Origin of the sequence: Synechococcus sp. MIT S9509 (genome assembly GCF_047303035.1) — a bacterium.
Classification (GTDB): Bacteria; Cyanobacteriota; Cyanobacteriia; order PCC-6307; family Cyanobiaceae; genus Synechococcus_C.
Genome location: NZ_CP138940.1, coordinates 1,269,503 through 1,322,739, shown reverse-complemented (window position 1 = coordinate 1,322,739; position 53,237 = coordinate 1,269,503). Strand labels below are relative to the sequence as shown.

Below are 53,237 nucleotides of genomic sequence, written 5' to 3'. Positions count from 1 at the left end.
TGGCCCATCGTTAAAGTTTTGGGCAATGCAGGCTTCCATGATCACCGTTGCACTGGCCAAGGGAGCTCTGCTGAGGGAGTCCGTGGAACGGTTCAGGCTTGCAGGTCTTGATTTTTCGGCGGTGCTTGATCCCGACAACCGACAGCTGATGGTGCCCTCGGTCTGTGGTCAGGCCCGAGCTCTGCTGGTCCGGAACGGTGATGTGCCGGTCTACGTGGCTTACGGGCAGGCCCAGCTCGGGGTGGTCGGTTATGACGTGCTGCGAGAACACCAGATGCCTGTGGCTCATCTGGTGGACCTCGGTTTCGGTGGCTGTCGCATGTCTGTTGCCGTGAAGTCGAGCAGCGGATACCAGAGAGCCACCGACCTGCCCCCGCACTGCCGGGTGGCCAGCAAATTCACGCGCTGCGCCCGACAGTATTTCGATTCAATCGATCTGCCTGTCGAGCTTGTGCATCTCACTGGATCGGTGGAACTCGGTCCGATCACCGGAATCGCTGAAGGGATTGTGGATCTTGTGGCCACAGGTCGAACACTCCGGGACAACGGTCTGGTCGCCATCGAAGACCTCTTTCACACCACTGCCCGACTGGTGGGGCACCCCCTCTCGCTGCGCCTGGACCAGGGAGAGCTGCAACAGGTCATTGAGGCGATGGACGCTCCCAGTCGGGAGATGGTGAGCACGACCTGATGGCCGGTTCCGATCTTCAGCGCATCAGCCGGCTGGGGCGCTACCTGGGACGCGACCGTCGTCGTCTCCTGCTCACATTGATCCTGTTGATCCCGGTAGCGCTCGCCGGGGCGATTCAGCCACTGCTGGTTGGTCAGGCCATTTCGGTTCTGCGCACCGTGTCCGGGGCCACCAACGAGGCGGTCGCACCGATTCTTCAGCCTCTGGACAGCACTCTGGCTCTGCGACTGATCATCGCTGCTCTGTTGATTTCCGTTCTGGTGCGTCTGGCGCTGCAGGGAGTGCAGAGCTACAACATCCAGTCGGTCGGCCAGCGACTCACAGCCAGGATTCGCCGTGATCTCTTCGCCCATGCGATGGATCTTTCCCTTAGGTTCCATGACCGCATGCCTGTGGGCAAGTTGCTCACCCGACTCACCAGTGATGTCGATGCGTTGGCTGAGGTGTTCGGCAGCGGTGCTGTAGGGGTTCTGGGCGATCTGGTGACGCTCACCGTGATCGCGGTGACCATGCTGCTAATTGAGTGGAGACTTGGACTTCTGCTTCTCGTTTCCCAGGTTCCCGTGACCCTGGTCGTTCTCTGGTTGCAGGGGCGATATCGCAGAGCGAACTATCGGGTGCGTGAGGAGCTGTCACAGCTGAATGCAGATTTTCAGGAAAACCTGCAGGGTCTGGACGTCGTTCAGATGTTTCGTCGTGAGGCCTTCAATGGAGCTCGTTTTCAACGAACCGGCCTGGCTTACCGAGGAGCGGTGAATGGAACGATACTTTTTGACAGCAGCATCTCCGCATTCCTGGAGTGGGTCTCACTCGGAGCGGTGGCGGTCGTACTGGCCCTGGGGGGCTGGATGGTCACCTCCGGGGCAATGGGGCTCGGCACTCTCACGACGTTCATCCTCTATTCGCAGCGTTTGTTTGACCCACTGCGACAGATGGCCGAGCGATTCACTCAGATTCAGGGTGGTCTGACCGCTGTCGAGCGAATCGGCGAACTGCTGGAAGAACCACTCGAAATTCGCGATCACACCCTCGCGGTCCCCGCATCAGCAGCAGAGTCAACGGCTGAAAACATTCCTGCTCCGCTTCAGGTCATGCCGTCGCCTCGTGGCGAAGTGGTGTTCGAAAGGGTCCATTTCTCCTATCGACCGGATGAACCGATCCTTCAGGATCTGAGCTTCCGACTTGCTCCGGGTGAACACGTGGCGCTGGTGGGTCCCACCGGCTCGGGTAAGACCACAGTAATCCGGTTGCTGTGCAGGCTCTATGAACCTCAGCAAGGCCGCATTCTTCTTGATGGACGTGACATCCGCACTCTCTCGCTGCCTGATCTGCGCCGCCAGCTTGGAGTGGTGCTGCAGGACACGTTCCTGTTCAGTGGCAGCGTTGGCGACAACCTGCGTCTTGACCGGGACATCGATGACAACCAGCTCAAGGATGTCTGCAGGGACCTGGGCCTCAGCTCATTGCTCGGCAGACTCCCTCAGGGGCTGGACACGGAGCTGCGTGAGCGTGGTGGAAACCTCAGCTCCGGAGAGCGCCAGCTGCTCGCCGTTGCACGCGTGGCGATCCGCAATCCCAATGTGCTTGTGATGGACGAGGCGACCGCATTCATGGATCCTTCCACGGAAGCAACCCTGCAGAGGGATCTTGACCATCTGCTGGAACGTCGCACCGCCATCGTGATCGCCCATCGTCTCGCCACCGTTGAAGCCGCAGATCGGATCCTCGTTCTCCGACGTGGTCGTTTGATCGAGCAGGGAACCCATCTGCAGCTGAGGGCGCAGGGTGGTCTTTACGCCGAACTCGCCGAACTTCAGGAGCGAGGGCTGGCCAGGCTCTGATCCTGAACCCAGCCGTGAACAATGTCTCTGAGAACATCGGGCCTCTCCCGCATCGGCAGATGACCACAGCCAGCGATCTGGCGGTAGTCATGACCGGGGCTGTAGGCCGCAAGATGGCGCACATAGCCAGGTTCCATCACCTGATCGTTGTCACCGCTGATCCAGAGGCTGTCGACACCCAGATCCGAAACCAATCCAGGCAGCTCCCGAACAGCACCACGACTGGTGCTGTTCACCAGCAGTCCGCGGGCGGCCCGTCGCTCTGCCTTGAACGGGCCCAGCGTTCCTATGGGAGCTGGCAGCTGACCGAGAGCATCTGGACGCAGCTCCAGAATCAGGCGTCCGAAGCTGCGCAGTCGGCGAAAGGGCCGCGGCTGATAGATCCCTCCTCCCGCCGCCAGCAGAACGACGCCCGTCAGCCCAGGTTGTTTCCGCTGACGCAGATGCGCTTCGGCATGCAGCACCACGCTGCCGCCGAGGGAGTGCCCCAGCAGCATGAATGGCCGTCCCTGCGCCTGCTGAACGGCACCCTGCGCCAGCCAGCGGCCGTAAGCCGACAGGTTGGGAAGCATGCCTGAGGGGCGCTCCGCGTCACCGAAGCCAGGAAGATCAGGGCACCAGAGCTCGATATCAGGGTGGCTCTCTCTCCAGCAGGTGGCGAAAGGCGACCAGACCTGCCTGCTCAAAAGCCAGCCGTGAACAGCAATCAGCAGTTGAGTTGCAGGCATCGACGCAGAACTTGCCCACCCACCTTGCCGCTCTTCGCGCCTTCCGTGCGCCAGGATCGTGACACTGCAGCATCGTCAGTGATCGACGACCCTTCGCTTACGCCAGAGACACTGCAAGTGATGTACGGCGATCAGGCGAAGCTGTGTGCGACCCCTGCGAGCCAGCTCACGCTGGTGTTCAGCCAGCATCGCCCGTTTGATCTGGTGGAACTGGAGCAGCTGCTTGAGGCGGTGGGCTGGAGCAGGCGACCTGTACGACGGGTTCGCAAGGCTCTCGACAACAGCCTGATCAGGGTCGGTCTCTGGCGCCACGATGCCCGGATTCCCCGTCTCGTGGGCTTCGCGCGCTGCACCGGTGATGGAGTGCTCGAGGCGACCATCTGGGATGTGGCGGTTCACCCCCTCTATCAGGGTTCCGGTCTGGGCAGTCAGCTGATGGATTACATCCTCGATGCTCTGCGTGCCCTTGGCACCGAACGGGCAACCTTGTTCGCCGATCCGGGGGTTCTGCCCTTCTACAAACGTCTTGGCTGGGACCTTGAGCCCAATGGTCACCGCTGCGGTTTCTGGTACGCGAACTGAGTTCCGTAGTAATCAGCGGCGAGCCTCTCCGGGGACTCACCCTGCTTCCAGCGTCTGCGCAGCCGAGCATTGCGCCAGCTGCGACGGAGGACTCCCTCCTCCTGCCAGCGACGGCCATCGGTGGTCAGGGGCAGACCGATCCGCCTGAGATCAGCAACGCGGCCCAGGCGCTCGACCAGATCCAGATCCTCCATCAGCGGCAGCTCGGCAAAGCCGCCGCAATGCTCGTAGAGATTGCGATGCAGGAACAGTCCCTGGTCACCGTATGGGCGTTGCAACATGCGGCTGCGCAGGCCCACAACCCCTTCAAGCAGCCTCCTCGCCGGAGTGGACGGGCTGATCTGCAGATCGAAGTACCAGGCGGATCTCTCGGTCGAGGAATGCTGCAGCAGTGTGCTCAACACCCCCGACCATTGCGCTGACAACCGGCTGTCGGCATGCAGGAACAGCAGCCAGTCAGTCTGTGCCTTCGCTGCGGCGGCGCGAAGTTGACGGCCGCGGCCAGGCTCTTGAACGTTGATCAACTGAGACCCTGTCAGGTGGGCGATCCTGACCGTGGCATCACTGCTCCCTCCATCGGCAAGCAGGATCTCCAGTCGGAGCCCGCCGTGCTGCAGGTCCGCCAGCAGCAGCGGCAGCCGAGTTGCCTCATTCAGGCAAGGAATCACCACGCTCAGCTCCGCTGGTCTGTTCATGCCAGCCATTTCTCAAGATCCTCGAGATGGTCGATGTCATTGCGCATCTCGAGCTCAGCGGGGGCCAGTCCGTGCTCGTGGGCTCTCTGGGATGTGAGGCGCAAGACCTGATCGCTTCCCCACGGGATCGAATGAAAGGGCCAGCGGGGGACTCCCGGCAGCGTTGCCGACAGGCCCAGCAGCCAGTAACCACCATCGCGTGATGGCCCGATCACCAGCGGTGAGTTGTGCAGAAACTCGACGGCTCTGATCAGGTCTCGCGGAGCCAGGTCGGGAAGATCCGTGCCGATCAGAATCACAGGAGCTCCAGGATGACTGCGACGTGCCTGAAGCACCTCCCTGCGCATCCGGTTGCCAAGGTCTCCGCGGCCCTGTGCGCTGATGCTGGCCTCGGGAACGGAGCTCAGCCAGCGGCGCCAGGCGCGCGGTCCGGCACCGCTGATGGCGACGTGAAGCTTCAGCGTTCCAGCCCTGGCGAGACCTTGAGCCACAGTCAGGGTGTGACTGATCAGTCTGGCCTGAATCGCTGCCGCGCTCGACTCACCCAGCTTGTGTGCGAGGCGACGTTTGCACCGCCCGCTGGCAGGCCAGCGGGTCATCACGATCAGGATGGGCTCGCTCATCGGATCTGCCCCGGAGGATCACTGCTGCCGCGGAAGTTCCTCGGGTTTCACCATCAGCTCGATGCTGTCGCCATCGCGTTCCACAACGATCGGCATGGCCTCGCCGACGCGGCCCCGGTCGACCGCCAGCTGCACCTGGGAAGGGTCCTGAACCTTGGTGCCGTTCACTTCACGGATCAGATCGCAGGGGCGGATTCCTCCTGAGGCGGCAGGACTGTTCTCCACCACTTCGATCACCACCACACCGTTCAATTCAGGCACCTGGCAGAGATTGCTGTTGGCTGCGGCATTGATCTCCTTGGCGAGCTGGGGCGTCAGGCTCTGGAGCCGGACCCCGATGAAGGGGTGAGACGCCTGTCCGGTGCTGATGATCTGCTGGGCGATCCGCTTGGCCAGATTGATCGGGATGGCAAAACTGAGGCCGGCTCCCGGGGCCTTCTTGATGGCGGTGTTGATGCCGATCACCTGGCCGGCTGCGTTGATCAGCGGCCCGCCGCTGTTGCCTGGATTCACGGCTGCATCAGTCTGGATGTAGGGCACTCTCTGCCCCTCTCCGATCGCATTGGTGCGATCCACGGCACTGATGATCCCCGCAGTCACCGTGTTGTTGAGGCCAAGGGGATTGCCGATCGCGATGGCCCATTCCCCTGGCTTGAGAGCATTGGAATTACCGAGGGGCGCGACCGGTAGTTTGTCGGCCACCACGCGCACCACAGCGATATCCGTGAGTGGGTCGCTCCCCAGAACGCGGCCACTGAAGCTGCGGCCGTCCGGCAGCGTCACCGAGACCTGGTCCGCACCCTCGACAACGTGTGCGTTCGTGAAGATCAGGCCATCGGAGCGGGTGATGAATCCGGATCCCTGTCCCGCCTGCTGCTGAATCGGAGCTCTGCCGCCGAACAGATTGCCCAGCGGATTGACCACACGTTTCACCGTGTCGATCCGCACCACGGAGGGCCCGACTCTGTCCACGGCCTGGACAATGATGTTTTTCCCCGGTTGAAGGGGGGCTGAGCGGGGGCCATCGCTCACTTCCGGCAGGGGGTCGCTGGCAGGTGGCTGATCCAGTCCGATGCGCTGCTTCCAGGTGGATCCGCAGCCGCTGAGGCTGGAGCCGATCAGGCCGACGCCGATGAGCGTGAGTGCTCGCTGCAGGGGACGCTGGATGGCGGAGGCCATGAAGAGGTGTGATGTCGTCAGCACCTCATTAAAGACGGACCGATCCGGCCTGGGGTGCGTAGATTCAGCCACCGTGATTCGGAGGGTGCAGTGCTGACGGGCAGTGAGCTGTGGAGCAAGGTTCAGCAGGCCCTTCAGAGCAACCTCAGCAAGCCGACTTTCGAGACCTGGATTCGCCCTGCCCAGTGCAGCGGATTCCGGGAAGGAACCCTCACATTGCTGGCTCCCAACAGTTTCGCCAGCAACTGGCTGCGCAAGAACTACGCGAGCACCATCGCGGATGTGGCGGCTGAAATCGTCGGTCAGCCTGTGTTGGTGTCTGTTCTGGCGCGTGATGGCGAAGACCCCCAGTCAGGTTCCCCAGGCGCAGGCGTCACGCCGGCAGCCACAACCGCTGCGGTGCCGGCTTCATTGGCGCCACCCACCCCAGCCACAAGGGCGCCCCGTCGTCTGCCGGGGCTGAACATGCGTTACGTGTTCAATCGCTTCGTTGTGGGGCCCAACAGCCGCATGGCCCATGCCGCTGCACTCGCTGTGGCTGAGGCCCCGGGCCGAGAATTCAATCCGCTGTTCATCTGCGGAGGGGTGGGCCTCGGCAAAACCCATCTCATGCAGGCCATCGGCCATTACCGCCTTGAGATCGATCCAGACGCCAAGGTGTTCTACGTCTCCACCGAGACCTTCACCAACGATCTGATCGGTGCCATCCGCAAGGACGGCATGCAGGCTTTCCGTGACCGCTACAGGGCCGCCGATCTCATCCTTGTGGACGACATTCAGTTCATCGAAGGTAAGGAATACACCCAGGAAGAGTTCTTCCACACCTTCAACGCGCTGCACGAGGCAGGTCGGCAGATCGTGATCGCCAGTGACAGGCCCCCCAGCCAGATTCCAAGACTGCAGGAACGCCTGATCTCGCGCTTCTCGATGGGACTGATCGCTGACATTCAGGCACCTGACCTTGAGACACGCATGGCGATTCTTCAGAAAAAGGCAGAACAGGAGCGTGTCTCCCTGCCCAGGGATCTGATCCAGTACATCTCCGGTCGTTTCACCTCCAACATCCGAGAGCTTGAGGGTGCGCTGACGAGGGCGGTCGCCTTCTCCTCGATCACCGGGATGCCGATGACCGTTGAATCGGTCGCTCCGATGCTGGATCCCAGCGGTCAGGGTGTTGAGGTCACACCTCAACAGGTGATCGAAAAGGTTTCGGAGGTCTTCGGGGTGACCGCGGATGACATGCGCAGCAGCAGCCGTCGCCGGGCGGTCAGCCAGGCCAGGCAGGTGGGGATGTTCCTGATGCGTCAGGGCACGGGGCTCAGCCTGCCGCGAATCGGTGAGACGTTCGGAGGAAAGGATCACACCACGGTGATGTATGCCATCGAGCAGGTGGAGAAGAGGCTCGGCACTGATCCACAACTGGCCAGTCAGGTGCGGAAGGTGCGTGATCTGCTGCAGATCGATTCACGCCGCAAGCGCTGAGCCTTTCCTGCTGATACGTCATGAGGATTCAGAAATTTTCGCTGAGCTTTAAGCGATCACCCGCATGAGGCCGATGCGCTCCAGCGAGCCTGCATTGCGTTCCGGAAAGGGTTGTTGCCGTGGCGTTCTGGTATTGACTGTCTGCGCAGGAGCTGGTCAACAGCCAGGTGCATGGAGCGGTGGTCGCAAACCGCTTCAACATGCACTGCCTGTCAGAGGTGGGCTTCCTCAAGATCACCCAACAGCACCGCATGTGCATCACTCATTCGGGTGAAAGATACAGGTCGAAGACAACCTGATCGGGTGATGTGGCTTCCAATCAGTTCCGCAATGGTGGATACAGGGAGGAATGACCTTTTCTATTCACATCAAACCAATGACACTCCTTTCGATAAATCAAGGCTGGCAGTCTTTTTTGAAGCGAACTGTTGCTCATTGTTGCTTTGCTGACTGTCAAGCAAGCAAACGGAAAATCAATGCTCAAAGAGCATATGAAGCTCGCGCTATGAATCGTTTGAATCAGATCCAACCTCAATATTGCACCACCAACTTGGTTGATCACTCTGCATTTACGAACTGCTTCTGATCTGATTGTCGGGAAGCCTGAAGCCATTGCGAGGTGGCTGAAAGCAATACAAAACCCTTGAAGGGAAAAGCAGGGGGCGTTGAGTGGACGCTATCGATCTCCCGACAGAACAACCATATAAACAAGATAAATCTGAATGAGTGAATCAATGTCAGGGACAACTGCAAAAGCCCATTTGCTTGAACGATTGCTCGAACCCTTGAAAGGTTGCAGCGGGCTCTACAACTACAAGCAGGACCTTATGAAAAAGATCATGGCGATGCCGGATCTGACCGTAAGGGAGCATCTCGATTATCACGAGCGCTGTAACGTTCAGAACTAATCCATAAACCCCGCCAGGTGCGGGGTATTCGTGTGATGCCGCGGTTGGATCCATTCGTTTCGGCTCAGCGATGGTGATGCATCAGAGGAACGGCCTTCGCCAAACAGATGAAGCGAATGAAACTTATAGTCTTTGCTGCTAACGCTGTTGTGATGTTGGGTGGGGAATGCTCGATTTTCAATGCAATTTATTGAATGATTTTGTCTACTAAAACATCATCAAAATAGACCCGCACCTTGTTAAACATTTTGCCGTCAAACTCCAATATCCAGGCGTATTGGTTGTTGTAAGGTTGCCCTCTCTTGGCAATAGCCTTTGAGGTCATTTCCAGCACAACGAACGAGCCATCAATGATGACATTATGTACTTTCCATTGAATGCCACCATCCAAAGAGGACTTTAGTTTTGAGATCGCTGTATCAACAAAGTGATCCCTGGATGTGTAAAGACCAGCAAGGATGCTTGATCCTGTGATTACCCATTCGACATTCTCCGCTATGAAATTGGCCAGGAATTGATCAATGGCGCCGGTCTCCAATAGATGGATGGCATTGTTAATGTAATTACGAGTGATCTGCATGGAAAGATTTCTATTGTTTAACTTGTTTTGGAATATGCCTCGTTGAAGCGATTGGGATGGATGCTGTTCGAGAGAGATTCAACAGCCATCTTGGACTGAGGCATGACCTCGGGCAATGAAAGGGCCGCATAAGAGAGAGTTCGCAGCTTGTCGTGGTGTTGCTGTGATGGCAAAAGGTTTCCAAGAAAATATTTTAGTCTGAATTTCATTCACTGGCTAGTCGCACAAAGTGCGGTGTATTTTATTGAATGATTCAAGTCGTCACCTGTTTAAAAGCAGTAATCAATTTGACTTCTGTGCATTGATCTCATGAAATTTTCCGTGTTGGATAAGTGTTGGATAAAAACGCCAAACTGGCACCATCATCCTCCAGGAAATCAGGAGTAAGTCGATCATGGTGCGGCATTCAAAGCAGTGTCAGTCGTTGTTGATGAGCTTCGCTCTGGTGGGTTTTTAATCTCCGCATTTCCGCCGTTGCGGTTGACATCAGCACAGCTGCGCTTGGTGTTGAAGTCATCAATCCATGAGCAACGCGGGGATTTCCGGATCGTCACCATTCTGAGCAGCTGCAGGGACCCGTTCTCTGATGCTTTCAGCGCCCGCCGGTCCAGCCGGCCAGATGAGCCGCAGCCTGTGACTGCGACAGTCGCCGGGATGCCGGCAGTGCAGGATCCAGCTGGGACGAACTGAACGGAGGCAGCGGGCGCGTACGCAGCCATGCTCCCCAGCGAAATTCGTGATATGGAATCAGACGCTGTGGCTTGATCAATCCCTCCTTCTTGAGTTTCCAGACGAGGCTGCGGTAGGGATCGTCTTCAAGATCAAGCAAGGACTGGGGCAGTTTGGAGGGTTCCCAGGGACCGTTACCGCGACCGTCATGAAGATAAAGCCACCCCCGTTGCTGCAGGGCCAGGAGGGCGGCATCGCGGCTTTCGCTGTCAAGCTCAGCGATGACGTAGCCGTAGGTGGTGACCTTGGGATCCATTTCCAGCAAAGCCCTCAGGCGGTGGTGTCGATCCACCATCCAGAGCCCTCCGAGGCGGTTGCGCACCATGGGAACCGGCTTGCCGCGCAGGTACTCGAGACGCTCCCTTCTGCTTTCATTGCTGAAGTCCCGCTGACGGCTCCGGACTTCAGCGAGCCCAACGCACATCTGCGTGGGCTGGAGATCACAAACCCTGACTTCGATCAGACTCTGATCATCGTCATGATCTGGAATCCGGTCATAGCGAGGCAGATGCACACCCGACTCCAGGTCTCGACGGATTCAACACTATGCGGATCTCGGTGTGTGTTTGGTTCGCTGATTGTTTGGTTCGCTGATATGGATCGCCCCTCGTGAAGAGCCTGAAACCGGACCCATCAGAATGGTGGGTAGTTGAAAAGCAGCTGCGGTGGACCAGTCGTTTGATCTTGTGGTGATCGGTGCCGGTTCCGGAGGCCTGGCGGCCGCCAAGCGGGCTGCGCGTCATGGTGCGCGCGTTGCCATCGTGGAAGGTGATCGGGTTGGAGGCACCTGCGTAATCAGAGGGTGCGTCCCCAAGAAACTGCTGGTCTACGGATCTCAGATGGCCGGGCAGATGGAGGAGGCCTCCAGTTATGGAGTCTTTCCCTCCGATGTCCGGATTGATTCAGCACAGTTGCTGAGCAACGTGCGTGCTGAGGTGGATCGCCTCAATGCCATGCACATCGAATTACTGGCGAAGGCCGGAGTGGCGTTGATCAAGGGATGGGGACGGTTCGAAGATGACCATCACATTCTTGTCTCGGCGGAACCGGGTGGTGCACCGTTGGAGCGTCTGCATGCCGAAAGAATCATGGTCGGTGTCGGCGGCCGCCCTCAGCGACCCGATATCCCGGGTGCCGAGCTCGGCTGGGTCAGCGATGACATGTTCCTGCTGGAGCGTTTTCCGGAGCGCATGGTTGTGGTGGGTGCCGGCTTCATCGCCTGCGAATTCGCAGGAATTCTCAGTGGTCTCGGTGTTGAGGTGACCCAGCTGGTGCGCCGTGATCACCTGTTGCGAGGCTTTGATGCCGAACTGGCAGGTGTCGTGCAGGAAGGTATGGCTGACAAAGGAGTGGATGTGCAGTTCTCCAACGGCCCTGAAGCCATCGAGGGAACGCCGGGTGATCTGGTTGTGCGAACCCATCGAGGGGATCGAATTGCCTGCGGCGGGGTGCTGCTGGCCACTGGACGTCGACCTTTCCTGCAGGGTCTCAACCTTGAAGCTGCCGGAGTCACTGTTCAGGGCAACCGCATTCCCGTGGATGCCGACCAATGCACCAATGTGCCTCACGTGTTTGCTGTTGGCGATGTGACCGATCGCATCTGCCTCACGCCTGTGGCCATTGACGAGGGTCGTGCTTTCGCGGACAGCGTCTATGGAGATCGTCCTCGGCAGGTCGATCATGCCCTGGTGGCCAGTGCTGTGTTCAGTCAGCCTGAGCTGGCAACGGTTGGATTGTCGGAAGAGGACGCCATCGCTCAGCACGGAGCCGATGGCGTGGTGATTCACAGAGCACGGTTCCGTTCCATGGCGCAGGCACTGCCCAAGCGCGGCACCCGCTGTCTGCTCAAGCTGGTGCTCGAGGCGGGAACCGAACGGGTGCTCGGATGCCATATGGTCGGGGAGCATGCCGCCGAGATCATTCAAATGGCTGCGATCGCTGTCGGGATGGGGGCCACCAAGGCCGATTTCGATCGCACCATGGCTCTGCACCCCACGGTGTCAGAGGAATTCGTCACGATGACCTGACAGCTGCGTCAGCGTTGTGCTCTTCCGATCAGGCCTCGAGTCTCTTGTGGAGTGTCTCCGCCATGCGCAGTGCCAGGGCGATGGTGGTCAGACCGGGTCCCACGCTCGGGCAGCTGGGGAAAACGCTGCTGTCGGCGATGTAGACGTTGTCAAGGTCATGGCACTGTCCCGTTGAATCCACCACGGATGCGGAGGGATCCTCTCCCATGCGACAGGTTCCGCAGGCAAAGCCCACCACACTCAGAGGAGCTTCGCCGCGGGGATGCACAGGCTCTGATGTCACCACCTTGATGGCGGGATCGGCCTCGACGGATTTGATGGTGTCGATCCACCTGTAAACCAGTCGGTCGTGGGCTTCACGGTTGTTGTGAAGGTAGTTGATGCGAATCTGCTCCTTGTTCAGCCACACTCTGTTGTCCTGCTCGGGAAGCACTTCTGTCATGGCCCACCAGGCCACGGTGCGGGAAGCAAGTCGCTTGATGCCGAAATTAGGGATGAGCTTGCTGACAAGGGACAGGACCGGTGGGGATTCGGCGAACAGTGCGTCCTGCAGCACTCCTCCAGCAGCCTGAATGTGACCTAAGGGAAAGGTCACGTTTTTGTCTCCCCAGTAGTAGTCGTTCACCCCATAGGAACGTGGATAGCGGCCGCTGTTGGGTGCCGCTGAACGTTGCAGGATTGAGGTGATCTGAACGTTCATCAGATTTCTGCCCACCTGGTCTGACGAGTTGCTGAGACCGCCTGGATGACGTTCATTGCCGGATCTCAGCAGAATCGCCGGAGTGTTGATCGCACCGGCTGCAAGCACAACCAGATCTGAGGAGAACAACCAGATTTCGCCTTCCACATCCGCCTCCACCCTCTTCACTTCCCGTCCGCTCGGACTGACATGCAGCCTCAGGGCTTTCGCTTTGTGGCGGATTTCCAGATTGGCGCTGTCGGCATGCGCGAGTCCGCAGAGCTCGGCATCTCCGACTGGGTCACCGTCATTGTCCGACCAGCTGAGAGGAAGGTCGTAGGGCTGACAACCGTGGCGTTCCAGTCCTTCCCGCAGTTCTTCGAGGAATGGCATCACCGCGCGGGGTGAATGGTCAAAGCCTTTGGTTCGTGAAGGCTCAGTGGGATCGACACCAGCTTTGCCATGAACTCGATACAACGTCTCAGCCTGGTCGTAGTAAGGAGCCAGATGCGTGTAATCGAATGGCCATGACGGCGACACCCCCTCCTGCAACGGCAGGTCGGTGAAATCCTTTTCGCGCATGCGCTCGAGCACCGCTCCCCAGATTTTGGTGTTTCCGCCCACGGCATAGAACGTCTGCGGTGAGAAGGGATCACCATCGGGACCGAACCACTGTTCATCCTTCACACGAGGACGGCTCTGCCAACCGGCTTCCACAGCTTCACCTCGCTCGAGCAGAAGCACACTGTGCCCCTTGCTGCTGAGGCAACCTGCCAGGGTGCCGCCTCCAGCACCACTTCCGATGATGATGATGTCGTAGTGGCGGTCGTCGATGATCATGGATGACTCATGTCGTTGAGAACTGCGTGATGCAGACGGCGATCAGCTGGTGCGCTGCCACACATAAATCAGCACGTAGAGAATGATCCAGATGACATCCACGAAGTGCCAGAACAGGCTCACGGCGGTGACACCCATCTCACCCTTGGCGTAGTTGTTCGGGCGGAACGAACGCGCCAGCATCAGTCCCATCAGCAGGATTCCCGTGATCACATGCAGGCCGTGAAAACCGGTCAGCAGATAAAACGTTCCACCGAACACTCCGCTGCTCAGGCTGAAACTCAGCTCAGACCACTCAACGTATTGTCCATACACGAAGTAGCTGCCCATGGCCATTGTGAGCAGCCACAGGCCACGGAATCCCCAGAGATTTTCTTTGTGGAGATAGAGCTCGGCGAAATAGGCGACAAAGCTTGAGCTCACCAGAATGACCGTGTTGATCAGGGGCATCCGCGTTTCCAGACCCTCGACTCCTTCAGGAAGCCATTCCGGACTGGTGATCTTCAGAAGTGCATAACCAACAAAAAATGCCAGGAAGATGATGCTTTCCGAGCAGAGGAAGATCACGAATCCGGTGAGATTGTGGCCGTCATGTTTGATATGACCGGGTTCGTGCTTCAGTTCCAGATCAACATTGGCGCTGGTCATCGTTCAGGCCTCCATGGAACGTCGGACATAGAACTCCTCGTCTTCGACAAGGGGTTTGCCCAGGCCGTAGCCATAGGGCTCACTGATCACGGTCGGTACATCATCCTCGAAGTTTTCAGCGGGAGGAGGTGAGGGAAGCAACCACTCCAGCCCGATTGCTCTCCAGGGATTGGCCGGGGCTCTGGCACCCCTCGCCCAGGAGCTGACGATGTTGAGAATGAAGGGGATCGAGGCCACTCCCAGCATGAAGGCCCCGATACTCGCGATCACATTCCAGAGCGCGAATTCAGGGTCATAGGAGGCAACCCGCCTAGGCATGCCATAAAGGCCGGCCCAGTGGAGAGGTAGCCAGTTGAGTGTGGCACCGATGAAGGTGAGAGTGAAATGAACTTTTCCCAACCCCTCGTAGTACATGCGACCGGTGAATTTCGGGAACCAGTGGTAGATGCCGGCAAAGACTCCAAGTCCGATTGTATTGAAAATGATGTAATGAAAATGAGCCACAACGAAATAAGTATTTCCCACGTGGATATCAATTGGAACTGTGCCAAGCATCACTCCTGTAATGCCTCCGAAGATGAAGTTGACCAGGCCCCCCAGCACAAACAGCATCGGAGTTGTCAGGCGTATCTTGCCTCCCCAAAGCGTCCCCAGCCAGGCAAACACTTTCACTCCCGTAGGTACCGCGATCAGCATGGTGGTGACCATGAAAAGATTGCGCATCCACTGTGGAGTTCCGGTGTAAAACATATGGTGGACCCAAACAATCAGACCGAGAAAGGTGATGATGAACGAGGCCAGCGCCACAAACTTGTAGCCGAACAGAGGTTTGCGTGAATACACCGTGATCAGTTCAGAGAAGATGCCGAACACGGGCAGCACCATCACGTACACCGCCGGGTGTGAATAGAACCAGAAGAAGTGCTGGTAAAGCACGGGATCACCTCCCCCTTCAGGCCTGAAGAAGCTGGTGCCGAAACTGAGATCAAACAGCAACATGATCGCTCCTCCGGTGAGTGCCGGAAGCCCGATCAGCTGCAGGGTCTGCGCAGCCCAAGCGGTCCAGACGAACACGGGCATCCGGAAGTAGCCCATGCCGGGAGCCCGCATGCGGATGATTGTGGTGACGAAATTGATCGCTCCCATGATCGAGGAGACCCCTGAGATCGCCACGGCGAGGATCCACAGGAATTCACCGTTGATGAAATATCCGAGTGGGTTCTGAATGCTCATCGGTGGATAGGACCACCAGCCGGATGAAGCCGGTCCGCCAGGCACGAAGAAGCTGCTCAGGAGCACGACCGCAAACACAGGGACCAGCCAGAAGGCCGCGGCATTGAGCTTGGGGAAGGCCATGTCGGGAGCCCCGATCATGGTGGGGATCAACAGGTTGTTGAAGCCATTCAGAACCGGGAAGAGGAACAGGAACAGCATCACTGTTCCGTGCATTGTGTAGAGACCGTTGTAAACGCTCGGGTCCACCAGATCCGCCGGCGGAGTGATCAATTCCCCGCGCATCACCATGGCCAGCAATCCACCCAGAAGAAGGAAGAGCAGCGAGAGACCGATGTACTGAATGCCGATCACCTTCGCATCGGTGTTGAAGCTGAAGAAGCGCTTCCAGTTGTCGGGAGCACCTGGAACGGGGTGAGGAGCCTTGAGCACCCTCGGGTCGTAATTGGTGAGCGTCATCGTTTCAGGAGTCGTGGGGCGCTTCGGGATTGCCGGGGTCGTTGACCATGGGAGGAGCAGAGGGAGCGACCGTGGCCCAGCCACGGTCACCTTCCTTGAGGCGCTTTTCGTAAAGAGGGGTGCCTGGGCTCAGTCCCTTCACCATCGGCCGCTTGGCGGTTGTTGTCAGCCATGCGTCGTAGTTCTCCTCCGACTCGACGATCACATCGGTCTGGTTCTGTGAGAAATAAGCGCCGCTGAACATGGCGTCGCGCAGCCTGAAACGACCCTCACGGGTTGGTGTGATGCTGTAGGAGATCACGCTGCCAGGAATGATGTCCTGTTTCAGGCGGAATGCCGGGATGTAGAAGCTGTGAATCACGTCCTCTGAGCTGAGCAGAAAATTGGCTCGTAAATCGATCGGGAGGTGCAGTTCAGAACTACGCACTCCATCGGGGTAGACAAACTCCCAGGACCACTGCCTGGAGATCACTTCAATGGGTCCCACCTCACGGCGGACATCCAGTGTTGCAACAGCTTCGGGGTCCTGATTGATGGCAACGTCATATTTCTGCTTTGGCCCGAGTGTGGCGAGAGTTTCATTCACATGGATTGAATAAAGAGCCAGCGCCATCACAATCAGAAAAGGAATCACCGTCCAGATGATTTCCAGCTTTGTGTTCCCCTCAATGGGGAGACCGTCGCTTTCGTCATATTTTTCGGCACGACTGAAAAGAACGGACCAGATGATGAATCCCACGCAGCCGATGAAGATGAATGCACCGATTCCGACCTCCAGGCTGAAGAGATCGTCGACATAGGGCGCTGCCGTGGAGGCCGGAACCGGCAGCCATCCGTAGGCCCACTTGGAGATCTGAAGACTTGCCAGAAGATCTATGGCAGTCGAGATCAGAACTGTCAGAAACAGCTTGAACGGGAAGCGTTTTTTCGTGGCTCCACGAGTCGATGTCATGGCAGCGACTCCTTGAGATCGGCTCCAGCAGCGAGAAGTTGATCGGCGGTGATGTGAACGCCGAATTCACTGGCAAGCCAGGCCCCAAGACTTCCGTGGACGCCCATCACCAGCAGGATCGTGGCCCCGCAGAACAGATACAGCCAGGTCACTTGTCGACCGAAGTCCTTGCGCCATACGAAGCGTTGGTATCCGCGCCAGATGGTCATCGCCACGATGATCAGCAGCAGGGCCACACCGCCGATGGCATGCCAGAGCATTGTGTTGATGGCGTTCTGCCCGATCACGGTGCGGATGTCCCCTGGAAGCGGAACGGCCAGCAGCATTTCGTAGAAGCCGGCAGCCACCGTGAAGAAGGTGATCACACTGCAGGCAAGAACGTTGTACCAGCCCACGTCATGAAAGCCCGTGCGGGTCACCGGCAGGGCCAGAAAGCGGAAAATTCGTTTTTCAAGGGGGTAGAACGCACCTGCGAAATCAAAGGCAATGCCGATTGCGAACAATCCGATCGTGAAGTGAACCAGATTCGGATGGATCGGAATCGTGTAGGGAAGATCATTCGCACCGAGCTGATCTGCAATCTCATTGATGGGAGAAGGAATCGCCATCAAGTGGAGGAATGTCTCAGGGTTCATGACACCGCTCCACTGCGGATCGCATCAACCACAGGCACTGTGTGGAGTCCGTAAATCCAAACGAGCATGTCTCCCAGATACACCTGGCAGAACACGAGCGTTGCGAGCACACCATCGAGCACAAGAAAACCAGCGGGCAGTCGGGTTGGATCCTTTTGCCTCACCACGTAGCGCCAGCCTGTGAAGAGACCAAGAACACCGGCAAGCGACCAGCCGATCGTGCTGTGGTAATTCAGGATGTCCCTTGAAGCTCCGTAGGGACTGGCCAGTCCAGCTTCAATCTGGCCGAAGATGATGGCGACGAAGATTGCAACTGTCGCCACCACCAGATTCCAAAAGCTGACTTCAAACAGATTGCGTTTGCGAGTAATGACGCCAATCAGATCAAAGACAACTGTGATCAGCGCCATCGCGATCACGAAGTGAACCACGATTGGATGAATGACATCCAGCCAGGGAAGATTTTTGTCGTTGAGAGGTGGAAGCAGCTCGAGCATCGGCAAGCCGCGCAACGCTCTCCAAGGATGGACAGCATTCAGGATGCAGTCAGCCTTTCTTTTACGAATGCTCGCGATGCTGTGACAGGACTCCTGACACGACCCGCGGCAGTCAGTTCAGGTCGTCGGCTTTTCTCAGGCGTTTGCGTTGCAGTTGTCGCCAGTAGAGCCCTGCCTGAACAACAATCACGACAATCACAGCAGGAACCACAAGGCACAGCATCACCAGACGGAATTCGTCCTGCCAGCTGGGCAGTGTGCGAGGCAGCACCTGATCCACCACATAAAAGACGTAGAGGGCCAGAAGGATTCCTCCCTCCAGGCGCGTGATCCGGCCCTTGGTCCAGAAGATCGGCATGCAGGCCAGAGCGGTCAGCAGCATCACCGGCATATCGCGCTGAATCAGCATGGGGCTCACCTGCAGCCCTCCGGTCCCCGCTGCGGCCAGTGCACTGGCCGCAAGCACGAGCAGCTGGTTGAGCAGGTTGCTGCCCACGACGTTGCCGATCGCCAGATCCGTTCGGCCCTTGATGGCGGCCACCAGCGAGGTGATCAGTTCCGGCATCGAGGTTCCTGCTGACACGATCGTGAGTCCGATCACCGCTTCACTCACCCCCAGATAAGCAGCGGCACCACTGGCACCGCTGACGAGAACCCGCGATCCAACTCCCAGAAGCAGAACGCCGAGCAGCAGTGACATCAGCGCTTTCAGCAGGCCCCGTTTGCCCTGGTCGGGATTCACATCGGGCTCGGCTTCCTCGACTCCCGCCGGTTCCTCTCTGGCTGTGCGGATCTCCCAGATCGAGTTGATCAGCAGTGCGAGCAGCAGTGCCACGCCCGACTGCCAGGTGACCCGGCCCGCCGATGCCATGCCCCACACCGCGGCGGACACAGCAATCATCACCGGCACATCCCTGCGGACGAGACGGCTTTCCACCCGCAGCGGCATCACCACCGCACTGCTGCCGAGCACCACCATCACATTGAAAATGTTGCTGCCCACGACGTTGCTCACGGCCAGGGAATCCAATCCCCGCAGCACTGAATTGACACTGACGAACAGTTCCGGGGCACTGGTTCCGAAGGACACCACGGTCAGTCCAATCACCAGTTGTGGGATTCCGAAGATCAGCGACAGCGTCACCGACCCCTGAACAAACACTTCGCCGCCCGCAAACAAAAGACCGATCCCGATGAGGACCTCCAGGGCGGATGTCAGAAAGTCGGGCATCGTGCTCATCGGCCTGATCTCATTGTGCGATGCCACCCCGTGTCCGAAGGGGAGCAAGCCTGCAGGGATTCAGTCCATTGCCCTGCTCGGGAATTAGCATTCCGCCAAATTCGAATCGGTCTGGCGTGTTTCTGAATCACATCAGCACACGCAACGTCCGCGGGGATGTTTTCGGTGGTGTGACGGCGGCGGTTGTGGCGTTGCCGATGGCTCTTGCTTTCGGGGTTGCCTCCGGTGCCGGAGCCGCTGCCGGGCTCTGGGGTGCGGTGATCATCGGCCTGGTCGCATCGCTCTTCGGTGGCACACCCACACTGATATCTGAACCGACAGGTCCAATGACGGTGGTGTTCACCGCCGTCATTCTCAGTTTCACAAGCCAGATCCCCGACAAGGGGACTGCACTGGCAATGGCTTTCACCGTGGTGGTGCTCGCCGGTGTGTTCCAGATTCTGTTCGGCTTCTTCCGTCTGGGCCGATACATCACGATGATGCCCTACACGGTGATTTCGGGCTTCATGTCCGGGATCGGTGTGATCCTGGTCATTCTGCAACTGGCGCCCTTCCTGGGACAGAGCAGTCCTCCCGGGGGTGTGATCGGAACACTGGGCGCTCTCCCCGAGCTGGCTGCCGGCGTGCAGCCTCTGGAGCTCGCACTGGCCGTGATCACCCTGCTGATCCTCTGGTTCACACCAGAGCAGCTGAAACGGTTCTGTCCTCCTCAGCTGCTGGCTCTCGTTGTGGGAACCGTGCTGTCACTCACGCTCTTCGGAGACATTGAACTGCGCAGGATTCCTGAATTCACGGCGGAATTTCCCAGTTTCAATCCTCCCACCTTCTCCGGTGAGCAGATCAGGTTGATGGTGGTGAACGGCGCTGTGCTCGGCATGCTCGGTTGCATCGACGCCCTTCTGACCTCCGTGGTGGCTGACAGCCTGACCCGCACCGAGCATGACTCCAACAAGGAACTGATCGGGCAGGGACTGGGCAATGTGATGTCAGGTCTGTTCGGGGGACTTCCGGGCGCCGGAGCCACCATGGGAACCGTGGTCAACATTCAGGCGGGTGGCCGTTCTGCCCTTTCAGGCATCGTCCGGGCCCTGATCCTGATGCTGGTGATTCTGCTGGCCGCTCCACTTGCAGCTCAGATCCCTCTGGCGGTACTGGCGGGAATCGCTCTGAAGGTGGGCTTCGACATCATTGACTGGAGTTTTCTGCAGCGTGCTCATCATCTTTCGATCAAAGCGGCCTGCATCACCTATGGCGTGATTGCACTCACCGTGCTGGTTGACCTGATCTGGGCGGTCTTCATCGGGGTGTTCGTGGCCAACGTGCTCACGATCGAACGGATGACGGCCCTGCAGGCCAGGGGTGTGAAAACCATCAGCACCACGGACGATGACGTTGAACTTCCTGAAGACCAGCAAGCACTGCTCGATCAGGCTGCGGGTCGCCTGCTGCTGTTTCAGCTCACCGGACCGATGATCTTCGGCGTGGCCAAGACCATCAGCAGGGAACACAACGCCATTGAGGATTGTGAGGCGGTTCTGTTCGATCTCACTGAGGTTTCCCATCTGGGAGTGACAGCATCACTGGCTCTCGAAAACGCCATCAAGGAAGCGGTTGAGGTAGGCCGTTCTGTCTATCTGGTCGTGATGAACGGCTCCACACGCAACCGCCTGGAGAAACTCAAGCTGCTCGAACTGTTGCCCGACAATCATGTGAGCGAAGATCGAGAGGAGATTCTCCGTCGCGCGGTTGGTGAGCTACCAGTCCTCCAGGAGGTCTGACTTGGCCGAGGCTCCAAGCTCCCTGGTGCTGCGTCGGCCGGATGACTGGCATGTGCACCTCAGGGACGGAGCCATGCTCAGGGCCGTGCTGCCGGCAACAGCGAGAACCTTTGCACGGGCCATTGTGATGCCCAACCTGCGTCCACCGGTCACATCTGTTGATGAGGCACTGGCCTATCGCAGCAGGATTCTCGAAGCACTGCCCGAAGACATCGACTTCGAGCCACTGATGACGGCCTATCTGACGGACGATCTTGATCCGGACGAGCTGGCCAGGGGCTTCGCCATGGGCGTCTTCCGTGCGGCCAAGCTCTACCCCGCCAATGCGACCACCAATTCAGCGGCAGGCGTGAGTGATCTCTCCCGGATCTCCGCTGTGCTGAGGCGGATGGAGGCCGTGGACATGCCTCTGTTGATTCACGGTGAAGTCACGGATCCGGACGTGGATGTTTTCGATCGTGAAGCCATGTTCATCGAACGGCATCTGAAGCCCCTGCGTCAGCGGCATCCACGCCTGCGCATCGTGCTGGAGCACATCACCACGGAGGAATCGGCGACTTACATCACGGAGGCTCATCTGAGCGGTGATGAACGCATTGCCGCCACAATCACCCCCCATCATCTGCATCTCAATCGCAACGCGATGTTCATCGGCGGCCTTCGCAGCGACTTCTACTGCCTCCCGGTTGTGAAGCGGGAGTGCCATCGAAGGGCCCTGGTCGCGGCCGCAACCAGTGGTCTGCCCTGCTTCTTTCTCGGCACGGATTCCGCCCCACATCCCCGTTCCGGCAAAGAGTCATCCTGCGGTTGTGCAGGTATTTTCAATGCGCTCCATGCAATGGAGAGTTATGCCGCTGTCTTTGAACAGGCGGGAGCTCTGGACCATCTCGAAGGATTTGCCAGCGAGCACGGGCCGCGCTTCTACGGCATGCCTCTCAACGCTGACACCATCACGCTGGTTCGACGGGATCAATCCGTTCCGAATCGCCTGATTCCACCTGAATCAGCCCGTGTCGGAGATGATGCCATCCCTGACAGCGAATGGCCGTTGCTGTTCCATGCCGGGGAAACCCTCTCATGGTCTGTTGAACCGACAGTTCGTTGAATGAACGCTCCTGATGGGAGCCATGGCCGGCTCATCGTGATTCCGCCTTCCGTCAGGAGCTGTTGTAAGCGCCATCAGCCCCAGCGCTGAAGTTGAGTGATCATTTTGGAGACAACAGCCGTCCAGCCTGTCTGGTGACTGGCTCCAACACCAGCCCCTGTGCACCCGTTGAAGTATTCATGGAACTGAAAGAGTTCGCTCCAGGCTGTGTCGTTCTGGAACAGCTCAATGTCTCCGTTGAAGGCTCGTCGGCCTTCCTTATTCCGCCTGAAAATCCCGACGAGTCGTTTCTCCAGTTCAAGTGAGATCTGCCATAGGTTCAGTTCACGTCCAGAACCGGTCGGAAACTCCATCCTGAATTCGTCTCCGAGGGCGTGGCCGAACTTCTGGAGGGCTTCAATCAGCAGATAGTTGATCGGAATCCACACCGGACCGCGCCAGTTGGAGTTCCCGCCGAACATGGCAACCGGACTGTCGGCGGGGCTGTAGCTGATCGTCGCGTGGTCGTCACCCTGTTGATAGGAGTAGGGGTTGTTCTGATACACCATGGAGAGGCTGCGGATGCCGTAAGGGGATAAGAACTCCTGTTCATCAAAGACCCGGGTGAGGATCCGTCGCAGTCGATCGGGAGGCACGATCGAGAACAGCACGCGATCGCGATGCCTCGAACCGAGATGACTGATCGCGTCAAACGGGGCCCCACGCTCTTCGCCCAGGTCTCTGAGATAGCTGCGAACATCCAGTGCAGGGATGGATTCGACAGTGCGTGCATCGAATGTGGCGATGGCCAGAAGCGGGATCAGTCCACTGAGAGAACGTGTCCTCAGATAGTCACTGCTTCCGTCCGGGCGTTTGAGCACATCGTAATAAAAGCCGTCCTCCTCGTCCCAGTTGACGTAGCCACGCCCGCAGGGACTGTTCAAGGCGTAGGTGAGACGACTGAAGTCAGTCACGAACCGTTCGCACAGGCTTTTGTATTCCTCTCTGTCTTCAGCGAGCAGAACGCAGGCCTCCAGCATGTTCAGGCTGAGCATGCCCATCCAGGCCGTGCCATCGGTCTGTTCAATCAGGCTTCCGTCTTTCAGGGGGTATCGCCGGTAGAAGATCGCGATGTTGTCGAGTCCGAGGAATCCACCTTCGAACAAACTGTCGCCGTTGCGGTCCGTGCGGTTGGCCCACCAGCCGTATTCCAGCAGTAGTTCCCGAAGGCTTGCACGCAGAAAGGGATAGTCCTTGCGGCCGTAGCAGCGTCCGGAGACCTGAAAAATGCGCAGCGCCGCCCAGGCCCCGATCGGTGGGTTGGCATCGGAGAGCGCCCACTCATAGGCAGGTGACTGGCCGTTGTTGGCGGTGTAGGACGCCTGGCGCAACATGCGTGACTGTCGCTTGGCCTCGCCCGGATCAAGTTCCGCGAACGCCACTGCATGGAACATCAGGTCCCACTGACAGAAATAGGGATACTCCCAGCAGTCGGGCATGGAGATGATGTTGCGGGACCGCAGGTTGCGCCAGTAGGCGTTGTCGGTGTGCCAGCGCTGCTCGGGTGGCTTGGCTGAATTGCTGTCTCCCCGCAGCCAGCGGGCCACATACCAGTTGTAGAACTTGCGGCACCAGAACAGACCAGCTGCCGCTGCAGTATGGATGGCTCTGTCCTCTTCGTTCAGGCCTGGAGCCACCCAGTGCAGATGGTCCTGCCAGTCCTGGCGGCGCTGCTCGACGAGGGCGTTGACGCTGGTCAGCTCGAGGCCAGTTGATGTCGACCTGTCGCCCATGTCGCGCCGGCACAGTCTGAGATCCACCTGCCAGATCTCTCCAGGCCTGAGCATTCGCTGCAGGTGAAGAGCTGCCTTGCTTCCGGTCTGGTCCGGATTCACCGCATCAGCCTGTTTCTCGATCAGATAACGGTGAAAGGCATCTTTCACGTAGGGCTGCTTCAGAGGCTGGTTGTAAAGCCGCTGGGTGTTGGTCTCGTTTTCGGTGAACAGCCAGGTTCCCCCTTCGCTGCAACTCAGGCCATAGGAGCCAAGACCCCCAACAGCACTGCTGACCAGCAGTCCATCCTGCAAGCAGAGCGATGGTCTGATGAAGTCATGTTCGCTGTTTTGGCCCCATCCCCAGGTGTTGCGAAACCAGAGGCTCGGCAGCAGATGGAGCTCTGCACTGTCGGGTCCATGGTTGGTGAGCGTGAGCCGGATCAGCACATCCTCCGGTGATGCCTTGGCGTATTCGACCTCCAGATCGAAGAAACGGTTCTCAGCGAAGATGCCCGTGTGCACCAGTTCGAACTCGTTCTGGTCACGGCCGCGGCGGCGGTTCTCGTCTCTCAGCTGTTCATAGGGGAAGCGTTTCTGGGGGTAGCGGTAGAGCGCTTTGGCGTAACTGCCTGTGGGTGTCCCAGCCAGGTGATACATCATGTCCTTGATGTCTTCACCGTGATTGCCCTCGGGATTGCCGAGGCCGAAGAGCCGTTCCTTCAGAACAGGGTCCTGTCCGTTCCAGAGCACCGGTGCGAAACAGAGGAGGCCCTGTTCATCGCTGAAGCCGAGCAGTCCGTCCTCGCCCCAGCGGTAGGTGCGCAGGTGGCTGTGATCAAAGGGGAATGAGTTCCAGGCATTGCCGTCCGCGGAATAGTCCTCACGAACCGTTCCCCATTGCCTGTCGCTGAGATACGTACCCCATCGATCCCAGGGTTGATCCCCGCCGTCACGTTCCCTGCAGCGAATCAGCTCGGCGGGCTCCTCGCCCAGCTGAGCGGTGGAGATCACCGAAGTCGCCATGACCCAAACACCCTCATGTTCCAGAAGCTAATGAGGGTGATCTGGAATGCCCATGATGCACTGGCTTCGATCACTTCCCGTGGTGGGGCGAGGCCGGTGGTGGGGGCGGGGGGACTTGAACCCCCACAGGATTTTCATCCCAAACGATTTTAAGTCGCGTGCGTCTACCGATTCCGCCACGCCCCCGGGTGCCACCAGCACCGTGGCGGCATTCTAGATTCCACCAAGATGGCCCATTTCGCTGACCATGGAGACTCTTCTCAACGCGGTTTCCCTGGACACCCTGCTGGTGATCGCTGCCTATGTGGCACTGGGTGGTGCCTATCTGGTGGTGGTGCCTCTCCTGCTTTACGCCTGGATGAGTCGGCGCTGGACCGTCATGGGTAAGTACGAGCGCCTTGGAATTTATTCACTGGTGTTCTTCTTCTTTCCGGGGATGATTGTGTTTGCTCCATTCCTCAATCTCCGCTTCAGCGGCCAGGGCGAGGTCTGACTGTTGACGCGTGCCGGAGTTCTGAAACTTGGTCTCGGTCTGCTGCTGACGGGAGGTTTGGGCTACTGGTTGTTCCAAGCCCTTGGGCTGGAGGGATTTTCGGCGGGTATTGCCGCCGAGGCTCTCCTCGTTGTTGTAGTGGTTGTCTGGACCAGCTCCTATCTGTTCAGAGTGGTGACCGGCCGCATGACCTACATGCAGCAACGCCGTCGCTACCGCAGCGGTTATGACCAACTCACCGCCCAGCAGCTTCAGGAGCGGTTCGACGCCATGACACCTGAGCAGCAGCAGGAGCTGATGGCCTCCATCGCGGAAGAGGAGACCAGTCAGGCTCCTGAGTGATTGCAGCCGACCTCTAGGCTCGCCTGCATCACAGTTTCAGAATCCGTGAGAGAGCAGTCTTCACGCATTGCAGAGGTCTTTGTGAAGACCGCCCGTGAGCAGCGCCTGGCACTGATGCCTTTTGTGATGGCAGGTGATCCAGAGCTCCAGAGCACGGCTGATGTTCTGCTCAGTCTTCAGAATCACGGGGCTGATGTGGTGGAGCTTGGCATCCCCTACAGCGACCCTCTGGCGGACGGACCAGTGATTCAGGCTGCTGCTCACCGAGCTCTTGAACAAAACACAACCCCGGCAAAAGTGCTGGAGATGTTGAGTGGATTGCGTGGACAACTCACCATGCCGGTTGTTCTGTTCACCTACAGCAATCCACTGCTGAATCGAGGAGCAGAACGCTTTTTTTCGGAAGCTGCCGCCGCTGGTGTCTCCGGTCTGGTTGTCCCTGATCTTCCCCTTGAGGAAGCGGAGCGTTTGTCTCCACTTGCGGCACAACATGATCTTGATCTTGTGCTGCTGGTGGCTCCCACAACTCCTGAAAAGCGGATGCAGCGCATTGCCGCTTCCAGTCGTGGTTTCACTTATCTGGTTTCAGTCAATGGTGTCACCGGAGAACGATCAAGTCTGCAAGATCGTGTCGGCCAGCTAGTCACTTCTCTGAAGCGATGTGCCGCCGGTCCTGTCGCTGTGGGATTCGGAATTTCCGGACCTGAGCAGGTTCGTCAGGTTCGCTCATGGGGTGCAGACGGAGCCATTGTCGGCAGTGCTCTTGTCAAAAGAATCGCCGCTGCGCAGGAAGGATGCGCAGCGGCTGAAGCTGGTGAATTTTGCCGTGAACTGCGAGCAGCAGCAGGCTGAAGATCACTCTTCGTCTTCGTCAGCGCCGCCTACCGGAACCAGGCGGATCTGTTTGCGACCAAGCTTGATCTCGAATTCATCGCCGGGTTTGAGATCGAGCATCGCGGTGTAAGCCTTACCGATCAACAGATTGCCGTTCCCCTGAACTGTTGCCACGTAAGAAAGCTTGCGGCCGCCTTTACCAATGCCAGCTGATCCACCACCAAGTTCAATGCCCTTCGCATTGAGAAGTGCTTCATAAAAAGCAGTGAAGTTAACGCGATCAGAACCATCCTTCTTTTTCGAGACATACCCACAGGCAGTTGCCAGGTCTGTTTTGGAGACGTCACCTAAATCCTTGACCTTCGCAAGGAGTTCAGCACCAGTGAGCATCATCATAAAAGTAATCTACCCAATTAACATAGCGCTTAATGTGCAGTACGCGCCAACCTTTTGGCGCAGATTCTTTTAACCGGAGGTGAAACTATGGCCCGCTTCGTTCTCTGGGGGACCTATTGCGACAATGCCTTGGAAAAAAGAGCTCCGTTTCGTGATGAGCATCTCGAACGGCTTAAAGCCCTCAAGGAAAGTGGGACATTGATAACTCTTGGCCCAACTGTTGGCAGTACCCACGTTTTTGCAGTCTTTGAGTCCGAGAGTGAAACAACTGTGCGCGCACTGCTGGAGGCAGATGTGTACTGGCGGGAAGGAATCTGGACCCGACTGGATGTTTATCCCTGGATCCAGGCATTCTGAGCCTGTCGCCAGACCCATTCGGCAACAACAATGTCATTGCCCTCCCCAAGAGCATCGACATAGCCGCTCATCTGACCGATTCCTTCACGGGCGATCTGTGCAATTGCAGGAGCATTATTGAGCCCTTGTTTTTCGAGCGCCTTGAGTTTCAGTGTCCGGCCTCGACGGATGATGTTGCCGCCGTTCGGGTGACATCCAGCGCAGTGCAGATCAAACAGCTGTGCTCCAGCTTCATCCATCGCCCATGAGGCTGAACTCTGCCAGAGCAGTGTGATCAACATCAGTGCTCCTGCCAGCAGAGTCCTCATCGTCATTCAGCAGGTGATTTCAGTGTGACGCGGCGCAGGTGATTGCTCTGATCTCCATCCACGGGTTGTCAGGATCACGACAGTTGCTCCGGAGCTGATGGCGGAAGAGGATCTGCAGCGTTTTCTGTTGAAGGTTCAACAGCTCAATGCACTGGTCAGCAGCCTTGATGCTGAGCCGGAACGACGTCGTCAGCTCGCGGCGTGCTCTGATCACAATGCAGTGGTCCAGCTGGCCCATTCCTGGGGGTACAACATTGGTCGACGCTGGGGGGAGCCAAGTGTTGATGCACCCCGTTCATCCAATCTGCTGATCGCTGCGCCTGCGGCTGCAGGGCATGAGATTGAAGAGGAGTTGTGTTCAGGCAGGGACTGGAGGCTGGTAAGGATCAGTTCCAATGGCGCGAACAGTCCGGATGGATTCTGGTATGAGCAGAAGGATCATGAGTGGCTCACCCTGTTGAAAGGGAGCGCGCGCTTGCGTCTCGACGATCCAGAGGAATGGGTTGAGCTCAGCGTGGGGGATCAGTTGATCTTGCCAGCCGGTCGACGTCATCGGGTTGAGAGGACGGATGTTGATCCTGGAACGGTGTGGCTTGCGCTCTACTGGAGTGGGAGTCCGGACGACCATCCTGGTCAGCTGAACGTTTGACCAGCCAGTAGGCCCCGGCCAGAGCGATGGCGCAGACTCCGAGACCGATCAGGAGCTGGGGTTTGTCTTCCGCGCCCTTCGGAAGCACGATCACTTTTCTGGCAACGGCTGTCAGGGCGGTGACAAGCACCAGTTCGATCTGGACAACGTGTCGGCGCAGGTAACTGGTGATGTTCTGAAGCACTTCAAGGGCAATCAGTACTGTCAGCAGATCGCCGAGGATGCGGATCAGGCCGTCACCGAGCCAGTAGGAGTCCTGTTCATTGGTGATCAGCGAAAGGGCGACGCGAATCGTGAGCTGCACGATCGAAGCCGCTATCACAACAGCGGTGATCGCAGTGAGAAGAATGGCGACCTGTTTTTCGCCCGCATCAACCCACTGCAGGAAGCTTCGGCGTTTGCGTCGAGACTGGATCACTGTGCTCAGTTGTTGCTGAACGGATTGAAGAATGGTTTGGCGGGTGTGTCGCCGGGGGGATTCACGATCTTGGTGTTGCAGGTGATTGACCCGTCAGCTCCTTCGACGCAATCGGTGGGCACAACTGTGCTCTGTTCACCGGTGCGGCTGTTGGGACCAAGCAGCCAGACCTCTGATTGTGCCATCGCTCTCTGAGGAAGCATCACGCTGACGGCGGTGAGAAGGCTGACACCAAGCAGTCGTTGCGAGACGGAGGCCATGGGGTGTTTGGAAGATATCCCCATGTTGCCTGTGATTCTGTTCAGCCGGTGCAGTCGTCTCTGATTTCTCTCAGCAGCAGATCCAGCTGACCGAAAGGATCAGCCTTGTTTTGACCGGAGCCGGATCCTGAATCCTCAGTGGCAGGTGTTCCGGGATCGGCAGCCCATTCGGCTTCGATGGAGCAGAGCCTGGCTGCCAGCCGAGGCATTCCCCCGAGCACATGTTCACGTTCCAGCACCTCCATCAGGGCTGGCATGCGGGTGGAGGTTGCTCTCAGGCTGCGGCGCAGGTCCGACTGGGTGCGCCCCTGCTGTTTCAGCCAGTCCTTCAGCAACGCTGCAAGGTCATCCTCCAGTTCTTGTGACCAGCGACTCATGGGCGGTGGATCGGGAACCATTGATCCAGTCTGCGTTGCGCCCTTTGCCTGATCTCCGGTGTGATGTGATTCCGGCACAGACCCAGCACAGCGGTGATCGCCACCAGGTCATCACTGAAACCGGCAACAGGCAAGAGATCCGGGATCAGGTCGGTGGGAACAAGCAGATAGGTGAGTGCTGCCAGCAGGGTGAGCCTCGCCTGGGGAGGAGTCGCAGGATCAATCAGCATCTCCAGCGCTTCAAGGGCTGGACGGGCCATTGATCTGCCGGCGCGTTTCAGCAGCTGCCGAAATGCGGATTCATCGATCACTTCACTGTCGAGAACCTCTGCATCGATGACCTCCGCATTGAACTCAGTGGTGCCGGACGTGGAACCAGAGGTCATGACGGAGAGTGCAGGGGGTCACCTTTAACAGTCTCATTGCCAGAGTTTTATGTGTCAGGGGGAGATCCGAATCTCCACGGGCGGGTTCCCGTTCAGACACTCATCTCAACCAGCCCGTGCTGGATTCCGGTCTTGCGCAGTTTGCGCAAGGCGCGTTGCACCACCTGCCGGCAATATTCACGACTGCAGTTCATGTGCCGAGCCACCTCAGCAAGTGTTCGCCATTCGTGACTGCCGTCGAGGCCGAATCGCAGCATCACCACCGTGCGCTCTTTCGGGGTGAGATTTGATTTATCAAGCAGTTTCCAGGCTGAAGCCGTTCTCTCTGCGATTTCCGCCCGTTCCATCGGCGGAATTTCATCGCTGGGGAGAACGTCAACCAGCTCTGATGGATCTGATTTTGACTTCACGACCCCCTGCAGGCTGACCGTCACACTGCGTAACTCGCAGCCGAGCAGATCCTCCACTTCGCTCAGGGAGATTTGCATCGACTCAGCAAGTTGTTCGGATGTGGGAGCCAGACCATTGCTCTGCATCAGTCGCGCTTTGGCAGCACGAAGTTTGGTGAGTTTCTCATTCACATTCACAGGAATACGAATGGTTCTGCTCTGTGTGGAAAGAGCGCGGTTCAGTCCCTGACGAATCCACCAATAGGCATAGGTGGAGAAACGGTGGCCGCGGGTGGGGTCATATTTCTCAACAGCGCGAGTGAGGCCAAGGGTTCCTTCCTGAATCAGGTCCAGAAGGTCGAGACCTTTCCCCTGGTATCGCTTTGCAAGGTTGACCACCAACCTCAGATTGGAGGTGATCATCTGATTCTTTGCTCTTTCACCACGTTTAATGATGCGCTTCTCTTCATCGTTGTAGACACAGGCAGGCCCACTTCCTCCGGCAAGCTGACAACGCTCGTTAAGAGCGACCATCGCCTGAACTTTGCGACCCATGGTTAACTCCTGTTCAGGAGTCAGTAGTTGATGTCTGCCGATTTCGCCCAGAAATGCACTCAGTGAACTCACCATCACATGTCTGCCATGTTTCTTTGAACTTAGGGCGAAAGGCTTTTTATCTGGTGCGTGTAATGAAGACTGCGGAATTCATATTTCAGACGTAATTCTGAATTTGTACCGAATTCAAGTTTTGTTCATAGTGTGATTCGTTTCGCTTCATATTTGCGTTGGATTGGTAGTTCAGATCGGTCTCATCGAGGCAGCAGAGGTTTCCTCTCAGCCGCTACTGTCGCCAGCAACAAATGATTCGCCCCCATGTTGCTGGCCGCCGTGCTGACTCCGGAGATCGCCAAGAGTGCTGGAGTGGCCTACGTCCATTACCTGAGCTTCATGCTTTGCTTCGCTGCACTGGTGGTGGAGCGCCGGCTGATTCGTCCGGACCCTGATCGCAGAACGGCCACTGCCATGGTGATCACCGACATCATCTATGGAATCGCCGCTCTGGCGCTGCTGGTCAGTGGAATCCTGCGCGTGCTCTATTTCGGTCAGGGCAGTGACTTCTACACCGAAAACCCCCTGTTCTGGTGGAAAGTCGGTCTTTATCTGAGTGTTGGCGCTCTGTCGCTTTATCCCACGGTCACTTACGTCCTGTGGGCAATTCCGTTGCGCAAGGGTGAGTTGCCCGAAGTGGGCCAGAAGCTGGCAACCCGTCTGGGCTGGATCATCAATGTGGAGCTGGTGGGATTTGCCCTGGTTCCGATGCTCGCCACACTGATGGCCAGGGGCGTTGGTCTTTCCGCTGCCTGAGAAAAGAGTCCGATGCTTGATGACCCCTGTCCACCGGTTCAGCAGGTTCGCAAACTGGAGGGCCAGCCCCTCACGGCCGCGGCTGCTCAACAAGCTCCTGGATACGGGGCGCGCCTTGCGACCACGGCTTTCGGGGTTCCGTCCCTCTCTCGCTGGTGTGTGTGGATCGAACCCGCCGCCGGTGAGGAGTCGGATCGCTGGGAGCGCCGCTGGCTGAATGCCGTCGACGCCGCTCTGAACCAGTGGATCCCCCTGTTGCCCATCACACTTGTCGATGATCCGAAACGGGCTCACATCCGGGTGGAACGTCGCCGGCCGCCGAGGCGTCAGCTGGCGGGAGGCTGGCGGGCCAGCAATGGTCGCGCCGTGCTGCAACTGCTCGAAGTTCGTCGTGAAGACATCTGGCGAATGGAGCCTGGTGTGACCGTAATGGTGTCGCCTGAACTGCGAGCACAGGCCATTCAGGCGACGGCCTTGCATGAGCTGGGCCACGCCTTTGGCCTCTGGGGGCACAGCGATGATTCCAATGATGCCCTTGCACCTGTGCAGGGAGCCTCACCGGTTCTTGTTCCATCAGTCAGTGACCGACGCACCCTGAACTGGTTGCGTGATCAGCCCACTCGGTTCGGTGTTCCCTTCAGGCCTGCCGATGCCACAGACCGGTGATGTTGTTTCTGACGCACGTTTCAAGCTTCTGACAGGCCGCTGAAAACCCGGCATGCTGCCGGCAGTGAAACTCCTTGCCTTGAGGATTGCGACCTTGCTGCTCTCGGGGAGGCTGATGCGTTCACTGCTCCTGGGGTTGATGCTCGTTTCAGTGTCCGGCTGTGGTTCGTCGGATTCTCTCTCCGGACGAGGCGGCGCCGACAAGGGCAGAATCCTGATCGAGCTTGATGGAGCCCAGCCTTCCGCAAGCAGGGGGCAGCTGAATCTGAAGGGCGACACCCTGCGATTCAAGGTGGGATATGGGCGCAATGGGATCTCCTGCGCCGGTTCAACGTTCGAGGAGGGCTGGACTCCGCTGGGCACCTTCCGAGTGAACGCAATTCTCAGCGAGGATCGCTTCGCCATGGACCCTTCTCTGGTGAATGAGTCGGGGAAAAGTGAGGCCTATCTCCGCAAGAATCTGTTCCGCAACATGAGCTCCATCGACTTCAAGGGTGATGGGGAAACGGGTGAGTACGGGCTCGGTTACATCAGCCTGGCCCCTGTACCTGCAACGCCGCAGCCCTTTCGCTTCAACACCTACGACGGCACCTTCCGCTGGTACAGCTTTGCCATCCACGGCACCAACGATCCCGGCAGAGTGGGCCAGTCGGTGACCGGTGGCTGCATCAATGTGGGTCGCAAGGTGATGACTGATCTTCTGGAAGTCGTGCAGCTCGGGGATGAAGTGGTGATCAGTTCCGAGTCTCCCTGCACCCCCTGATCAATGTCTGCGCGGTGCTCCGCGACGCGCCGCAAGAACTTCCTGCACCTGACGCCAGCTCACTTCGTGATGGGCCAGGGCGACCTGCAGATGAAACAGGATGTCGGCAGCCTCGCAGGCGATGTCATCCGCCTTGCCGTCTTTGCAGGCCATCACGAATTCCGTGCTCTCCTCTCCGATCTTCTTGAGGATGCTGTTGTCGCCGCCCTTGAGCAGTTTGTTGGTGTAGCTGCCTTCCTCGGGATGATCACGTCGCTGCTCGATCACACGCATCAGTTCGGTGCAGGCGTCAGCCGGGGGCTGCAGTGATTCCGGGCCTCCTGCGGCTCTGTGATCACTGTCTTCGTAGAAGCAGCTGCGTGCTCCGGTGTGACAGGCAACATCACCGGTCTGTTCAATGGTGATGAGGATCACATCCGCATCGCAGTCGTAGCGGATGCTCTTCACTTTCTGGGTATGCCCGCTGGTGGCTCCCTTGTGCCAGAGCTCCTTGCGGGAGCGGCTCCAGTAATGAACCTCCCCGCTGGTGAGCGTCAGTTCGATGGAGTTCCTGTTCATCCAGGCCACCATCAGCACCGCACCGTCGAGCCAGTCCTGCGCGATCGCGGGGATCAGGCCCGCCTCATTGAAACGAAGCTGATCAATGAAGGCTGAGGTGAGCGGCTGCATCGGTCTGCGCGTGTTGCAGATGTAGACAGGAGGAATCCTCCCGCAGTGACGTCCCTTTCATCCGCACGATGCCTCTGCCCCCCGCCGGTCACACCTGCAGCAAGCATTTCGAGGGTTATCCCTGTTGCCACCGGCAGTGGCAGCATCCAGGCCATTGTCGGTTCGTTCACGGTTACAGCCGCAGTTTCACCGTTTGGTTCGCCGCGACCCACCTCGATCAATGTGGGTTTGTGGTGGATTTCTCGAGTCTGAGGCCTCTGGAGGCGCAGCTCAGTCGTCAGTTCGATCACACCTTTCTCATCAATGCCGATGATCCGTTGATGGCGCAGTGGCAGGCGTTGCACGAACAGGGTGCTCTTGATCTGCGCGTGATGGACAACGTCGGAATGGAGTCCACCGCTGAGCTGGTCTGGGGCTGGGCCAACACCCTGTTGCAGGCGCGTGACGGCGGTCGCAGCTGCTGCTGGAAAGTCGAGGCCCGGGAGAACCGGGCCAACGCGGCCTGCTATGAGGCCCTGCCTGAGTGGTTCGATCCCGCGAACCGACCACCAGACCAGTGATCAGCGCAGCACCAGTTTCAGCTGCTCGTCGTTGCTGCTGGCCGCCTGCACATCCACAGTGACGTCATCGCCGTCGCCGTAACGTCCGGCCAGGATGGCCTTGGCGATTGGTGTTTCCAGTTCGCGCTGGATGGCTCGCTTGAGCGGACGGGCGCCGTAGACCGGGTCATAGCCGGCATCGGCAAGCCAGCCGGTGGCGTTGTCGCTGATGGTCAGACCGAGCTTGCGCTCCATGAGACGTTGACGCAAACGTTCCACCTGCAGGTTCACGATCTGGCGCAGTTCGTCTCTGCGCAGACTGTGGAAGATGATCTGATCATCAAGTCGATTGAGGAATTCGGGTCTGAAGTGGCCGCGCAGGGCTTCATTCACCCGCCGTTCCATCTCAACGTGCTGCCCGTCATCGCCACCGAGATCGAGGATCGACTGGCTGCCGATGTTGCTGGTGAGAATCAGCACGGCATTGGTGAAGTCAACGGTCCTGCCCTGACCGTCGGTGACCCGTCCGTCATCCAGGATCTGCAGCATCACATTGAACACGTCGGGGTGGGCTTTCTCCACCTCGTCGAACAGGATCACGGCATAGGGGCGCCGGCGCACGGCTTCAGTGAGCTGACCGCCCGCCTCGTAGCCGACATAGCCAGGAGGAGCTCCGATCAGTCGACTGACCGTGTGCTTCTCCATGTATTCACTCATGTCGATGCGCACCATCGCGTCTTCGCTGTCGAAAAGCTGAGCTGCCAGGGCTTTGGAGAGCTCGGTTTTACCGACACCGGTGGGGCCGAGAAACAGAAAGCTGGCGATCGGTCTGTGGGGATCACTCAGCCCGGCGCGTGAACGCTGAATCGCATCAGCAACGGCAGCGACAGCCTGCTGCTGGCCCACAACTCTCTGGTGCAGCTGGTTCTCGAGTCCCAGAAGCTTGGCCATTTCCGACTGCACGAGCTTGGCGACGGGAATGCCGGTCCACTTGGCAATCACTTCGGCGATGTCGTCTTCGGTGACCTCCTCACGCAGCAGGGATTTCTCCTGGCCATTGTCGTCGTGCTCAGCCAGTGCGCTCTCTTTTTCGGCCAGCTGCTTCTGGAGTGTGGCGAGGGTTCCATACTCCAGTTCCGCCGCCTTGTTCAGGTCATAACTTCGTTTGGCCTGCTCAACCTGCAGCTGCACTCGCTCGATCTCCTCCTTGAGGTTGGAGAGCTCATCAATCGCTCCCTTCTCCTGCTGCCACTGAGCGTTGAGGGTGCTTTGCTGTTCAGACAGCTCCGCAAGTTCCCGCTCGAGTCTCTCCAGTCGCTCCTGGCTGGCGGCATCCGATTCGCGACCGAGGGAGAGTTTCTCCATCTCGAGCTGCAGGATCTTGCGATCAATCTCGTCGATCTCCTCCGGTTTGGAGGTGATCTCCATCTTCAGCCGAGCTGCGGATTCATCGACAAGATCGATGGCCTTGTCAGGCAGAAAGCGGTCGGCGATATAGCGACTGCTGAGCACAGCGGCAGCCACCAGAGCGCTGTCAGCGATGCGAACGCCGTGATGCACCTCATAGCGCTCTTTGAGTCCGCGCAGGATGGAGATGGTGTCCTCCACTGTGGGCTGGTCCACGAGCACCTGCTGGAAGCGACGCTCCAGCGCCGGATCTTTTTCGATGTGCTGGCGATGTTCGTCGAGTGTTGTGGCGCCGATGCAGCGCAGTTCCCCCCGGGCCAGCATCGGTTTGAGCAGGTTGCTGGCGTCCATCGCGCCGCCGGTGGCGCCGGCTCCCACAACCGTGTGGATCTCGTCGATGAACAGAACGATCTGTCCTTCGGAGTCGGTGACTTCCTTCAGGACCGCTTTGAGTCGTTCCTCGAATTCACCACGATATTTGGCACCGGCAATCAGAGCCCCCATATCGAGGGCGATGAGCTGTCGATTCTGCAATGCCTGAGGAACGTCGCCGTTCACGATCCGCTGGGCAAGTCCTTCCACAATGGCGGTCTTGCCGACGCCCGGTTCGCCGATCAGCACAGGGTTGTTTTTGGTTCTGCGGCTGAGGATCTGAATCGTGCGGCGGATCTCCTCGTCGCGACCGATCACAGGATCAAGCTTGCCGTCCCTGGCAGCTGCCGTGAGATCACGTCCGTATTTCTCGAGTGATTCGTAGGTTGCTTCCGGGTTCTGGTCGGTCACGGTCTGACTGCCGCGCACGGCATCAATGGCGGTTTTCAGTGTTTTGGCGTCGGCGCCCACCTGACTGAGCAGACGTTGGCCGCAGCGTGAATCCTCTGCCAGAGCCAGCAGCAGGTGTTCGATCGAGATGTAGCTGTCTCCGTATTCCTGCTTGAGAGATTCGGAACGATCCAGCAGGGTATTGAGCCCTGTGCCCAGGTAAACGGATTCCGGTGGAGACTGCAGAGCAGGTTGCTGACGGAGATGGGCTTCCAGGTTGCTCTGAAGAGTCGATGGAGTGACACCGGCTTTTTCGAGCATGCGGCTGGCCAGTCCGTCCTGCTCCAGGAGAGCCAGCATCAGATGCTCGGTTTCCAGTTGCTGATGGCGTCGCTTCTGGGCCAGGTTCTGGGCCGAGAGGATCGCGGCCCAGGCCTTTTCTGTGAATTGTTCGGCCGTGGGTTGCATGATTCCGTTCGTACTGGAACAACCGTATGAGGGTCATTCTGATCAAGGCCACGGGGAACCGATCCAGGCGGTTCGGTCTGCACGCCAGCATGCGGTCAACCGATCCGGATCGGTAGGGTCCACCGAATGATGTCTGCGAGTGATGGGCGAAAACGTTGTGAATCCCGCTCTGGTCAACACACTGGTGGCCAGAGTCCGGGAGCTTTACGGGCCTGAACCCTCAGATCTGGAGAGGATGTGCTGGACGGTCGTCCACGAGCATCACCATGGAGCCATGCCCTCCGAGTACGACATCCGCGAAATTGATGAGGATCTCTATCTGGCTGTGCTGATGGCAGCTCGGCAACAGGAATGAGCCGTATGAGAGATCGACCGATCGAGTTCATATTGCTCAGCGATTGAGTATGCATTACATCTGAATATTTTTTATTGGGTTTGAATTGATTTTTGCGGAATCGTTGAATTGAAAAGAACTACCGATACAATCTCAAGGTTTCAGAGTAGTGATCTTTTGTTGTTGATCAAGCGGCATCACTTTGATTGATCCACCTGATAGAGGCATATCTGCAAAACGCATCTGCCTGATATCGGGATTCTCAAAAGTTTTGATGGAATAGGTGCCATTTTTCTGGTCGGATACGACTGACCACTCCGTGATTTCATAGGTGTCTTTCGAGCCACCACCTCCAAATCCGCCTCCAGCTGGAATGCCCTGGCTTCCAGGAGGCAGATCGAATTGGTCGAGCAGATGGAAAGCTGTACCCACCTGCTCGGCTGAACTCAGATTGGTGGGTGCATTTCTGCTGAAGATCAACGCCCTGATGAACCGTGATGTGGAGAGGAAATCGCCTGGCATTCCCACAAATCCCGCACCAGCGCTGACAGGAGGCAATGCCAGTCCATTCATGGTGATCTCTGCCGGAGGCATGGCGTTGAGGTTGCCGTAGTTACCCGCTGCAATCAGTTGATAGGGAAGTGGCGGGGAGTTGGTGTAAACATTGGTCGGGTTATCGAGCATGTTCAGCTCCCCTTTGATGTATTCCACAGAGAGGCTGTTGCCTTCGCGATCGTGCAGGATCATGTGAATTGGAACGGTTCCTCCAAAGGCCTTCAGTACGGATCCATTCACCAGAACGCCCGGGAGTGACTGTTTGACTTCGGCAAGGGACGCAAAATTGCTCAGCACATAAGCGAGCAATTGCCAGCTGGCGATCGACCGATCACTCTGATTGGCCGGAACATTCTGAAACTGTGCGTAGCCCTCGAAATACAGCAATCCTCCTGCCATTCCCTTCTCATTCATGCCATCGACGAGCGCGTCGTTGACTCCTACGGCGTTCAGGCCTATCAACGCGTACCGGCTTGTCCAGCTCAGACCGCTTCCCTCCTGGCCTGAAGGCCCGGCTCCTCTGATCAGGGTGCCGCGTTGGATCAGCACTGCCTCGCTGTTCAGTGGTTTAGCGAATTCCATGGTTCGTCCATAGACCCTTCCACCGTCATTGCCCCTCAAGGTGAAACTGGTGCAGGCCGAGGCCGCGCCGATGCCGGCACTGGCGATTCCGATCCCGACACCAAGCCCCATGGCCAAGGCACGTTGCATCGTTGAGGCCATCACGTTCTGCAGCACCTCCTGAAAGGGTGTGAATGGGGCCTATCCAGGTGCTCCTATTCCAGGTTTTCTTTGGTCTTCGCACCACGTCGGTCGTCAGACATCTCCGTGTTCGCCCAGTTGCATCGCAACCGACGCCTGGGCCATGGTTAAGCAAATCTGAAGGAGTGGGTTGTGAAGGCTGCCCCGTCCTGTCCCCTGCATCTGGGGATTCTCGATTCACCCGATTACTGGACTGACAACGCTCTGGTTGAGGCTGTATCGCCAACGTCCGCTTCCGAGTGGAGGCAGTGGGCGTTGGAACTGGAATCAGACTCTGCGCGCCAATTCAGCGGCGAGGATTGTCAGGGTGCTTCGCGTGGCTGAATCGTCCTCAGTTCGGCACCATGAAGAGATGAAAATACGCTCATGGCTGACTCGGATCAGTGCTCACCTTCTCGGGGTGGTGGATGAATACTGGGCGATGAGAGAACCTGCTCAGTACCACCAGCAGCTTCCCTGCTGCAATCTGAAAAGTGAGGTGGATGTCCCCGGGCCGAAGACGAAGCCTTGAAGCGGTCGCAACCGTGGGCTGTTGCCGTCGTCCGTGGGCTGTTGTCAACGTCATGGTATGGATCCATGTCAGCAGTGACATGGTTGCTGTCACACCGTTGAGCTCTGGCTAGGGATTGGTGAGGATCCCACTGATGGTGAGTTGCATGTCCGTGATCAATATCTCCGGCGACAAGTCCTCAAAGCTTGATCGGGTGTCAGAGCACTGGCCGCGCACGATCCAGGAGTACTGGCGCGATCAGGAGAACCGTCAGATTTCGCTGCAGGCCAAGCTCCTGTCGGAGACGATTCGCCTTCAGGGTGCTTCCAGGCCTCGCAAGCAGCTTTTCGCCAAGCGGCAGAGTTTCGTTTCTCCTGGACACACCCTGAGGATGTGACCGTTCAGCGCCAGGATTCAAGCTTGCTTTTTGCAGCTTTCAGGGCCTCTTCACAGGCTGAACGATCCTCCCTGTCGATGTCTCCCTGATGACCGTTGAGGCGGGATTCAAGAAACGCGATCTCTTCGATCCAGTGTTGGCGGTCGTTCGGTTCATCACCCATGACTGACTGACAGTCCCTGTAAGTGTCGCAACTAGCATCTCAGCATCGAGGGTGAGCCGATGTCGGTTGTGGTGCCTGAGGATTTCGATTATTCAGCCTCGATCTCGTTTCTCGAGATCAGGGACCAGCTGCCCTTGATCGATCCTGAAAGTCTTTCCAGGCAGGATGTGCTGGAGATCCTTCTGCACCTGTTTCAACAGAAGCCAGGTTTCGTAGACCGCGGACATGATGTCAACAACGCGCAAACGGCCTGGGTGAACGCCTATCTCTTCAGGCTCAGTCCAGGCAGTGATGAACAGGGAATGGAGGGTTTTGTGGTCGAGTGCATCGGATCCAGTGTTGATCGCATGGCCGCTCTGCTCTGATCCTGTCGCTGGCCTCCTGCGCTCCTGCCGGTTCAGTCATTTCTGGAGCGGTCGATCCACCAGGTCGCATTGATTCAGCCCCTGAGCATTGGGGTCGACTTCCTGGAGTCGAAGCAGGATGTTGCGCAGATCAGCTCCAGCCAGTTCTCCGTTGGTTTCCCATTTCAGGCTGGTCCCGCGACGGTTGTGAACGGTGTCGTTCATGGGCATTCTCGAGCCAGTGCACTTTCGTTGATCAGCAGGATCCGGAACAGGCCGCCCTCAAAATCCTTAAAGGAAGTTAAAAATGTGTCGATTGCTACTGTTTCAGTGTCGCGGGTTGTTCATCCGAAGCCCTTGGCCCGGGCCTGAGGTGTGAGCCTGAGTTGCTTGCGGCTGAACAGGACCTCGCGTTCAATCGCTTCTCCCACATGGGGGGCTATTTCAACGCCACTGGACTGCATGGCGTGCTGCTGCTGCTCTTCTTCGCGCGAACCTGTAACAGCCTGCAGGTAGGCATTCACGCAAGCCTGAGCTTTCTCCGTGGGTGCGTAATACAGCGTTCCAGGCCCTCTTCGGCGGCGCGTGAGCTGTCTTGCCAGGCGTCGTTGTTGCATGCCTGCCCAGAGCTGACCTTGGTTTCGCAGCATGTAGCTGTTGAGGCTGTGCGCATCGGTGTCTTCGCTGAGGGCCATGGAGGTCCCGTCAACGAAGTCGCTCAGCAGTGTCACGACCGGCATGGTGTGGGCGGCAAAGGTTCAGTCTGTGCCGCCCTGCTTTCTGATCCCAAGAGCACTGCGGCTGAACCAGCTCTCCATGTTTGATATCCGACCGTCTTCGTACAGATCGGCACGATTCAAGGCGAAGTCGCAACGTCGTGCCAGTGAAACAATTTCATCATCATCAGAGCAGCCCTTCAGTTCTCTTCTGAGCGATGCGCTGTGCTCAAGGGCATGCACAAAGGCACTCAATGCTTCCCTGCTCATCGTGACCAGCCTTTTTCAGCCTGCTTCTCAACAAAAGCGGCCACATCGTCGATTTCAGTGAGACTCAGCTTGCCTTCGTAGGACGGCATCGCATTCTTACCGTTCTCGATCTGGTGCTCGATGGCTTCAATCGGATGCTGGCTGTAGGAGTCGAGGTAGGCCTGCAGATCGGCCTGGCTGAGTGTGCGGCTGGCTCTGATCACATTGCCACCACCCATGTGGCATGCAGCGCAGTTGCTGGAAAACAGCTGGGCGCCATGGGACAGGTCCGGGTCACTGATGGCTTCAACGGGCAAAGCAACCACAAGGCTCAGGAAAAGGCTGATGATCAGCGCCAGTGCTGAAGCAGGGTTCGGCATCCCTTGGCTTTCATTTCTGAGCCAAACCTATCCATCTTCAAGAACATGAAAAGACCCCAGAATGAACATTGACATTCCGGGGCCTGGATGTGTTGAAACCTGAAAATTCAGGAGATCAGCATGTCAATCACTCGACGATCACCTGTCCGACCATGCCTGCGCCGCGGTGGGGCTCGCAGTAGAAGTCGTAGGTGCCCGCTTCACTGAAGGTTTCCTCCCAGGATTCGCCTGGAGAGAAGGCCAGGTCGGGGTGGCTGTACTCGTCATGACCGTCGAAGACGGCGTTGTGAGGGGCCATCTTGTTGTTGACGAACTTGACCGTGTCACCGGCTTTGATCGTGACGGAGCTGGGCTCGAAAGCAAGCATTCCTGAATCAGCGCCGAGCTTCACCTCAACGGTGGCTGCACTGGCGGAAGCAACGCCCAGTGTGCACGCCAGCACAAGGGCAAGGGCGGAGTAGAAAATTGATTTAAGGCTCTTCAGCATGACGACTGTTGAAGTTGATTAATTATAGGCGTATCTCAGGCGGTTCCTCGCCTTGGTAAACCCGAATCCAGCAACACCGCTTCAAGGTCTGCCGCATGACTTCGGTCACCGAAGCGCTCCGGCTGGGTCACGGGTTGGTGAATGAAATGGCGCTGACGAATGGAGAAACGATCCCAGGCATTGACCTCGATCGGCAGCACCCGGATCAGTGTTTCGATTAACCAGGGCCAAAGCGGGATCCCGGGGGTTCGACGCACTCCCCGCCAGCGGCAGAGGCTGGCTACAGCCTCGTCCACGCTGATGGCTTTCTGCCCCATCACGATCCTGCGCACAGCACCCTGGCCTGGCTCAGGGTTGGGTTGATGGGGATGGGTGGCGAGATGGCCGCAGATCGCAGCGATGTCTGCTGCATGAATGAAGTGGAAACTGGCATCGGCCCGGAGAAATCGCGCAAGCCAGAGCCATTTGCTGGCCTCCGTGAGGCCTTCGGTGAGGTAGCTGGTGGGGAAAGGGCTGCTGCCATCAACCCGGCCTCCGAACACAAGGGTGGGAAAGACGGCAACGATTTTCCCGGCGAGAGGATGCTCTTCGAGATCCTTCAGGCACTGGGCCTTGGTCTGGATGTATTCAGTGCCGTAGGCCAGTGCCTCGGTCAGTGGCTGCAGATGCCTGTCGAGAATGCTGGCTGTTGAGAAATAGGTGATCTGCTCGATCAGGGATGGGTTGAGCAGTGAGAGCATTCGCTTCACGGCCACCACATTCACCTGCTGAGCCCGCTCGGGATCTCCCCAGGCAGTGGCTGTGTGAATCACACGGTGCACGCTGGCCAGTTCGGACGCGAATCGATCAGCTTCGCGAAGGTCGCCCACCAGCAGCTGGATCCGCGGATGATTCGCGGCAACCGCAGTGAGTTTGCTGGGATCACGCAGCCAGAGCAGGAGCTCCGCCTCGCTGTTGTCCAGCAGCCATGCGGTGGTGTACTGCCCGACGCAGCCGCTGGCACCCGTGATCAGGATGCGCGACGGAGTGGTGGTCTGACTCAAGCGAGAGCCCCGACCCGGTCCATCACACTCTTGCCTGCGGTGAAGAAGGCCGCGCCGTTCTCCTCGGGGGTGCCGGGAAGGATTCCATGGCCGAGGTTGAGGATGTGGCGGCGGCCTCTGGCCTTGCGCACGCAGTCATCGATGCGGGCCTCGATGGCCTGCGGGGTTCCGAACAGCAGGCCTGGATCAACATTGCCCTGAACACCGATGTGTTCAGGCAGTCGTGCACAGGCCTCCGCCATGTCCACGGTCCAGTCGAGGGAGATGATGTCCACTCCGGTCTGGGCCATCCGCTCGATCACGCCTGCGCTGCCGGAGATGTAGAGGATGAACGGGGTGTCTGGGTGGGTCTGCTTGACCAGGTCGACCACCTTTTTCTGATAAGGAGCCGCGAAAACGTCGTAGTCGGCTGGGCTGAGCTGCCCTGCCCAGGAGTCGAACATCTGCACCACCTGTGCCCCGGAATCGATCTGATAGCGCAGATAGTTGGCGATGGACTCGGCGAAATGATCAAGCAGCTTGTGCAGCAGTTCAGGTTCGCGGAAGGCCATGGCCTTGATCACCGCATAGTTCTTGCTGCTCTTGCCTTCCACGACGTAGGCAGCCAGCGTCCAGGGAGCACCGACGAATCCGAGCACTGCCGCCTCGTTGCCGACGCTTTCACGCAGACGACCGAGCACTTCGCCAACGAAAGGCATTGATTCGCCTGGAATCAGGGGACGCAGAGCATTGACCTGGTCGATCGTGCGGATTGACTCACCGATCTGCGGCCCTTTGCTCTCGATGATGTCGAAGTCGATGCCCATGCCTGGAAGTGGCGTGAGGATGTCGGAGAACAGAATCACCCCGTCTGGCTTGAAGGCCCTGAAGGGTTGCATCGAAATCTCGTAGGAGAGATCGGGATTTTCCGAGCGCTCACGAAAACTGGGGTAGCGGTCTCTGAGGTCGCGATAGATCTTCATGTAGCGGCCGGCCTGGCGCATCATCCAGACCGGAGGACGCTCCACCGCTTCACCGCGGGCTGCACGCAGCAACAGAGGCAGAGAGTCGCTCATCAAGCCGAAATCAGATCAGTCGGAAACCTACCTGAAGAAACTGTGCAGAAGCTCTGGATTTCAGGCATGCTGATTGGTTCGTCACATCGCTGCCCGCGATTCAGTCGCTCCCCGGTTGTTCAAGAGCGCTCAAGCTGCGTTTCGGATCGTGTCTGAACACCATCAGACTCAGCGGCGGAAGACACAGATCGAGTGAGTTCTCGTAGCCGTGAATGCCCCATTCATCGGTGCGTTTCCCGCCCATGTTGCCCAGATTGCTGCCGCCGTATTTGGCTGCATCGGTGTTGAGGATCTCCTCGTAGAAGCCCGCCAGCGGAACGCCCACTCTGTAGTGGGAATGGCTCTGGGGAGTGAAATTGGCAACCACCACGAGCCAGGTTCCACTGCTGCTTTCCCTGCGCATGAAGCTGATCACGGAATGGCGATTGTCATTGCAGTCGATCCACTGGAAACCGAACTGATCAAAGTCATCTCTCCATAAAGAAGGTTCCGCTTTGTAGAGAGCATTGAGATCGCCCACCAGGAGCTGCAGCCCCTGATGCGGTTCATGGTTCAGCAGATCCCATTGCAGATCGCCCCAGACATTCCATTCGGCACGCTGACCGAATTCCATGCCCATGAAGATCGTCTTCTTTCCTGGGTGAGTCCACATGTAGGCCAGAAGCGCGCGCGTGTTCGCGTATTTCTGCCAGTCGTCTCCCGGCATCTTGTGCAGAAGATGGCTCTTGCCGTGCACCACCTCATCGTGGCTCAGAGCAAGCATGAAATTCTCGGTGTAGGTGTACCAGATCGAGAAGGTGATGTTGTTCTGATGAAACTGCCGGAACCAGGGATCAAGCTCGAAGTAATCGAGCATGTCGTGCATCCAGCCCATGTTCCATTTCAGGTTGAAACCGAGTCCGCCACTGTCGGTGGGCTGGGTCACCATCGGCCAGGTGGTGGATTCCTCCGCAATCGACAGTGCTCCAGGGAAATGCTGGAAGAGCACATGGTTGGCCTGCTGAAGAAAACGCACCGCTTCGGTGTTCTCTCGGCCGCCGTGCTCGTTCGGTAGCCACTCACCGTCCGGTCGCAGGTAGTCGCGGTAGAGCATGGAGGCCACCGCATCAACACGAATGCCATCGATGTGGAACTGGTCGAACCAGAACACCAGATTGGCCACAAGGAAGTTGCGCACTTCATTGCGGCTGTAGTTGAAGATCAGCGTGCCCCATTCCTTGTGTTCGCCGATGCGTGGATCGGCGTGCTCATACAGGTGACAGCCATCAAAAAAGGCAAGACCGTGACTGTCGCGGGGGAAGTGACCGGGCACCCAGTCGATGATCACGCCGATGCCCTCGGTGTGGCAGCGATCCACGAAAGCCCGGAATTCATCAGGGGTTCCGTAACGGCTGGTTGGGGCATACCAGCCAGTGACCTGGTAGCCCCAGGAGCCATCGAAAGGATGCTCGGTGATCGGCATCAGTTCGATGTGGGTGAAGCCCCTTTCCTTGACGTAGGGAATCAGCCGATCAGCCAGTTCGGGGTAGGTGAGCAGGCGAGCGCCTGGTTTCAGATCTGCTGCGGGAACGGGAGGTCGGGCGCTGCCATCGGCCTCGATGAAAGGCTCTTCCGCGGAAGCATGAATCCAGCTCCCAAGGTGCATTTCATAAACAGAGATCGGCTGGTCCAGCACATTGCTGCTGTCCCGTGTCTGCATCCAGCTGCTGTCACTCCAGTTGAAACCATCGAGATGGCTCACCAGGGAGCTTGTGGCTGGACGCACCTCGTGCTGGAAGCCGTAGGGATCGGCCTTCTTATAGCAGTGACCGTCCTGGGTACGGATTTCGTATTTGTAGAGCTCTCCTTCAGCCAGCTCAGGGACGAACAGCTCCCAGATCCCGCCAAGGCGCTGTTGCATGGGGTGCTGGCGCCCATCCCATGAGTTGAGGTCGCCGATCACGCTGACGCTGCGGGCGTTGGGCGCCCACAGGCAGAACATCACCCCCTGGACTCCATCCTGATCGCAGCGATGGGCACCCATCCTTCGCCAGATGTGGTGGTGATTGCCCTCCGCGAACAGATGGCGATCCATTTCACCCATCCATTCCTGACGGAAAGCCCAGGGATCATGCTGTTCGTGCGTGATCTCTCCGCGACTCACGCGAACCCGGTAGTCACTGCCTGGGTTGTGATTGACCCCGGCTTCGAAGATCCAGGGATGGTGGGGAGATGTCATGGCGATCTCCTCTGAACCGATCAGAAGAGTCACGGTTCTGGCTTCCGGCATCCAGACACGGATCACCCATGCACCGTTCTCCTGCGGTTGTGGACCGAGGATCGAGAAGGGATGGTCGTGACGACACTCCGCCAGTCGCTGGGCGTCCTCAACCATCCAGTCCTGCACAGCGATGGTCATGACGACGGAGCTTTCGTAGGCCGGGAGCTTAAGCGGAAAGTCCGCTCAAACTCTCTTCCTGCCAGGGATTTCAGACCAGATCCGCGGAGAAGTCGACGTTGATGATCCGACCCTGGCGGTTGAAGATGACGAAGAGGTTGTCAGTCATATTGCCGAATTCGATTGTGATCAGCACCAGCTGCTGTTCATCGCTGCTGGAGGCTGCAACCGCGCTCTTGATGCGCTTGACGCCTCCGAGTACCCGCTCGAGCTTCGACCACTTGCGCTTGAGGTCGGCCGGAGAGATCTCCTTCTGAAAGTCGAGGTCCAGGTAGTAACGGGCAGCCACCCAGCGACCGGCATCCAGGTCCTTCACGAAGCTGAGTGCGGTCTGTTCGATGGGGAGCATCGTGTCGACCCATTTCCAGGCCAGCAGTTTTCCGTCGTCATCAAGCACCAGCAACAGGGGCAGCTCACGCGTGCCGCTGTTGGTCACGGCCATTGTTTCGACGGTCGTGTCGTCAAGCCCTGGATTGACGGCAACCACCCGGAAGGACTCGATCAAAGGTGCGCTCTGCAGGCGTTGGCTGATGGCTTCAGTGCTGGTGGCAGATTGCAGGGGGGAAGCCAGCAGCCGGTAGACCCCCTGAGCGTTCCTGGTCTGAATTGATTTGAGAAGTTCGCTGGCTGTTGCCCTGGCTTCGTCTGGAGTGAGATTGGTTCGTGGAGTATCGAGGGCCTGTGCAAGCCGTACGTCTGCTCGGACGCTCGCCGCCGGGATCAGCTCCACAGTGCAGGTGGCCAAGGCAGCGGCCAGAAGACAGGAGGTGAACTTCACGGCAATCGTCAGAACGGTTGTGTCAGTCTGCCGGAGTTCCCATGGCTTGGGGCGACAGCAGAGGCAGCATCGACAACTGAGCCATCTCGAGGTGCAACGCGATGCTGATCACGTGGCAATCGCTGCTGGGAGCGGCGCAGGCACCGGCAGGTTCCCCGGGGTTGATGCCGATGGCGGGCCAGGCGGCACCTGCGATTGACAGCCGCAGCCGGTCACCCGGCCTGAGGGTGGCATGCAGAGACTGAAGTTCCACCTCCCTTTCGCAGAGTCTGAGGGCTTCCTGGCCGCGAACCCGCAACAGTCCCGTTGACAGCTGCTGCACGGCTTCCGTTCCCAAGGGCAATCGCGACAGTGCCACGCAAAGGTCAAAGCCTGGTTGGTCGGCACAGGCGAGTATCCGCAGCTTCGGCTTACCGCTCAGCGCGATTGCCTCCTTCAGTGATTCACCAGTGAACACCGCCACGTCACTGCGTCGATCCAGGGAGGCTCTGTCACAGGGCCCGGCGCTCGGGCTGAGATGCCCCCCGATGGAGGGCACAGGTCGCCATGGGTCATGCACGATCACCACCCTGCCGGCATGGTCAGGTGCTGAAGACAGAATCTGTCCCTCCTCTGACTCAAGACAGGCAAGTCCCTGACTGCAGAGATGCCAGGGCTGATCGACCAGGGCTCCGGTTGAGGGTGCGATTGCCGCCCGATTCGGATCCTGTTGGTGATCGTTCGGTCCGCACCAGCTTTCGCTGACCAGGTCCCACAGGCGGACATTGATGTCACCGGCAACCAGATCATCTGTGGCTGCATTGGAAGGGGAGGTCAGATGCCGCTGAAAGAAATGCAGCAGCAGCCCGCTGCTCTCTTCCCACCACTGCAGATGAGTGGCCGGCCCGATATGGAGCTCGGGTCGACCTCCAGCCGCTCTGGCCTGCTCGGCAAGATCAATCACACCGCGGAGATGGGGATCCCACCATCCACCAAGCAACAGCATCGGTTGCTGCAGCCATCGGTGCGGCATGGAATGTTGGATCCATTCGCTGTCATGCTCAGGCGTCTGCTTGAGCCAGCGCAGGGTCATCCCCTCAGGGTCATGGCGCTCAAGCAGTCGGATGCCCTCCCTCAGATAACTGCCGTCCTCAAGGCTGCGTCGCATCTCCTCCCAGGCCGCGTGATCGCCCCTTCGTCTGGCCTGCAGACAAGCAAGCTGCAATCCCCAGCCCAGTCCCAGATGCCACCAGTGAGCGTTGCCTTCGCAGCTCCAGTGCTCCCGTTCATGCAGGCCGCACATCGCCGGTGCCAGGCAGTCGGGAGGGGGACAGTCCGGAGGGCCAAGCAGCTGGGTCAGACCCTGATAGGAAAAGCCGTACATCCCGATACGACCATTGACCTCCGGCATCTCCCTCAGCCACGTCAATGTGTCAGCGGTGTCCTGGGCTTCCACGCTGAACCCGCGGAAGCTTCCGCCTGAGTCCCCCTGACCGCGAACATCCTGAACAACCACGAGAAAACCGTGGTTGCTCCACCAGTCGGGGTGAGGAAGCGTGACTGTTGAAGCGAGGGCTCTGCCATAGGGCTGTCTCATCAACAGCGCAGGCCATGGACCATTCCCCTGCGGACGCCACACCCTTGAAACGAGTTCAACGCCGTCTCGGGTGGTCAGTGACGCATCAGCGAACATCCGGGCAGTTGAGTCCGATCACATAGGTCGCCACGATTTCGGCTTCCGTTCTGTTGAGATTGCGGGTGCCTGCAATCTTCGCGATGGATTGTCCCGAAAGCGCTGACTCCCCCTGTGCATTGATCGACTTGAACTCCTGACAGAGCGCTTTGGCTTCACCGGGATTGCGCTTGACACTCTCCAGAAGTGAAGACTGAGCCTCGCTGGCAGGACTGACCGCGATCAACGTTGAAACAACGGCAACGGAGGCGATTTTGAGGTTGTTGAGGAAACGCATCGGAACCTCTGTCCGAATTTCACCTCATTTGAAACGGGTGAGACGGAGATGGCTGGTTTCGACGGTCAGTTCGTGTTCTGCCTCTCCCTGGCAAGCAGGATCCACCGCCGCGCCAGAGCCAGGTCCACAACAGGGGCACGTCCGCTTCGCAGCTGCCTTTCAAGCCGTCCGGTTCGGGTGACCAGCTCCTGAGGGGATGAACCGGCAATGGCTGTCACGGTGGCCAGTCCGGCATGCATCAGCAGAGCCGCATCCTGGGGAGCCAGGTCAAGGCTGCAGGCGAGATCCGCCATGCCTCTGAGTCGTTTGAGGTTCCGGGCCGACGATCTGCCGCTGGAGGCCAGTCGACTGATCTGCAAGTCATCGAGAGACTGCACTTCCCCCCAGGTGGTGATGCCTGATGCGAGAAGTTGCTTCTGCTCATCGCGCAGGCCCATGGGGAGCTCCCGCAATGGATCCTCGGGTCTCATCCGGCTCGAAGGTCGCGCACTGTTTCGCCCAGAACCACCGATCTGGAAGCTCCGTCACCCGCAGGCTGCAGCTGACGCAGACGCACCGTCACCTTTGGACTGCTGCGGCCACCGGGACGCACGTTCCCCGCCAGTTGTTCAAGGGTCGGTCTGATCGCTTCGTCCGGGAAATCGTCCTGGGCCTGAGCCACGATCAGATCATCACCATTGTCAAACACCACCGGTGCTCGCAGCGCTCCCTCCACGCTGACGCTGGGTGTGTAGCTCAGGCCGAAAGCCCAGCAGCTGGCTGACAACAGCAGCGTGAAACTGCTCACGCCCACCAGGCGGAAACGGATCCCCCAACGGGCGATGAAGGCGATCAGGGTCAGGCCGAACAGCGCAATTCCGCCCCTGGCCAGCCAGATGCTGGAGGTGGAGAGCAATTCCTCAAGTGGCATGGGCTGGTGTGCTCGGAATGTGGTCCTTATATTGCGTCGACCTCCAGCGTGTTGACGGGCATCGATGCGAGGTGGTCAACCCAGCATGAGGCGCAACAGGGTCGTTCTGACTGTTCTGGGCGGGTCCCTGCTCGGAGGGGCTGCACTCTGGATCGTCGCCGATCGCCTGGCTGATGCGCTGTTTCAGAGGGTGCGTCCAGGTATCGAGGCGCAGATTTCAAAGCCCCTCGGCCACCCCGTCAGCATCGGCCGCTATCGCGGCCTCGGTCTGCACGGACTGGGTGTGGGCCCCGTACAGGTTCGCCAAGGCCCACTGGACCGGTCGACCGCCGAGATCAACCGCATCACGATCGGCCTTGATCCCCTGGCCAGCCTGCAGCGACTCAGGCCAGTTGTCACTGTGCGTGTCAGAGGAGCCGATGTCGATCTGCGCCGCAATGACGATGGCGCCTACTGGGTTCCTGGCCCTCTTCCAAAGCAAGGAGATCCCCCCCGCCTGGATCTGCAGGTGCGTTTCAGCGATCCCGCCAGGATCAACATCGCTCCGGCCGGACTGAGCCTGACTGCTGATGGCTGGAGCGGCATCCGCCTCGATGAGCACAGGGCGGATGCCTTCCTCAAGATTGTTCTTCCCGACAAGGGACGCATCACCGTCAAGGGACGTGGCCGCTGGGTGCGCCCGGAGTTTCAGCTCACGACCCGACTGGAACGGCTTCAGCTGGCCCGATATCAGGGCCTGCTGCCGTCGAAGCTGCCTGTTGAGATGAAGGGGCAGCTTGGTGGCGACCTGCGTCTGGGCTGGAGTCGGGGACGAGCCAGCTGCGGCGGGGGAGTGTCTCTGCAGGGAGCCCGGTTCAGCGGCCCATCAATGGAGCACAGGCTCGAGTCTCCTCAGCTGCGCATCAGTTGTCGTGGGGACGTTCTCAGGGTCATGAACAGTCGCTGGAACTACGGGCCCTACAGAGCCTCCCTCGGAGGCAGCGTACGTCTCAACCGTTCCTTCGATCTGAAGGGAGATCTGCAGGAACTGAATCAGAACCGCAATCTGGCTTTTCAGCTCGATGGTGACTGGCGGCAACCGCAACTGCGTCTTGATGGCCTCTGGACTCTGCCCGACTCGATTCCTCTGGATGGACCACTCCGCTTGGGAGCGCAACTGAGCGCTGACTGGCGGGACCTTCAGAACTGGACGGCAAGTCTGGATGAGCTTGAGCTCAAGGGCTCTGGCCTGGATGTGAAGGCCAGAGGAGGTCTGCATCCTGAACTGAAGGTTGCGACCCAGCGTCTTGCGATGTCTGAGCCCGCCTGGCAGCGCCTTCCGCTTGCCGCGACTCTGCTCGGCACCTCAGCGCCGCTGGAGGGAATGCTGCAGTTGAGCGGTGAACCCCTCAGGCCCCGGATCGCCCTGGCCATGGCGCAGGCAAGCAATCCTTTGCTGCAGTCATGGTCGCTGCAGGCCGCCTGGTCTGCGAAATCCGGGCTGCTCAGGCTCGAGCAGTTCCTCAGCCCTGATCTCACCGCACGGGGCAGGTTGCCGCTCAGCCTGGTTGCAGGCGGGTTGAAGCCAGGTCCACTGGAGGCCGATCTGCGTCTCGACTCCTATCCCCTCAAACGCCTGGGGCCGCTACTGGGCACGGAGATGGATGGAACGATTGCAGCCTCCGGCCAGCTGAGCGGCCCGCTCGATGCACTGCGGCCTGATCTGCTGCTTGCGGTGAATCATCCGCGGGCGGGCGCTGTGAGACTGGTGGAGGACTGGACAGGAACCTTCCGAGGCGCATCCGGCGGAGGAGGAGTGCTGTCGATGGCTTCGGTTGGATCGGTCATAGCCGGATCACTGGAGGCCAGCCTCGGTGCGAACTGGCTTCCAACCGATGTGATGCTGCGCCGCCGCAACGGAGAGCTTCAGTTCAGGGGAACACCGGCTGCCTACGAGTGGAGCGCACGTGATTTCAGCGTCGATGGACTGGAACTGGTCCTTCCTCCCAGGAAACGCTGGGAAGGGGTTTACGGCCGCCTGAGCGGTGACGGAACTCTTGGGCTGCAACCTCTTGCCATGACCGGCGATCTGAGCATCAGCCGCCCTGGCGTCATGGGACTGCAGCTTCAGCAGATGCTGCTTTCCGGACGTTACTCAGATCGTCGTTACACGGTCACGGGCGAAATGCTGCCGCCCGATACCGGTCAGATCACCTTGGATGCCGAGGGACGGCTTGATGGGCCTTTCAAGGGTCAGGCCGTGGTGCGGGGGCTGAGCGCACGCTGGCTCAGCAACAGCGCCCTCAGCCTGACAAAACTCAATCAGGATGCCCCCCTGCAGCAGGGCTCTGCAACCGATCTGGGCACACTGCTGGTCAACACATTCGGCGGCAATCTGGATGGACAACTGCAGGCTTTGCGCAAGGCCCGGAAGGCCTTGCTGGATGCGCGTTCGCAGAACCGCGACCGTGAACCCTTCCGCCTCGAAGATCTGCGCGGTCAGCTGGATGCGGTGATCGATCTGACCGGTCCCCGGATCAGTCGTCTCAATCTCGATCTCAACGCCCGGGGACATCTGTGGATCGAGGGAGATGACGCTGATTACGCCCTGCAGGTGAAACCCTTCACCGCGAGAATTAACGGTCCCCTCCAGGGAGGCGAGGGCCAGTTCTCGCTTGCCCATCTGCCTTTCAGCCTCCTGGCACTGGTGGCTCCCGTGCCGAGGTCACTGATGGGAGCCCTCGGCATGAGCGGCACCTACCGCCTTGACGGTGTCAATGCGGCGGTCAGCAGCGAGCTTGTCCTGGAAGACGCTCGGGTCGGCCCCAATCCGATTGCCTTGAGACGGGGGCAGGTGCTGCTGAGTGATCAGGCCCTCACCCTTGACCTGGCTCTCGTTTCAGAAAATTCCACTGAGCCCGTGACCGTCACGGGGCGGATTCCCTTCGCGGCTGATCGCCCCCTTGATGTGCGCATCGTGAGTCTTGGAGATGGCCTCAAGTTTCTGACCGGCCTGGCCAACGACAACGTGTCATGGGACAAGGGTGATGTTGATCTGCGCCTGTTGCTCGGCGGCACGCTCACGGCTCCTGAGGCCAACGGCTACATCGTGATCAAGGATGTTGCCTTCAAGACAAGGGGGCAGAGCCTTGCCAAGGTCAATGGCTCGATGCTCTTCGACTTCGACCGGCTGGAAGTGCAGTCGCTCACGGGACGTTTCGGCAAAGGTGGCGAGCTGAAGGGAAGTGGTGCTCTGGCGCTTTTCAGCCCCTACCCCGAACCCGAACCCCTGCGCATCCAGCTTGAGAAGGCCCGTCTCAAGTTTCCCAATGCCGACGTTGAGCTCGGAGCTGACCTGATGCTCACAGGAGCGCTGGTGAAACCCGACATCGGCGGGATTCTCCAGATCAGCAATGGCGCGATCCGGCCTAACCGCTCCCTTCTCTCACGGGT

At 58.6% G+C, this 53,237-nt stretch carries 62 protein-coding genes, 1 tRNA gene and 1 pseudogene (2 of these 64 running past the window's edge); 23 read left to right on the top strand and 41 right to left on the bottom strand.

Annotated elements, in window-relative coordinates:
* A protein-coding gene (gene gloB / locus SIB73_RS07690) for a hydroxyacylglutathione hydrolase (RefSeq protein WP_413401575.1) crosses the window boundary here: on the bottom strand, window positions 1-8 show its start. Its footprint begins 757 nt before the window's first position; the window shows 8 of its 765 coding nt (coding positions 1-8); the start codon lies at window positions 6-8; its stop codon lies off the left edge, out of view.
* A gap of 29 nt (window positions 9-37) precedes the next feature.
* On the opposite strand from gloB, the gene hisG reads away from it, so the two are divergent.
* A complete protein-coding gene (gene hisG / locus SIB73_RS07685; protein WP_413401577.1) occupies window positions 38-691 on the top strand; it encodes an ATP phosphoribosyltransferase in 654 nt (217 codons plus the stop codon).
* A complete protein-coding gene (locus SIB73_RS07680; protein WP_413401579.1) occupies window positions 691-2,532 on the top strand; it encodes an ABC transporter ATP-binding protein in 1,842 nt (613 codons plus the stop codon). Before hisG ends, SIB73_RS07680 begins: the two co-directional genes overlap by 1 nt.
* Here SIB73_RS07680 and SIB73_RS07675 read toward each other — a convergent pair.
* Window positions 2,505-3,260, bottom strand: a complete 756-nt coding sequence (locus tag SIB73_RS07675) for an alpha/beta fold hydrolase (protein ID WP_413401581.1) — start codon at window positions 3,258-3,260, stop codon at window positions 2,505-2,507. The two genes, SIB73_RS07680 and SIB73_RS07675, sit on opposite strands and share 28 nt — an antisense overlap.
* 120 nt (window positions 3,261-3,380) lie before the next feature.
* Here SIB73_RS07675 and SIB73_RS07670 point away from each other — a divergent pair, with 120 nt between their 5' ends.
* On the top strand, window positions 3,381-3,842 hold the full coding sequence (locus SIB73_RS07670; protein WP_074159282.1) for a GNAT family N-acetyltransferase: 462 nt from the start codon (window positions 3,381-3,383) through the stop codon (window positions 3,840-3,842).
* On the opposite strand, the gene SIB73_RS07665 is transcribed toward SIB73_RS07670, so the two are convergent.
* The 3 genes from SIB73_RS07665 to SIB73_RS07655 are packed head-to-tail and all read right to left on the bottom strand — an operon-like array spanning window position 3,812 to window position 6,339.
* On the bottom strand, window positions 3,812-4,537 hold the full coding sequence (locus SIB73_RS07665) for a TIGR04283 family arsenosugar biosynthesis glycosyltransferase (RefSeq protein WP_413439778.1): 726 nt from the start codon (window positions 4,535-4,537) through the stop codon (window positions 3,812-3,814). The two genes, SIB73_RS07670 and SIB73_RS07665, sit on opposite strands and share 31 nt — an antisense overlap.
* Complete coding sequence (locus tag SIB73_RS07660) at window positions 4,534-5,160, bottom strand: TIGR04282 family arsenosugar biosynthesis glycosyltransferase (RefSeq protein ID WP_413401584.1); 627 nt, start codon at window positions 5,158-5,160, stop codon at window positions 4,534-4,536. The genes SIB73_RS07665 and SIB73_RS07660 overlap by 4 nt, the downstream gene beginning before the upstream one ends.
* Before the next feature lie 18 nt (window positions 5,161-5,178).
* Window positions 5,179-6,339 carry a trypsin-like peptidase domain-containing protein gene (locus SIB73_RS07655; protein ID WP_413401586.1) on the bottom strand — a complete coding sequence of 387 codons (1,161 nt, stop codon included), beginning with the start codon at window positions 6,337-6,339 and terminating at the stop codon, window positions 5,179-5,181.
* Window positions 6,340-6,393: 54 nt separating this feature from the next.
* Here SIB73_RS07655 and dnaA point away from each other — a divergent pair, with 54 nt between their 5' ends.
* On the top strand, window positions 6,394-7,821 hold the full coding sequence (dnaA, locus tag SIB73_RS07650) for a chromosomal replication initiator protein DnaA (RefSeq protein ID WP_413401588.1): 1,428 nt from the start codon (window positions 6,394-6,396) through the stop codon (window positions 7,819-7,821).
* A gap of 73 nt (window positions 7,822-7,894) precedes the next feature.
* The gene (locus SIB73_RS07645; RefSeq protein WP_413401589.1) at window positions 7,895-8,095 is read left to right on the top strand and encodes a hypothetical protein; all 201 of its coding nucleotides are present in this window, start codon (window positions 7,895-7,897) and stop codon (window positions 8,093-8,095) included.
* A gap of 821 nt (window positions 8,096-8,916) precedes the next feature.
* Here the strand turns inward: SIB73_RS07645 and SIB73_RS07640 are convergent.
* Both SIB73_RS07640 and SIB73_RS07635 read right to left on the bottom strand, forming a co-directional pair.
* On the bottom strand, window positions 8,917-9,309 hold the full coding sequence (locus tag SIB73_RS07640) for a nuclear transport factor 2 family protein (RefSeq protein ID WP_413401591.1): 393 nt from the start codon (window positions 9,307-9,309) through the stop codon (window positions 8,917-8,919).
* Between the two features lie 592 nt (window positions 9,310-9,901).
* Window positions 9,902-10,552, bottom strand: a complete 651-nt coding sequence (locus tag SIB73_RS07635) for a ParB-like protein (RefSeq protein ID WP_413401593.1) — start codon at window positions 10,550-10,552, stop codon at window positions 9,902-9,904.
* A gap of 151 nt (window positions 10,553-10,703) precedes the next feature.
* Between SIB73_RS07635 and gorA the strand changes: the two genes are divergently transcribed.
* Window positions 10,704-12,065 carry a glutathione-disulfide reductase gene (gene gorA / locus SIB73_RS07630; protein ID WP_413401595.1) on the top strand — a complete coding sequence of 454 codons (1,362 nt, stop codon included), beginning with the start codon at window positions 10,704-10,706 and terminating at the stop codon, window positions 12,063-12,065.
* 28 nt (window positions 12,066-12,093) lie between these two features.
* Here the strand turns inward: gorA and SIB73_RS07625 are convergent, their stop codons facing one another.
* From SIB73_RS07625 to SIB73_RS07595, 7 genes are all read right to left on the bottom strand, one after another.
* On the bottom strand, window positions 12,094-13,584 hold the full coding sequence (locus SIB73_RS07625) for a GMC oxidoreductase (protein ID WP_413401597.1): 1,491 nt from the start codon (window positions 13,582-13,584) through the stop codon (window positions 12,094-12,096).
* A 42-nt stretch (window positions 13,585-13,626) separates the two neighbouring features.
* Window positions 13,627-14,232 (bottom strand): heme-copper oxidase subunit III, encoded by a 606-nt coding sequence (locus tag SIB73_RS07620; RefSeq protein WP_413401599.1) that lies wholly within the window; start codon window positions 14,230-14,232, stop codon window positions 13,627-13,629.
* 3 nt (window positions 14,233-14,235) lie between these two features.
* Window positions 14,236-15,924, bottom strand: a complete 1,689-nt coding sequence (locus tag SIB73_RS07615) for a cytochrome c oxidase subunit I (protein WP_413401602.1) — start codon at window positions 15,922-15,924, stop codon at window positions 14,236-14,238.
* A gap of 4 nt (window positions 15,925-15,928) precedes the next feature.
* On the bottom strand, window positions 15,929-16,876 hold the full coding sequence (locus SIB73_RS07610) for a cytochrome c oxidase subunit II (protein WP_413401604.1): 948 nt from the start codon (window positions 16,874-16,876) through the stop codon (window positions 15,929-15,931).
* Entirely contained in the window at window positions 16,873-17,484 is a 612-nt protein-coding gene (locus SIB73_RS07605; protein WP_413401606.1) for a DUF2231 domain-containing protein, read from the bottom strand. Before SIB73_RS07605 ends, SIB73_RS07610 begins: the two co-directional genes overlap by 4 nt.
* Window positions 17,485-17,507: 23 nt before the next feature.
* Entirely contained in the window at window positions 17,508-18,008 is a 501-nt protein-coding gene (locus SIB73_RS07600) for a DUF2231 domain-containing protein (protein WP_413406350.1), read from the bottom strand.
* Window positions 18,009-18,120: 112 nt separating this feature from the next.
* Entirely contained in the window at window positions 18,121-19,239 is a 1,119-nt protein-coding gene (locus SIB73_RS07595) for a calcium/sodium antiporter (protein WP_413406352.1), read from the bottom strand.
* 125 nt (window positions 19,240-19,364) lie between these two features.
* Here SIB73_RS07595 and SIB73_RS07590 point away from each other — a divergent pair, with 125 nt between their 5' ends.
* Complete coding sequence (locus SIB73_RS07590; protein WP_413401608.1) at window positions 19,365-21,026, top strand: SulP family inorganic anion transporter; 1,662 nt, start codon at window positions 19,365-19,367, stop codon at window positions 21,024-21,026.
* A 1-nt stretch (window position 21,027) separates the two neighbouring features.
* Window positions 21,028-22,131, top strand: coding sequence for a dihydroorotase (pyrC, locus tag SIB73_RS07585; RefSeq protein WP_413401610.1), 1,104 nt, complete (start codon window positions 21,028-21,030; stop codon window positions 22,129-22,131).
* A gap of 74 nt (window positions 22,132-22,205) precedes the next feature.
* On the opposite strand, the gene SIB73_RS07580 is transcribed toward pyrC, so the two are convergent.
* Together SIB73_RS07580 and SIB73_RS07575 are read right to left on the bottom strand one after the other, a co-directional pair.
* Window positions 22,206-24,908, bottom strand: coding sequence for an MGH1-like glycoside hydrolase domain-containing protein (locus SIB73_RS07580; protein WP_413401611.1), 2,703 nt, complete (start codon window positions 24,906-24,908; stop codon window positions 22,206-22,208).
* Between the two features lie 97 nt (window positions 24,909-25,005).
* Window positions 25,006-25,094, bottom strand: a tRNA-Leu gene (locus tag SIB73_RS07575).
* A 61-nt stretch (window positions 25,095-25,155) separates the two neighbouring features.
* On the opposite strand from SIB73_RS07575, the gene SIB73_RS07570 reads away from it, so the two are divergent.
* From SIB73_RS07570 to trpA, 3 genes are read left to right on the top strand one after another with little or no spacing between them, the layout of a single operon-like run.
* Window positions 25,156-25,401 (top strand): NAD(P)H-quinone oxidoreductase subunit L, encoded by a 246-nt coding sequence (locus SIB73_RS07570; protein ID WP_413401613.1) that lies wholly within the window; start codon window positions 25,156-25,158, stop codon window positions 25,399-25,401.
* 3 nt (window positions 25,402-25,404) lie between these two features.
* Window positions 25,405-25,743 carry a DUF3007 family protein gene (locus SIB73_RS07565; protein WP_413401615.1) on the top strand — a complete coding sequence of 113 codons (339 nt, stop codon included), beginning with the start codon at window positions 25,405-25,407 and terminating at the stop codon, window positions 25,741-25,743.
* A gap of 45 nt (window positions 25,744-25,788) precedes the next feature.
* Window positions 25,789-26,595, top strand: a complete 807-nt coding sequence (gene trpA / locus SIB73_RS07560; RefSeq protein ID WP_413406354.1) for a tryptophan synthase subunit alpha — start codon at window positions 25,789-25,791, stop codon at window positions 26,593-26,595.
* 3 nt (window positions 26,596-26,598) lie between these two features.
* Here trpA and SIB73_RS07555 read toward each other — a convergent pair whose 3' ends face one another.
* On the bottom strand, window positions 26,599-26,967 hold the full coding sequence (locus SIB73_RS07555; RefSeq protein WP_413406355.1) for an AbrB family transcriptional regulator: 369 nt from the start codon (window positions 26,965-26,967) through the stop codon (window positions 26,599-26,601).
* Window positions 26,968-27,060: 93 nt separating this feature from the next.
* Between SIB73_RS07555 and SIB73_RS07550 the strand changes: the two genes are divergently transcribed.
* A complete protein-coding gene (locus tag SIB73_RS07550; RefSeq protein WP_413401617.1) occupies window positions 27,061-27,330 on the top strand; it encodes a YciI family protein in 270 nt (89 codons plus the stop codon).
* Here SIB73_RS07550 and SIB73_RS07545 read toward each other — a convergent pair.
* Both SIB73_RS07545 and SIB73_RS07540 read right to left on the bottom strand, forming a co-directional pair.
* Window positions 27,306-27,638 (bottom strand): c-type cytochrome, encoded by a 333-nt coding sequence (locus SIB73_RS07545; protein ID WP_413401619.1) that lies wholly within the window; start codon window positions 27,636-27,638, stop codon window positions 27,306-27,308. The two genes, SIB73_RS07550 and SIB73_RS07545, sit on opposite strands and share 25 nt — an antisense overlap.
* 19 nt (window positions 27,639-27,657) lie before the next feature.
* On the bottom strand, window positions 27,658-27,876 hold the full coding sequence (locus tag SIB73_RS07540; RefSeq protein ID WP_413406573.1) for a hypothetical protein: 219 nt from the start codon (window positions 27,874-27,876) through the stop codon (window positions 27,658-27,660).
* Between SIB73_RS07540 and SIB73_RS07535 the strand changes: the two are divergent.
* Window positions 27,790-28,185, top strand: a pseudogene (locus tag SIB73_RS07535) (Nif11 domain/cupin domain-containing protein); the annotation flags it as partial. The gene SIB73_RS07540 and the pseudogene SIB73_RS07535 sit on opposite strands and share 87 nt — an antisense overlap.
* Here SIB73_RS07535 and SIB73_RS07530 read toward each other — a convergent pair.
* The 5 genes from SIB73_RS07530 to SIB73_RS07510 form a co-directional block, all read right to left on the bottom strand.
* The gene (locus SIB73_RS07530; RefSeq protein ID WP_413401620.1) at window positions 28,148-28,705 is read right to left on the bottom strand and encodes a phosphate-starvation-inducible PsiE family protein; all 558 of its coding nucleotides are present in this window, start codon (window positions 28,703-28,705) and stop codon (window positions 28,148-28,150) included. The pseudogene SIB73_RS07535 and the gene SIB73_RS07530 overlap by 38 nt on opposite strands.
* Before the next feature lie 5 nt (window positions 28,706-28,710).
* Window positions 28,711-28,908 carry a hypothetical protein gene (locus tag SIB73_RS07525; RefSeq protein WP_413439788.1) on the bottom strand — a complete coding sequence of 66 codons (198 nt, stop codon included), beginning with the start codon at window positions 28,906-28,908 and terminating at the stop codon, window positions 28,711-28,713.
* A 98-nt stretch (window positions 28,909-29,006) separates the two neighbouring features.
* Window positions 29,007-29,342: a hypothetical protein gene (locus tag SIB73_RS07520; RefSeq protein WP_413401624.1), complete on the bottom strand. Its 336-nt coding sequence runs from the start codon at window positions 29,340-29,342 to the stop codon at window positions 29,007-29,009.
* Window positions 29,339-29,728, bottom strand: coding sequence for a YkvA family protein (locus SIB73_RS07515; RefSeq protein ID WP_413401625.1), 390 nt, complete (start codon window positions 29,726-29,728; stop codon window positions 29,339-29,341). The genes SIB73_RS07520 and SIB73_RS07515 overlap by 4 nt, the downstream gene beginning before the upstream one ends.
* Before the next feature lie 92 nt (window positions 29,729-29,820).
* Window positions 29,821-30,747, bottom strand: coding sequence for a sigma-70 family RNA polymerase sigma factor (locus SIB73_RS07510; RefSeq protein WP_413401627.1), 927 nt, complete (start codon window positions 30,745-30,747; stop codon window positions 29,821-29,823).
* Between the two features lie 243 nt (window positions 30,748-30,990).
* On the opposite strand from SIB73_RS07510, the gene SIB73_RS07505 reads away from it, so the two are divergent.
* From SIB73_RS07505 to SIB73_RS07495, 3 genes are read left to right on the top strand one after another with little or no spacing between them, the layout of a single operon-like run.
* Window positions 30,991-31,482, top strand: a complete 492-nt coding sequence (locus SIB73_RS07505) for a DUF2214 family protein (protein ID WP_413401629.1) — start codon at window positions 30,991-30,993, stop codon at window positions 31,480-31,482.
* A 12-nt stretch (window positions 31,483-31,494) separates the two neighbouring features.
* Entirely contained in the window at window positions 31,495-32,148 is a 654-nt protein-coding gene (locus SIB73_RS07500; protein WP_413401630.1) for a peptidase, read from the top strand.
* Window positions 32,149-32,200: 52 nt separating this feature from the next.
* Window positions 32,201-32,911 (top strand): L,D-transpeptidase, encoded by a 711-nt coding sequence (locus SIB73_RS07495; protein ID WP_413401632.1) that lies wholly within the window; start codon window positions 32,201-32,203, stop codon window positions 32,909-32,911.
* On the opposite strand, the gene hisIE is transcribed toward SIB73_RS07495, so the two are convergent.
* Window positions 32,912-33,580, bottom strand: a complete 669-nt coding sequence (hisIE, locus tag SIB73_RS07490) for a bifunctional phosphoribosyl-AMP cyclohydrolase/phosphoribosyl-ATP diphosphatase HisIE (RefSeq protein WP_413401634.1) — start codon at window positions 33,578-33,580, stop codon at window positions 32,912-32,914.
* A 68-nt stretch (window positions 33,581-33,648) separates the two neighbouring features.
* Between hisIE and SIB73_RS07485 the strand changes: the two genes are divergently transcribed.
* Complete coding sequence (locus SIB73_RS07485; protein WP_413401636.1) at window positions 33,649-34,140, top strand: 6-carboxytetrahydropterin synthase; 492 nt, start codon at window positions 33,649-33,651, stop codon at window positions 34,138-34,140.
* On the opposite strand, the gene clpB is transcribed toward SIB73_RS07485, so the two are convergent.
* Window positions 34,141-36,756, bottom strand: coding sequence for an ATP-dependent chaperone ClpB (gene clpB / locus SIB73_RS07480; RefSeq protein ID WP_413401638.1), 2,616 nt, complete (start codon window positions 36,754-36,756; stop codon window positions 34,141-34,143).
* 142 nt (window positions 36,757-36,898) lie between these two features.
* On the opposite strand from clpB, the gene SIB73_RS07475 reads away from it, so the two are divergent.
* Window positions 36,899-37,111, top strand: coding sequence for a hypothetical protein (locus SIB73_RS07475; RefSeq protein ID WP_413401640.1), 213 nt, complete (start codon window positions 36,899-36,901; stop codon window positions 37,109-37,111).
* Window positions 37,112-37,243: 132 nt separating this feature from the next.
* Here the strand turns inward: SIB73_RS07475 and SIB73_RS07470 are convergent, their stop codons facing one another.
* Window positions 37,244-38,356 carry a choloylglycine hydrolase family protein gene (locus SIB73_RS07470; protein ID WP_413439777.1) on the bottom strand — a complete coding sequence of 371 codons (1,113 nt, stop codon included), beginning with the start codon at window positions 38,354-38,356 and terminating at the stop codon, window positions 37,244-37,246.
* Window positions 38,357-38,539: 183 nt separating this feature from the next.
* Between SIB73_RS07470 and SIB73_RS07465 the strand changes: the two genes are divergently transcribed.
* The 3 genes from SIB73_RS07465 (at window position 38,540) to SIB73_RS07455 (ending at window position 39,294) form a co-directional block, all read left to right on the top strand.
* Window positions 38,540-38,731, top strand: a complete 192-nt coding sequence (locus SIB73_RS07465) for a hypothetical protein (protein WP_413401642.1) — start codon at window positions 38,540-38,542, stop codon at window positions 38,729-38,731.
* Window positions 38,732-38,759: 28 nt separating this feature from the next.
* Window positions 38,760-38,918 carry a hypothetical protein gene (locus SIB73_RS07460; protein ID WP_413401644.1) on the top strand — a complete coding sequence of 53 codons (159 nt, stop codon included), beginning with the start codon at window positions 38,760-38,762 and terminating at the stop codon, window positions 38,916-38,918.
* Window positions 38,919-39,063: 145 nt separating this feature from the next.
* Window positions 39,064-39,294: a hypothetical protein gene (locus tag SIB73_RS07455; protein WP_413401646.1), complete on the top strand. Its 231-nt coding sequence runs from the start codon at window positions 39,064-39,066 to the stop codon at window positions 39,292-39,294.
* A 4-nt stretch (window positions 39,295-39,298) separates the two neighbouring features.
* On the opposite strand, the gene SIB73_RS07450 is transcribed toward SIB73_RS07455, so the two are convergent.
* Window positions 39,299-39,457: a hypothetical protein gene (locus tag SIB73_RS07450; protein WP_413401647.1), complete on the bottom strand. Its 159-nt coding sequence runs from the start codon at window positions 39,455-39,457 to the stop codon at window positions 39,299-39,301.
* Between the two features lie 59 nt (window positions 39,458-39,516).
* On the opposite strand from SIB73_RS07450, the gene SIB73_RS07445 reads away from it, so the two are divergent.
* On the top strand, window positions 39,517-39,822 hold the full coding sequence (locus SIB73_RS07445) for a hypothetical protein (protein ID WP_413401648.1): 306 nt from the start codon (window positions 39,517-39,519) through the stop codon (window positions 39,820-39,822).
* 36 nt (window positions 39,823-39,858) lie between these two features.
* On the opposite strand, the gene SIB73_RS07440 is transcribed toward SIB73_RS07445, so the two are convergent.
* The 13 genes from SIB73_RS07440 to SIB73_RS07380 all read right to left on the bottom strand — a co-directional run bounded on the left by SIB73_RS07440 (window position 39,859) and on the right by SIB73_RS07380 (window position 49,805).
* Complete coding sequence (locus SIB73_RS07440; RefSeq protein ID WP_413401650.1) at window positions 39,859-40,026, bottom strand: hypothetical protein; 168 nt, start codon at window positions 40,024-40,026, stop codon at window positions 39,859-39,861.
* A 119-nt stretch (window positions 40,027-40,145) separates the two neighbouring features.
* Window positions 40,146-40,541 carry a hypothetical protein gene (locus tag SIB73_RS07435; RefSeq protein WP_413401652.1) on the bottom strand — a complete coding sequence of 132 codons (396 nt, stop codon included), beginning with the start codon at window positions 40,539-40,541 and terminating at the stop codon, window positions 40,146-40,148.
* Window positions 40,542-40,559: 18 nt separating this feature from the next.
* On the bottom strand, window positions 40,560-40,787 hold the full coding sequence (locus SIB73_RS07430; protein WP_413401653.1) for a Nif11-like leader peptide family natural product precursor: 228 nt from the start codon (window positions 40,785-40,787) through the stop codon (window positions 40,560-40,562).
* Window positions 40,784-41,146 carry a c-type cytochrome gene (locus SIB73_RS07425; RefSeq protein WP_413401655.1) on the bottom strand — a complete coding sequence of 121 codons (363 nt, stop codon included), beginning with the start codon at window positions 41,144-41,146 and terminating at the stop codon, window positions 40,784-40,786. The genes SIB73_RS07430 and SIB73_RS07425 overlap by 4 nt, the downstream gene beginning before the upstream one ends.
* Window positions 41,147-41,273: 127 nt before the next feature.
* A complete protein-coding gene (petE, locus tag SIB73_RS07420; protein ID WP_413401657.1) occupies window positions 41,274-41,633 on the bottom strand; it encodes a plastocyanin in 360 nt (119 codons plus the stop codon).
* Window positions 41,634-41,668: 35 nt separating this feature from the next.
* Window positions 41,669-42,676 carry an NAD-dependent epimerase/dehydratase family protein gene (locus SIB73_RS07415; RefSeq protein ID WP_413401659.1) on the bottom strand — a complete coding sequence of 336 codons (1,008 nt, stop codon included), beginning with the start codon at window positions 42,674-42,676 and terminating at the stop codon, window positions 41,669-41,671.
* Entirely contained in the window at window positions 42,673-43,731 is a 1,059-nt protein-coding gene (hemE, locus tag SIB73_RS07410) for a uroporphyrinogen decarboxylase (RefSeq protein ID WP_413401660.1), read from the bottom strand. The genes SIB73_RS07415 and hemE overlap by 4 nt, the downstream gene beginning before the upstream one ends.
* A gap of 100 nt (window positions 43,732-43,831) precedes the next feature.
* The gene (gene glgB, locus SIB73_RS07405) at window positions 43,832-46,129 is read right to left on the bottom strand and encodes a 1,4-alpha-glucan branching protein GlgB (protein ID WP_413401662.1); all 2,298 of its coding nucleotides are present in this window, start codon (window positions 46,127-46,129) and stop codon (window positions 43,832-43,834) included.
* A gap of 70 nt (window positions 46,130-46,199) precedes the next feature.
* The gene (locus tag SIB73_RS07400) at window positions 46,200-46,946 is read right to left on the bottom strand and encodes a DUF3887 domain-containing protein (protein WP_413401664.1); all 747 of its coding nucleotides are present in this window, start codon (window positions 46,944-46,946) and stop codon (window positions 46,200-46,202) included.
* A 22-nt stretch (window positions 46,947-46,968) separates the two neighbouring features.
* Window positions 46,969-48,618, bottom strand: a complete 1,650-nt coding sequence (locus tag SIB73_RS07395) for a CocE/NonD family hydrolase (RefSeq protein WP_413401666.1) — start codon at window positions 48,616-48,618, stop codon at window positions 46,969-46,971.
* Window positions 48,608-48,895 (bottom strand): hypothetical protein, encoded by a 288-nt coding sequence (locus SIB73_RS07390; RefSeq protein ID WP_413401667.1) that lies wholly within the window; start codon window positions 48,893-48,895, stop codon window positions 48,608-48,610. The genes SIB73_RS07395 and SIB73_RS07390 overlap by 11 nt, the downstream gene beginning before the upstream one ends.
* A gap of 65 nt (window positions 48,896-48,960) precedes the next feature.
* On the bottom strand, window positions 48,961-49,365 hold the full coding sequence (locus SIB73_RS07385) for a DUF4332 domain-containing protein (protein WP_413401668.1): 405 nt from the start codon (window positions 49,363-49,365) through the stop codon (window positions 48,961-48,963).
* On the bottom strand, window positions 49,362-49,805 hold the full coding sequence (locus SIB73_RS07380; RefSeq protein ID WP_413401670.1) for a Ycf51 family protein: 444 nt from the start codon (window positions 49,803-49,805) through the stop codon (window positions 49,362-49,364). Before SIB73_RS07380 ends, SIB73_RS07385 begins: the two co-directional genes overlap by 4 nt.
* Window positions 49,806-49,890: 85 nt before the next feature.
* Between SIB73_RS07380 and SIB73_RS07375 the strand changes: the two genes are divergently transcribed.
* Window positions 49,891-53,237: the 5' portion of a translocation/assembly module TamB domain-containing protein gene (locus tag SIB73_RS07375; RefSeq protein WP_413401672.1), read on the top strand. The gene runs 1,045 nt beyond the window's last position; only the first 3,347 of its 4,392 coding nucleotides appear in the window; it begins with the start codon at window positions 49,891-49,893; its stop codon lies beyond the right edge, outside the window.

What these genes read in the sequence shown, in the direction of transcription:
- hisG (WP_413401577.1), top strand. Translation starts at nt 38, where the DNA reads ATGATCACCGTTGCACTGGCCAAGGGAGCTCTGCTGAGGGAGTCCGTG.
- SIB73_RS07680 (WP_413401579.1), top strand. Translation starts at nt 691, where the DNA reads ATGGCCGGTTCCGATCTTCAGCGCATCAGCCGGCTGGGGCGCTACCTG.
- SIB73_RS07675 (WP_413401581.1), bottom strand. Translation starts at nt 3,260, where the DNA reads ATGCCTGCAACTCAACTGCTGATTGCTGTTCACGGCTGGCTTTTGAGC.
- SIB73_RS07670 (WP_074159282.1), top strand. Translation starts at nt 3,381, where the DNA reads ATGTACGGCGATCAGGCGAAGCTGTGTGCGACCCCTGCGAGCCAGCTC.
- SIB73_RS07665 (WP_413439778.1), bottom strand. Translation starts at nt 4,537, where the DNA reads ATGAACAGACCAGCGGAGCTGAGCGTGGTGATTCCTTGCCTGAATGAG.
- SIB73_RS07660 (WP_413401584.1), bottom strand. Translation starts at nt 5,160, where the DNA reads ATGAGCGAGCCCATCCTGATCGTGATGACCCGCTGGCCTGCCAGCGGG.
- SIB73_RS07655 (WP_413401586.1), bottom strand. Translation starts at nt 6,339, where the DNA reads ATGGCCTCCGCCATCCAGCGTCCCCTGCAGCGAGCACTCACGCTCATC.
- SIB73_RS07645 (WP_413401589.1), top strand. Translation starts at nt 7,895, where the DNA reads ATGCGCTCCAGCGAGCCTGCATTGCGTTCCGGAAAGGGTTGTTGCCGT.
- SIB73_RS07640 (WP_413401591.1), bottom strand. Translation starts at nt 9,309, where the DNA reads ATGCAGATCACTCGTAATTACATTAACAATGCCATCCATCTATTGGAG.
- SIB73_RS07625 (WP_413401597.1), bottom strand. Translation starts at nt 13,584, where the DNA reads ATGATCATCGACGACCGCCACTACGACATCATCATCATCGGAAGTGGT.
- SIB73_RS07620 (WP_413401599.1), bottom strand. Translation starts at nt 14,232, where the DNA reads ATGACCAGCGCCAATGTTGATCTGGAACTGAAGCACGAACCCGGTCAT.
- SIB73_RS07615 (WP_413401602.1), bottom strand. Translation starts at nt 15,924, where the DNA reads ATGACGCTCACCAATTACGACCCGAGGGTGCTCAAGGCTCCTCACCCC.
- SIB73_RS07610 (WP_413401604.1), bottom strand. Translation starts at nt 16,876, where the DNA reads ATGACATCGACTCGTGGAGCCACGAAAAAACGCTTCCCGTTCAAGCTG.
- SIB73_RS07605 (WP_413401606.1), bottom strand. Translation starts at nt 17,484, where the DNA reads ATGGCGATTCCTTCTCCCATCAATGAGATTGCAGATCAGCTCGGTGCG.
- SIB73_RS07600 (WP_413406350.1), bottom strand. Translation starts at nt 18,008, where the DNA reads ATGCTCGAGCTGCTTCCACCTCTCAACGACAAAAATCTTCCCTGGCTG.
- SIB73_RS07595 (WP_413406352.1), bottom strand. Translation starts at nt 19,239, where the DNA reads ATGCCCGACTTTCTGACATCCGCCCTGGAGGTCCTCATCGGGATCGGT.
- SIB73_RS07580 (WP_413401611.1), bottom strand. Translation starts at nt 24,908, where the DNA reads ATGGCGACTTCGGTGATCTCCACCGCTCAGCTGGGCGAGGAGCCCGCC.
- SIB73_RS07570 (WP_413401613.1), top strand. Translation starts at nt 25,156, where the DNA reads ATGGAGACTCTTCTCAACGCGGTTTCCCTGGACACCCTGCTGGTGATC.
- SIB73_RS07555 (WP_413406355.1), bottom strand. Translation starts at nt 26,967, where the DNA reads ATGCTCACTGGTGCTGAACTCCTTGCGAAGGTCAAGGATTTAGGTGAC.
- SIB73_RS07550 (WP_413401617.1), top strand. Translation starts at nt 27,061, where the DNA reads ATGGCCCGCTTCGTTCTCTGGGGGACCTATTGCGACAATGCCTTGGAA.
- SIB73_RS07545 (WP_413401619.1), bottom strand. Translation starts at nt 27,638, where the DNA reads ATGAGGACTCTGCTGGCAGGAGCACTGATGTTGATCACACTGCTCTGG.
- SIB73_RS07540 (WP_413406573.1), bottom strand. Translation starts at nt 27,876, where the DNA reads ATGGGCCAGCTGGACCACTGCATTGTGATCAGAGCACGCCGCGAGCTG.
- SIB73_RS07525 (WP_413439788.1), bottom strand. Translation starts at nt 28,908, where the DNA reads ATGCTTCCTCAGAGAGCGATGGCACAATCAGAGGTCTGGCTGCTTGGT.
- SIB73_RS07520 (WP_413401624.1), bottom strand. Translation starts at nt 29,342, where the DNA reads ATGAGTCGCTGGTCACAAGAACTGGAGGATGACCTTGCAGCGTTGCTG.
- SIB73_RS07515 (WP_413401625.1), bottom strand. Translation starts at nt 29,728, where the DNA reads ATGACCTCTGGTTCCACGTCCGGCACCACTGAGTTCAATGCGGAGGTC.
- SIB73_RS07510 (WP_413401627.1), bottom strand. Translation starts at nt 30,747, where the DNA reads ATGGTGAGTTCACTGAGTGCATTTCTGGGCGAAATCGGCAGACATCAA.
- SIB73_RS07505 (WP_413401629.1), top strand. Translation starts at nt 30,991, where the DNA reads ATGTTGCTGGCCGCCGTGCTGACTCCGGAGATCGCCAAGAGTGCTGGA.
- SIB73_RS07500 (WP_413401630.1), top strand. Translation starts at nt 31,495, where the DNA reads ATGCTTGATGACCCCTGTCCACCGGTTCAGCAGGTTCGCAAACTGGAG.
- SIB73_RS07495 (WP_413401632.1), top strand. Translation starts at nt 32,201, where the DNA reads ATGCTGCCGGCAGTGAAACTCCTTGCCTTGAGGATTGCGACCTTGCTG.
- hisIE (WP_413401634.1), bottom strand. Translation starts at nt 33,580, where the DNA reads ATGCAGCCGCTCACCTCAGCCTTCATTGATCAGCTTCGTTTCAATGAG.
- SIB73_RS07485 (WP_413401636.1), top strand. Translation starts at nt 33,649, where the DNA reads ATGCCTCTGCCCCCCGCCGGTCACACCTGCAGCAAGCATTTCGAGGGT.
- clpB (WP_413401638.1), bottom strand. Translation starts at nt 36,756, where the DNA reads ATGCAACCCACGGCCGAACAATTCACAGAAAAGGCCTGGGCCGCGATC.
- SIB73_RS07475 (WP_413401640.1), top strand. Translation starts at nt 36,899, where the DNA reads ATGGGCGAAAACGTTGTGAATCCCGCTCTGGTCAACACACTGGTGGCC.
- SIB73_RS07470 (WP_413439777.1), bottom strand. Translation starts at nt 38,356, where the DNA reads ATGCAACGTGCCTTGGCCATGGGGCTTGGTGTCGGGATCGGAATCGCC.
- SIB73_RS07460 (WP_413401644.1), top strand. Translation starts at nt 38,760, where the DNA reads ATGAAAATACGCTCATGGCTGACTCGGATCAGTGCTCACCTTCTCGGG.
- SIB73_RS07455 (WP_413401646.1), top strand. Translation starts at nt 39,064, where the DNA reads ATGTCCGTGATCAATATCTCCGGCGACAAGTCCTCAAAGCTTGATCGG.
- SIB73_RS07450 (WP_413401647.1), bottom strand. Translation starts at nt 39,457, where the DNA reads ATGGGTGATGAACCGAACGACCGCCAACACTGGATCGAAGAGATCGCG.
- SIB73_RS07445 (WP_413401648.1), top strand. Translation starts at nt 39,517, where the DNA reads ATGTCGGTTGTGGTGCCTGAGGATTTCGATTATTCAGCCTCGATCTCG.
- SIB73_RS07440 (WP_413401650.1), bottom strand. Translation starts at nt 40,026, where the DNA reads ATGAACGACACCGTTCACAACCGTCGCGGGACCAGCCTGAAATGGGAA.
- SIB73_RS07435 (WP_413401652.1), bottom strand. Translation starts at nt 40,541, where the DNA reads ATGCCGGTCGTGACACTGCTGAGCGACTTCGTTGACGGGACCTCCATG.
- SIB73_RS07430 (WP_413401653.1), bottom strand. Translation starts at nt 40,787, where the DNA reads ATGAGCAGGGAAGCATTGAGTGCCTTTGTGCATGCCCTTGAGCACAGC.
- SIB73_RS07425 (WP_413401655.1), bottom strand. Translation starts at nt 41,146, where the DNA reads ATGCCGAACCCTGCTTCAGCACTGGCGCTGATCATCAGCCTTTTCCTG.
- petE (WP_413401657.1), bottom strand. Translation starts at nt 41,633, where the DNA reads ATGCTGAAGAGCCTTAAATCAATTTTCTACTCCGCCCTTGCCCTTGTG.
- hemE (WP_413401660.1), bottom strand. Translation starts at nt 43,731, where the DNA reads ATGAGCGACTCTCTGCCTCTGTTGCTGCGTGCAGCCCGCGGTGAAGCG.
- glgB (WP_413401662.1), bottom strand. Translation starts at nt 46,129, where the DNA reads ATGACCATCGCTGTGCAGGACTGGATGGTTGAGGACGCCCAGCGACTG.
- SIB73_RS07395 (WP_413401666.1), bottom strand. Translation starts at nt 48,618, where the DNA reads ATGTTCGCTGATGCGTCACTGACCACCCGAGACGGCGTTGAACTCGTT.
- SIB73_RS07390 (WP_413401667.1), bottom strand. Translation starts at nt 48,895, where the DNA reads ATGCGTTTCCTCAACAACCTCAAAATCGCCTCCGTTGCCGTTGTTTCA.
- SIB73_RS07385 (WP_413401668.1), bottom strand. Translation starts at nt 49,365, where the DNA reads ATGAGACCCGAGGATCCATTGCGGGAGCTCCCCATGGGCCTGCGCGAT.
- SIB73_RS07380 (WP_413401670.1), bottom strand. Translation starts at nt 49,805, where the DNA reads ATGCCACTTGAGGAATTGCTCTCCACCTCCAGCATCTGGCTGGCCAGG.